The sequence below is a fragment of the Xanthomonas fragariae genome, from assembly GCF_900183975.1.
Classification (GTDB): domain Bacteria; phylum Pseudomonadota; class Gammaproteobacteria; order Xanthomonadales; family Xanthomonadaceae; genus Xanthomonas; species Xanthomonas fragariae.
Window position 1 is genome coordinate 115,343 of record NZ_LT853882.1, and the last position, 57,671, is coordinate 173,013.

Annotated in this window: 31 protein-coding genes, 1 other RNA gene and 5 pseudogenes (2 of these 37 running past the window's edge); 27 read left to right on the forward strand and 10 right to left on the reverse strand. The window is 61.7% G+C overall.

What is annotated here, in order from left to right; translation table 11 throughout:
- Positions 1-440: the beginning of a ferrochelatase gene (gene hemH / locus PD885_RS00525; RefSeq protein WP_002803784.1), read on the reverse strand. Its footprint begins 526 nt before the window's first position; 440 of the gene's 966 nt are visible here — the first part of the coding sequence; the start codon lies at positions 438-440; its stop codon lies off the left edge, out of view.
- Positions 441-594: 154 nt separating this feature from the next.
- Here hemH and PD885_RS00530 point away from each other — a divergent pair, with 154 nt between their 5' ends.
- The 4 genes from PD885_RS00530 (at position 595) to tatC (ending at position 3,141) form a co-directional block, all read left to right on the forward strand.
- Entirely contained in the window at positions 595-1,479 is an 885-nt protein-coding gene (locus PD885_RS00530; protein ID WP_162597093.1) for a lipid-binding SYLF domain-containing protein, read from the forward strand.
- Between the two features lie 73 nt (positions 1,480-1,552).
- Entirely contained in the window at positions 1,553-1,780 is a 228-nt protein-coding gene (gene tatA, locus PD885_RS00535) for a Sec-independent protein translocase subunit TatA (protein WP_002803779.1), read from the forward strand.
- Between the two features lie 15 nt (positions 1,781-1,795).
- The gene (gene tatB, locus PD885_RS00540) at positions 1,796-2,407 is read left to right on the forward strand and encodes a Sec-independent protein translocase protein TatB (RefSeq protein ID WP_002803767.1); all 612 of its coding nucleotides are present in this window, start codon (positions 1,796-1,798) and stop codon (positions 2,405-2,407) included.
- Positions 2,404-3,141, forward strand: coding sequence for a twin-arginine translocase subunit TatC (gene tatC / locus PD885_RS00545; protein ID WP_002803765.1), 738 nt, complete (start codon positions 2,404-2,406; stop codon positions 3,139-3,141). Before tatB ends, tatC begins: the two co-directional genes overlap by 4 nt.
- 323 nt (positions 3,142-3,464) lie before the next feature.
- On the opposite strand, the gene PD885_RS00550 is transcribed toward tatC, so the two are convergent.
- The 3 genes from PD885_RS00550 to PD885_RS00560 form a co-directional block, all read right to left on the reverse strand.
- Positions 3,465-4,364: a BPSS1780 family membrane protein gene (locus PD885_RS00550; protein WP_002803762.1), complete on the reverse strand. Its 900-nt coding sequence runs from the start codon at positions 4,362-4,364 to the stop codon at positions 3,465-3,467.
- A 45-nt stretch (positions 4,365-4,409) separates the two neighbouring features.
- Entirely contained in the window at positions 4,410-5,174 is a 765-nt protein-coding gene (locus PD885_RS00555) for a glutamine amidotransferase (RefSeq protein WP_002803761.1), read from the reverse strand.
- A 606-nt stretch (positions 5,175-5,780) separates the two neighbouring features.
- Positions 5,781-7,595: a GspE/PulE family protein gene (locus PD885_RS00560; protein WP_088056604.1), complete on the reverse strand. Its 1,815-nt coding sequence runs from the start codon at positions 7,593-7,595 to the stop codon at positions 5,781-5,783.
- Between the two features lie 90 nt (positions 7,596-7,685).
- On the opposite strand from PD885_RS00560, the gene glyQ reads away from it, so the two are divergent.
- Together glyQ and glyS are read left to right on the forward strand one after the other, a co-directional pair.
- Positions 7,686-8,594 (forward strand): glycine--tRNA ligase subunit alpha, encoded by a 909-nt coding sequence (gene glyQ, locus PD885_RS00565; protein WP_088056605.1) that lies wholly within the window; start codon positions 7,686-7,688, stop codon positions 8,592-8,594.
- A gap of 187 nt (positions 8,595-8,781) precedes the next feature.
- Positions 8,782-11,022 (forward strand): glycine--tRNA ligase subunit beta, encoded by a 2,241-nt coding sequence (gene glyS, locus PD885_RS00570; RefSeq protein WP_002803755.1) that lies wholly within the window; start codon positions 8,782-8,784, stop codon positions 11,020-11,022.
- A 334-nt stretch (positions 11,023-11,356) separates the two neighbouring features.
- On the opposite strand, the pseudogene PD885_RS20265 reads toward glyS, so the two are convergent.
- Positions 11,357-11,634 (reverse strand): annotated as a pseudogene (locus PD885_RS20265) (transposase); the annotation flags it as partial.
- Between the two features lie 661 nt (positions 11,635-12,295).
- On the opposite strand from PD885_RS20265, the gene PD885_RS00580 reads away from it, so the two are divergent.
- The 3 genes from PD885_RS00580 (at position 12,296) to PD885_RS00590 (ending at position 18,960) form a co-directional block, all read left to right on the forward strand.
- Complete coding sequence (locus PD885_RS00580) at positions 12,296-12,676, forward strand: I78 family peptidase inhibitor (RefSeq protein WP_002803751.1); 381 nt, start codon at positions 12,296-12,298, stop codon at positions 12,674-12,676.
- Between the two features lie 202 nt (positions 12,677-12,878).
- Entirely contained in the window at positions 12,879-17,351 is a 4,473-nt protein-coding gene (gene gltB, locus PD885_RS00585) for a glutamate synthase large subunit (protein WP_002803743.1), read from the forward strand.
- A 127-nt stretch (positions 17,352-17,478) separates the two neighbouring features.
- Positions 17,479-18,960: an FAD-dependent oxidoreductase gene (locus tag PD885_RS00590; protein WP_002803742.1), complete on the forward strand. Its 1,482-nt coding sequence runs from the start codon at positions 17,479-17,481 to the stop codon at positions 18,958-18,960.
- Positions 18,961-19,090: 130 nt separating this feature from the next.
- Here PD885_RS00590 and PD885_RS00595 read toward each other — a convergent pair whose 3' ends face one another.
- Positions 19,091-20,149: an NAD(P)-dependent alcohol dehydrogenase gene (locus tag PD885_RS00595; protein WP_002803740.1), complete on the reverse strand. Its 1,059-nt coding sequence runs from the start codon at positions 20,147-20,149 to the stop codon at positions 19,091-19,093.
- Positions 20,150-20,457: 308 nt separating this feature from the next.
- On the opposite strand from PD885_RS00595, the gene PD885_RS00605 reads away from it, so the two are divergent.
- From PD885_RS00605 to PD885_RS00625, 5 genes and pseudogenes are all read left to right on the forward strand, one after another.
- On the forward strand, positions 20,458-21,531 hold the full coding sequence (locus tag PD885_RS00605) for a glycoside hydrolase family 5 protein (RefSeq protein ID WP_002803737.1): 1,074 nt from the start codon (positions 20,458-20,460) through the stop codon (positions 21,529-21,531).
- Positions 21,532-21,673: 142 nt separating this feature from the next.
- Positions 21,674-22,376, forward strand: a pseudogene (locus PD885_RS00610) (transposase family protein).
- Positions 22,377-22,623: 247 nt separating this feature from the next.
- Positions 22,624-23,700, forward strand: coding sequence for a glycoside hydrolase family 5 protein (locus PD885_RS00615; RefSeq protein ID WP_002803735.1), 1,077 nt, complete (start codon positions 22,624-22,626; stop codon positions 23,698-23,700).
- A 298-nt stretch (positions 23,701-23,998) separates the two neighbouring features.
- A pseudogene (locus tag PD885_RS00620) lies at positions 23,999-25,368 on the forward strand (IS5 family transposase).
- Positions 25,369-25,554: 186 nt separating this feature from the next.
- Positions 25,555-26,360 (forward strand): IS5 family transposase gene (locus PD885_RS00625; protein WP_088056607.1). Its coding sequence is split into 2 segments (ribosomal slippage): positions 25,555-25,885 and positions 25,885-26,360, totalling 807 coding nucleotides; the frame shifts between segments, so codons are not numbered across the junction.
- Between the two features lie 505 nt (positions 26,361-26,865).
- Here PD885_RS00625 and PD885_RS00630 read toward each other — a convergent pair.
- Both PD885_RS00630 and xopB read right to left on the reverse strand, forming a co-directional pair.
- Positions 26,866-27,313, reverse strand: a pseudogene (locus PD885_RS00630) (IS4 family transposase); the annotation flags it as partial.
- Positions 27,314-27,652: 339 nt separating this feature from the next.
- Positions 27,653-29,143 (reverse strand): XopB/HopD1 family type III secretion system effector, encoded by a 1,491-nt coding sequence (gene xopB, locus PD885_RS00635; RefSeq protein WP_002808547.1) that lies wholly within the window; start codon positions 29,141-29,143, stop codon positions 27,653-27,655.
- 903 nt (positions 29,144-30,046) lie between these two features.
- Here xopB and PD885_RS00640 point away from each other — a divergent pair.
- From PD885_RS00640 to PD885_RS00705, 12 genes are all read left to right on the forward strand, one after another.
- Positions 30,047-30,111: non-coding RNA, sX9 sRNA (locus PD885_RS00640), on the forward strand.
- 613 nt (positions 30,112-30,724) lie between these two features.
- Positions 30,725-32,902, forward strand: a complete 2,178-nt coding sequence (gene xopP / locus PD885_RS21815; protein WP_231895762.1) for a type III secretion system effector XopP — start codon at positions 30,725-30,727, stop codon at positions 32,900-32,902.
- Positions 32,903-32,954: 52 nt separating this feature from the next.
- A complete protein-coding gene (xopP, locus tag PD885_RS21820; RefSeq protein WP_231892693.1) occupies positions 32,955-35,084 on the forward strand; it encodes a type III secretion system effector XopP in 2,130 nt (709 codons plus the stop codon).
- 52 nt (positions 35,085-35,136) lie between these two features.
- Positions 35,137-37,314: a type III secretion system effector XopP gene (gene xopP / locus PD885_RS21825; RefSeq protein WP_231895763.1), complete on the forward strand. Its 2,178-nt coding sequence runs from the start codon at positions 35,137-35,139 to the stop codon at positions 37,312-37,314.
- 137 nt (positions 37,315-37,451) lie between these two features.
- A complete protein-coding gene (xopP, locus tag PD885_RS00665) occupies positions 37,452-39,629 on the forward strand; it encodes a type III secretion system effector XopP (protein WP_231892691.1) in 2,178 nt (725 codons plus the stop codon).
- 52 nt (positions 39,630-39,681) lie between these two features.
- Positions 39,682-41,889, forward strand: a complete 2,208-nt coding sequence (xopP, locus tag PD885_RS00670) for a type III secretion system effector XopP (RefSeq protein WP_231892690.1) — start codon at positions 39,682-39,684, stop codon at positions 41,887-41,889.
- A 571-nt stretch (positions 41,890-42,460) separates the two neighbouring features.
- Entirely contained in the window at positions 42,461-43,027 is a 567-nt protein-coding gene (locus tag PD885_RS00675; protein ID WP_134656566.1) for a hypothetical protein, read from the forward strand.
- A gap of 517 nt (positions 43,028-43,544) precedes the next feature.
- On the forward strand, positions 43,545-44,099 hold the full coding sequence (locus PD885_RS00680) for a hypothetical protein (protein WP_040762642.1): 555 nt from the start codon (positions 43,545-43,547) through the stop codon (positions 44,097-44,099).
- A 514-nt stretch (positions 44,100-44,613) separates the two neighbouring features.
- The gene (locus tag PD885_RS00685) at positions 44,614-47,730 is read left to right on the forward strand and encodes a maltotransferase domain-containing protein (protein WP_002808539.1); all 3,117 of its coding nucleotides are present in this window, start codon (positions 44,614-44,616) and stop codon (positions 47,728-47,730) included.
- Complete coding sequence (treS, locus tag PD885_RS00690; protein ID WP_088056608.1) at positions 47,727-51,077, forward strand: maltose alpha-D-glucosyltransferase; 3,351 nt, start codon at positions 47,727-47,729, stop codon at positions 51,075-51,077. The genes PD885_RS00685 and treS overlap by 4 nt, the downstream gene beginning before the upstream one ends.
- 11 nt (positions 51,078-51,088) lie before the next feature.
- Positions 51,089-53,272: a 1,4-alpha-glucan branching protein GlgB gene (glgB, locus tag PD885_RS00695; protein ID WP_002808535.1), complete on the forward strand. Its 2,184-nt coding sequence runs from the start codon at positions 51,089-51,091 to the stop codon at positions 53,270-53,272.
- Between the two features lie 241 nt (positions 53,273-53,513).
- The gene (locus PD885_RS00705; RefSeq protein ID WP_002808533.1) at positions 53,514-54,662 is read left to right on the forward strand and encodes an aldo/keto reductase; all 1,149 of its coding nucleotides are present in this window, start codon (positions 53,514-53,516) and stop codon (positions 54,660-54,662) included.
- A 52-nt stretch (positions 54,663-54,714) separates the two neighbouring features.
- Here PD885_RS00705 and PD885_RS00710 read toward each other — a convergent pair.
- Positions 54,715-56,321: pseudogene (locus PD885_RS00710) on the reverse strand (carboxylesterase/lipase family protein).
- Positions 56,318-57,373, reverse strand: a complete 1,056-nt coding sequence (locus tag PD885_RS00715; RefSeq protein ID WP_040762640.1) for an alpha/beta hydrolase — start codon at positions 57,371-57,373, stop codon at positions 56,318-56,320. Before PD885_RS00715 ends, PD885_RS00710 begins: the two are co-directional and overlap by 4 nt.
- Positions 57,374-57,512: 139 nt before the next feature.
- Here PD885_RS00715 and PD885_RS00720 point away from each other — a divergent pair, with 139 nt between their 5' ends.
- On the forward strand, positions 57,513-57,671 hold the beginning of the coding sequence (locus PD885_RS00720; RefSeq protein ID WP_002808527.1) for a 2-keto-4-pentenoate hydratase. 678 nt of this gene lie beyond the right edge of the window; the window shows 159 of its 837 coding nt (coding positions 1-159); the start codon lies at positions 57,513-57,515; its stop codon lies off the right edge, out of view.

A 57,671-nucleotide genomic window follows, 5' to 3' on the forward strand; every position in this document is an offset into this window, starting at 1 on the left:
ACCACGTCCTGAATCGAGGCGGTGGTGGTGGTCGAATACTGCGGATATAGCGGCAGCACCACGATGCGCTTGATGCCGCGCGCACGCAGTGCATCCAGCGTCTTGCGCAGCGCCGGGGCGCCGTAACGCATGGCCCACTCCACGTGCCAGTCGGCCATCACCTCTTTCAGACCTTCGGCCAGACGACGCGTATACACCGCCAGCGGCGAGCCGTCCGGCAACCACACTTTGGCGTATTTCTCGGCCGACTTGGGCCCGCGGATCGGCAGGATCACCCCATACAGCAGCGGCTTCCAGAACAGCGGCGGGATCGCGACCACGCGGCGATCGCTGAGGAACTCAGACAGGTAGCGGCGCACGGCCGGGGCGGTAGGCGATTCGGGCGTACCGAGGTTGACGACCAGCAGGGCAGTATCGGGAGTCGTGTTCATGTGCACCATTCTGGCAGAGCCGGGCAAGGCTGCCGACTACAGCGCACCGATCGTTCTCATTGGCTGCCTCTCAACGCTTGGGTGCGCTCACCACCGATTCATAGCGCCGGCACTAACGTCGGCCCTTGATTTATCTTTGACAGAATATCCTTTGGAGCTTGTGATGACTCGTTTGTCGCGCCTGGCCTTATTGTTGTCGCTGACCTTCGCCGCCGGCTACGCCGTCGCCGGCCCGGAAGAGGACCAGCGCGCACGTAATGCGGTGCGGGTGCTCAACGAGATCATGAAGATCCCCGAGCAGGCCATCCCGGACAAACTACTCGACGAAGCACGCGCCATTGTGGTCATCCCCGACACCCTCAAGGCCGGCCTGGTGATCGGCGGCCGTCGCGGGCACGGCCTGATGTCGATGAAGAACGCTGACGGCAGCTGGTCGCAGCCGGTGTTCGTCAAGCTCACCGGCGGCAGCATCGGTTTCCAGGCGGGCGTGCAGTCTTCCGACGTGGTGCTGGTGTTCCGCAACGACCGCAGCCTGGACAACATCGTCAACGGCAAATTCACCCTCGGCGCCGATGCCGGTGTAGCTGCAGGCCCAGTCGGTCGCAATGCCGCCGCGGCGACCGATGGTCAACTCAAGGCCGAAATCTGGTCGTGGTCGCGCGCCCGCGGTCTGTTCGCCGGCGTCGCGCTGGACGGTGCCGTGCTGCAGATCGACGATGCCGCCGACCTCAATGCCTACGGCGGCGGCGCCACCCCGCGCATGATCTTCGAGGGCCGCACCAACGAGCGCCCATCCACCGACGTGATTGCCTTCCGCGATCGCTTGGAAGAGGCCACCTACACCGCGCGCGCCAATCGCGGCAGCAATGGCGGGGCCATCGAGCCGCGTCCGGCACCGCCGCCGCAGACTCCGACCACCCCGCCAGCGCCGGTCAACGAAGCCAGCACCGTGCCGATGCAGCCCAGCACCAAACCGCCTTCGCAGCAGGGATTCCAGCCGGTGTCCGAGGGCGAAATCCGCAGCGAATCCCTAGACGGCAACCGATGATGCGCTGTCATCCCCCTGCCCGGTGCGCTGGGGTATCCTGCGTCTTCCTTCTTTTTCAGCAAGCGAGCGGATCATGGGCAGTTTCAGCATCTGGCACTGGCTGATCGTGCTGGTGATCGTGTTGCTGGTGTTCGGTACCAAGCGGCTCACCAGCGGTGCCAAAGACCTCGGCAGCGCGGTCAAAGAATTCAAGAAAGGCATGCACGACGATGACAAGCCGGCCGGCAAGCTCGGTGATGACTCCCGCATTGCCGAGCAGGCGCGGGAGGCACAGGCCGAACGCGACCGCGACGCGCGCTGATCCGGAGCGGCGTCGGTGTTTGACATAGGTGTTGGCGAACTGACGCTGATTGCGGTCGTCGCACTGGTGGTGCTCGGCCCCGAGCGTTTGCCCAAGGCGGCCCGATTTGCTGGACTGTGGGTGCGCCGTGCCCGCGCGCAGTGGGATTCTGTCAAGCAGGAACTGGAGCGCGAGCTCGAGGCCGAAGAACTAAAGCGCAGCCTGCAGGATGTGCAGGCCTCGCTGCGTGAGGCCGAAGATCAGTTGCGCAACAAGCAGCAGCAAGTCGAACAGGGCGCGCGCGCCCTCCACGATGATGTGGGTCGCGATATCGATATCCGCAGCAGTGCGACACCGGTGGCGACGCCGCTGGAACTGGCGCACGCAGATCTATCGGCTGGGTCCACTGCTGAGTCAGCGTTGGATGCATCAGCACCTGCTGGACCTGCTACAGCCGCACCCGTCATTGCGCAAGCACAGCCGATTGCTCCGTCGCCCCATCAAACGCTGGTACCGGCCCCGCACGACACCGCGGTGCCGGCGCCGCATGCAGCGCATACCACCAACGCGCACGCCGCGCCGATCAATGCGGCGAGCACACCGACGGTGCCGACTGAGCCGACCAAGATTCAGGAGAAGCACCCGTGAGCCTGTTCGATGACGCACAGGCCGAAAGCAGTCTGATCGAGCATCTGGTTGAACTGCGTGCGCGCCTGATGCGCGCCCTGATCGGCCTGGGCGTGGTGCTGCTGGCATTGCTTCCGTTCTCGCGCGCACTCTATTCGTGGTTGGCCGCGCCGCTGATTTCGCAGCTACCTTTGGGGCAGACGATGATCGCGATGAACCCGGCCGGCGCGTTCTTCGCCCCGCTCAAGCTGACCTTCTTCGTGGCGGTGTTCTTCAGCGTGCCGTGGTTGCTGTATCAGGCTTGGGCGTTTGTGGCGCCCGGCTTGTACCAGCGCGAAAAGAAGCTGGCGTTCCCATTGCTGGCCTCAGCGGTGGCGCTGTTCTACATCGGCTGCGCGTTCGCGTACTTCCTGGTGTTGCCGGCGGTGTTCCACTTCCTGACCACGTTCAAGCCGGACGTGATCGCCATGACCCCGGACGCCAATTCGTATCTGGATTTCGTGCTGGCGATCTTCTTCGCCTTCGGTGCGAGTTTCGAGTTGCCGGTGGCGTTGGTGATCCTGGTGCTGCTCGGCTGGGTCACTCCCAAGCAGCTCAGCGAAGGCCGCGGCTACGCCGTCGTCGGCATCTTCATCCTGGCTGCGGTGCTCACCCCGCCGGATGTGGTCTCGCAGCTGATGCTGGCCATCCCGATGTGCCTGCTGTACGAGCTGGGCATCATCGCCTCGCGTGCGGTGGGTCCGAAGGCCGATTAGCGCACTGCAGTGAAGCCAAGCGTGTTGACGACTCGGGCGCGCAACGATGTCGCCATCGACACGTCACAACCTCGGTCTTGTCACGGGTTGAAGACAAGATACGACTGTTCCAGAAGGTCAGCACCGTGCAAGTGGCGCAGAGGAATCATGCGTGAGCCAAGCCAAGTCGCTGCTCAGCACTCAGTGCTCTGGTTTAGCTGAACAACCACGCCAGCAACATCCGCAGAGCGTGGTCATCCTTATAGGAGCTCACAGGTGGGCGATCGAGGCTCTCCCGAGAAAGCTTCATCGCGCATAAGTGCGCTCCTACAGACCACGCATCTTCAGGCCGCAAACACATCCGGGCGCGATGGAGGGGCGGGCTGGGCGACGGCGCCTTCGTGGCTGAACATCTGTTTCCAGGCAGCATAGACCGAGCCGGCGAACACCGGCATCAGTACCGCCATCAGCAGCAGCTGGGCCAGCCACATCGCCACAGTCTGGCCGGCCACCAGGCCAATGATCAGCGCCACGATCATCACCGCGAAATAGATCGCAAAGATGGCGATGAAGGCCAGCACGAAGAACACCAGCATCGCCGGCAGGTTGTGTAGGCTGGCGCGCAGGCTGGCGCGCAGCGCGTGGCCGCCGGTGCTGCGGTTGAACATCACCTGCGGCGGCATCACGAACAGCGCCAGCGTCATCGCCGCAAAGGTGGCGATGGTCAGCAGCAGCCACAGCAGGATGCGTCCGGCCGGCAGGCCGGCGGCAAGCTGCTCGATCTGCGCCGGGTCGGGCTGTGCGCCGGACTGGCTGATCTGATTGATCTTGACCATTACCTCGGACAACTGTTGCAGCCCGGTGGCACCAATCATCACCAGTAGCAGCACGCCCAGCAGCAAGCCGGCGATCAGCTGCGGCAGCAGCGACACCAGCAGATGCGGTGCGCGACCGTCCTGTAGACCGTGCAGCAGATGCGACGGTTTGGCAACGCGGCCTTCGTCCACTTCGCGGATCGCCCACAACAGCCCGCCCATGAACAGCGGGCCGGCCAGCACCAGCAACAATTGCAAGGCCGGGCCCAGCAGCGGAACCAGCACTGAGAGCGAGACCACCAGGGAGGCGGCTACGCTCCAGATCACCCCCAGCGAGCCAAGCGCCAGCGGCGCCCGCTTCAGCAGCGAGAAACCGGTCAACAGCCATTCTGCGCCGGCAGATGCCGGCACCTTGCGGATTTCGCTCATTCCCATTCCGGATCGATACGCACCGGACCATCCGGCGTAGCCCGATTATCGCTGCTTTTGCGTGTGCGCGGCGGGATCAGCGTTCACTGTTTGCAGACCGCGTGCATGATGCACGAACCGGCGCAGCAGCTTGCGCGCGACCGGCGCAGCGGTGACCTCTTGCGCCAGCTTGCGCGCGCAAAGGCCATGGCGGGCAATGCACTCTGCGCGCGCCTGCACATAGCCGCGCATGTGGTGGGTGGCGAACTCCGGATGAAACTGCACCCCCCAGGTGGCCCGGCCCCAACGGAAGGCGTGGCAGCGGTCCTGGCGCGAATGTGCCAGCACGATGGCGCCCTCCGGGGCACGCACTACCGTCTGCAGATGCGTGGCATGCGCCGGAAAGTGCGCCGGCAAGCCGGCAAACAAGGGATCCTGCTCGGCCGGCGGATGCAGCTCCAGCGCGATCGTGCCGGATTCGCGCCCGGCCGGGTTGTAGTCGACTTCGCCGCCCAGCGCGTGCGCCAGCAGCTGGTGTCCGTAGCAGATGCCCAGTAATGGCATCCCTTCGTGAGCGGCATCGCGCAGCCATTCGGCACTGCGTTCGCTCCAGTCGGCACGGTCGGTGACGAAGGCGGCCGAGCCGCTGACGATGGTGCCGGCAAAGCCGTCGTGGTCTGGCAGGCGGTCGCCATTGGCGACGTCGATGGCGACGGTCTCATGCTCGGCCAGCCCGGCCGCCACGCGGATCCAGTGCGGAAAACGGCCGTATCGCTTCACCGCCGGCACGGGCTGGCCGGTTTCGATGATCAGGAACGGCAGGGCGGACATGCGGACGAAAATCCAGCAGCGGCGGATGTGCCTGATTGTAGGCAGCCTGGGCCGGTTTTTTCCAACTTGCGTGCCAACGCATCCAGCTAAGGTTATGCCGGATGGTTATGTGTTGATGGTCTATTGGTGATGGTGCGCCGTGCTGCGCGTGCTGTGCAGGTAAGCGTAGTGATGGCTGAGATGGTCAGGATCACCGGCCGGGGCACGTACCTGGTCAATGGCCAGGCTGCGGCCGCATCGATGGCGACATGCGCGTGCTGACCAACCCTTGCCAGCGCTTCGGGCATCTTCATCCCGGCGGGAGCAGGGACAGATTGCAGGCGGGGTGGCTCTCTTCGCATAGGAGTCAAGTCGCCAAGCACGCCAGACACGGCCTTGACGCTTCCCTCTCCCTGCTGGGCACCAAGGCACGGCTTACGCCCCACTGGCGCGTGCCAGGGGTGCGCGGAGTGAGGGGGAAGGTTGCCCGTGCCGTTCCCCAGCTTTTGGCGCTCCTCGTCCGCCAGCACGGCAATGGATGCTATGACAGCGAATGTGGGACGGCAGCGGTTGCGAGCCGATCGCCGCGCGTCCTCGAAGAACAGCCGGAGCGCTTCCGTCGACCCCCTACTCTCGCGGCGGCAGCACCGACAGCACTTCTTCGATGGTGGTCAGCCCGGCGGCGACCTTTTCCAGGCCAGTGCGGCGCAGCGTGCGCAAGCCCTCGCCGCGCGCGACGTGGCTGAAGCTGGCCAGGTCGGTGTCGGCGCGGATCAGGCTGCGCAAACGCGGCGTCACCGGCAGCAATTCGTAGAGGCCGACGCGGCCCAGATACCCGGTGCGGCGGCATTCCAGGCAGCCGACCGGCGCGTGCACGTTCAGCACCTCCGGCAGCGCTTCGCCCGGCTCGCGGATCGCCGACCAATCGTCATCGCTGAGCGCATGTGGGCGCTTGCAATGCACGCACAGCGTGCGCACCAGTCGCTGTGCCAGCACGCCGTTAAGCGTGGAGGCGACCAGATAATGTGGCACGCCCAGATCCAGCAAGCGGGTGATCGCCGAGGCGGCATCGTTGGTGTGCAGCGTCGACAACACCAGATGGCCGGTGAGCGAGGCCTGCACCGCCATCTGCGCGGTTTCCAGATCGCGGATTTCGCCGATCATGATGATGTCCGGATCCTGCCGCAGCAGCGTGCGTACGCCGCTGGCGAAATCCAGGTCGATGTTCTGCTGCACCTGCATCTGATTGAATTCCGGTGCGATCATTTCGATCGGGTCTTCGACGCTGCACACGTTTACATCCGGCGTGGCTAGGCGTTTGAGCGTGGAATACAGCGTAGTGGTCTTGCCCGAGCCGGTCGGGCCGGTAACCAGCACGATGCCGTGCGGGCGCTCGACCAGCGCGCTCCAGCCAGCAGCTTCTTCGCCACTGAAACCGAGCTGCTCGATGCTTTTGAATGCCGAATCCGGGTCGAAGATGCGCATCACGCACTTTTCGCCGAACGCGGTGGGCATCGTGGACAAGCGCATTTCCACTTCGCGCCCACCCGGCGAGCGGGTCTTGATGCGGCCGTCCTGCGGGCGGCGACGTTCGGCCAAGTCCATGCGGCCCAGTACCTTGATGCGGCTAACTACTGCGGTCATCACCGACGGCGGCACTTCTAGCACCTTGTGCAGCATGCCGTCGATGCGGAAGCGCATGCGTCCGGCCTCGCGGCGCGGCTCCAGATGGATATCGCTTGCCCGCTGTTCGTAGGCGTACTGCAGCAGCCAATCGACGATGTGCACGATGTGGTGGTCATCGGCGTTGACGTCGCTGGCGCGGCCCAGTTCCACCAACTGTTCGAAGCTGGGCAGGCCCGCCTCAGGTTCGGCGCTGCGCACATCGCCGCGCGCGCCGCGCACCGATTGAGTGACGCCGAAGAACTCCATGGTGTAGCGATGCAGGTCCAGCGGATTGATCAGCGCCAGTTCGATGCGGCGACGGCTCAGATGCTGCACGTCGGCCAACCATTCCAGCGCCAGCGGCTCGCTGGTGGCGATCAGCACGCGCTCGGCATCCAGCGCCAGCGGCAGGATGCGGTGCCGGCGCGCATAGGCGTGCGAGACCACGCCAGTGACGGCGGCGACATCGATACGGGTCGGGTCGATGCGCAGATAGCGCAGCCCGGTACGCGTTGCCAACCATTCGGTCAGTCGTTCCAGGCCGAGTTCGCCGGCAGGCGGCTGCGCGGCGTGCAGCTTGAGGTTGGCCAGCAGCACCAACGGATGCACCTCGCTGGCATTGCGCACGCCGGCGGCGGAGAACTGCACGCGTTCGTGTTCGTGCGGCACCACCATGCCATCGGCAAGCAAGGCGGCGGCTACCGGATCGAACATCAGCCGGCCGCGCGGCAGGATCGTCGCTGCGCTGTCCGGATCGGCCGTACGCCGCTGTTCCATGCTTGTTCGTCCCCGGCAGCGGTACTCCGCGGCAAAGCGCTGCGGGTCGCCCAGTATACTAGCGCACCCCTTCCGCACGGCCTTTGCTGCATGTCCGATTTTCGGCGCGTTCCAATCACGTTTCAGGGCCTGATCCAGACCCTCAACCAGTACTGGGCCGAGCAAGGCTGTGTGCTGATCCAGCCGCTGGACCTGGAAGTGGGCGCGGGCACGTTCCATCCGGCCACGTTCCTGCGCGCGCTTGGACCGGAGCCGTGGAATGCGGCCTACGTGCAGCCGTCGCGCCGTCCCACCGATGGCCGTTACGGCGAAAATCCCAATCGCCTGCAGCGCTATTACCAGTATCAGGTGGCGATGAAGCCCAATCCTGACAATATCCAGGATCTGTACCTGGGCTCGTTGCAAGCGCTAGGTATCGACCCGCTGGTGCACGACCTGCGCTTTGTCGAAGACAACTGGGAGTCGCCCACGCTCGGCGCCTGGGGCCTGGGCTGGGAAGTCTGGCTGAACGGCATGGAGGTGACCCAGTTCACCTACTTCCAGCAGGCTGGCGGGCTCGAATGCAAGCCGGTGCTCGGCGAGATTACTTACGGATTGGAACGGCTGTGCATGTACTTGCAGAGCTGCGAAAACGTCTACGGCTTGGTGTGGACCTACGGGCCGGATGGCACCCCGGTGAGCTATGGCGATGTGTATCACCAGAATGAAGTGGAGCAGAGCGCTTACAACTTCGAGCACGCGAATGTGCCCGAGCTGTTGCATCGCTTCGATGCCTGCGAAGCCGAAGCCAGGCATCTGGTCGAGGTTGGGTTGCCGCTGCCGGCGTATGAGCAGGTGACCAAGGCCAGCCACGCGTTCAATCTGCTCGATGCGCGCCGCGCGATCAGCGTCACCGAACGCCAGCGCTACATCCTGCGCGTGCGCGCGTTGGCGCAAGGGGTGGCGCAGGCGTATTACGCGCAGCGGGAAAAGCTGGGGTTTCCTGGCGTTAAACGCTGATGCTGTTTCCTTCCCCCGCTGGCGGGGAAGGTGCCCGCAGGGCGGATAGGGGCAGCACGTCTTCGCTGCCTTGGCACGACCCTCATCCGGCGCGGCGCGCCACCTCCTCTCGCTGGCGGGAGCAGGACATCCTCCAGTCACCTTCGTCCGTCGACGGGAGAAGGGACACAAGCAAGGTTCACCTGACATGAGCGAACAACTTCCCCTGCTGATCGAACTGGGCACCGAAGAGCTGCCGGTCAAGGCGCTGCCGGGTTTGGCGCAGGCTTTTTTCGATGGCGTGCTGAGCGGTCTGGAAAAGCGCGGCGTTGCCGTTACACACGGCGATGCTAAACCGCTGTCCACGCCGCGCCGCTTGGCGGTGCTGCTGCCGGGCGTAGCTACCGAGCAGCCCGAGCAGCGCTCCGAAGTGATGGGGCCGTATCTCAACATCGCACTGGATGCCGGGGGCCAGCCAACTAGGGCGCTGGCCGGTTTCGCTGCAAAAGCTGGCATCGACTGGACTGCGCTGGAGCGCACCAGTGATGCCAAGGGCGAGCGTTTTGTGCATCGCGCGGTGACGCCGGGCGCGCGCACCGCCGATTTGTTGCCGGAGATTCTGCATGAGGCGATCGCGGCGATGCCGATCCCCAAGCCGATGCGTTGGGGCGCGCACGAATATACTTTCGCGCGGCCGGTGCAGTGGCTGGTACTGTTGTTTGGCGACGCCGTGATTCCTGCCGAATTGCTGGGCGTGCGTGGCGACCGCATCACCCGTGGTCATCGCTTCATGCATCAGGGCGAAGTGTCGCTGGCCGCGCCGGGCGATTATGTCGATGCGCTGCGCGCCGCACATGTGCTGGTGGATGCGGACGCACGCCGTGCGCGCATCGTCGACGAAGTCGAAGCTGCGGCCAGGCAGGCCGGTGGCCGCGCGCGCATCAGCGACGACAATCTGGAGCAGGTGGTCAACCTGGTCGAATGGCCGTTGGCAGTGCTGTGCAGTTTCGAGCGCGATTTCCTTGCGGTGCCGCAGGAAGCGTTGATCGAAACCATGGAGATCAACCAGAAATTCTTCCCGGTGCTGGACGACAGCGGCACGTTGACCGAGCAGTTTATCGGCATCGCCAATATCGCCTCCAAGGACGTTGCCGAAGTCGCCAAGGGTTACGAGCGGGTGATCCGTCCGCGCTTTGCCGATGCCAAGTTCTTCTTCGACGAAGACCTCAAGCAGGGGCTGGACGCGATGGGCGCGGGTCTGGGCAGCGTCACTTATCAGGCCAAGCTGGGCACGGTTGCCGACAAAGTTGCGCGCGTAGCTGCGCTGGCACGTTTGATCGCGCCGCAGGTAGGAGCCGATGCCGAGCAGGCAGCGCGTGCTGCGCAGTTGGCCAAGAACGATCTGCAGTCGCGCATGGTCAACGAATTCCCCGAATTGCAGGGCGTTGCCGGCCGGCATTACGCCAAGGCCGCCGGTGAGCCAAACGAGATTTCGCTGGCCATCGACGAAGCCTACCAACCGCGTTTTGCCGGCGATGACATCGCGTTGTCGCCGCTGGGTAAGGTGTTGGCGATCGCCGAGCGGCTGGATACGTTAGCCGGTGGGTTTGCTGCCGGGTTGAAGCCGACTGGCAACAAGGATCCGTTTGCACTGCGGCGCAATGCGTTGGGATTGGCGCGCACGGTGATTGAGAGTGGGTTTGAGCTGGATTTAGAACAGCTGCTTGTCGAGGCGCGTCATCAGATCAACCTCCAGGCAAGCGCCAGGCAACTGCTGAAGACGCAAACTGCGATCCATAATGCGAAAGATGCCGGAACCGCGTTGCCACAGTCTGTCCAGAAGCAAGCACACACCGTTCTGGCTCAATCTGCCCAAGATGGCGAAATCTTCGACTTCATCCTAGAACGTCTGCGCGGCTACTACGCAGACAAAGACGTACCTGCCACGCATTTCAATGCGGTCGCTGCGTTGTTCTCGGTCGCGCCCGAGGGCGCTCCCACAACGCAAGGCGGAGCTACCCAGCTTGGCGCGACCCCCGCCTCCCTCTACGACTTCGATCGCCGCATCGCCGCGATCGGCATCTTCGCCAAGCTGCCCGAAGCCGAAGCTCTGGCCGCCGCCAACAAGCGCATCCGCAACATCCTGCGCAAGGTCGGAGGTGAGATCCACGGCGATATCGACACCAGCCTATTGCGCGAACCAGCCGAAGAAGCACTGGCCGAAGCGGTGGAAGCGGCCATCGGCGACACCGGCGATGCATTGCACCGTCACGACTATGTCGCCGTGCTCGCGCGCCTGGCGCGCCTGCGCCCACAGGTGGATGCGTTCTTCGATGGGGTGATGGTCAATGCCGAGGATGCGCAATTGCGCGCCAATCGACTCGCCTTGTTGAAGAAGCTCGGCGACCGCCTCGGCAGCGTCGCCGCCATCGAGCATCTGTCCAGCTGATGCGCCGCCGGCTACCGGAGCTGCCGCCACCAGTGTGCCAACGCAGGAACGATTGAACGCTCCCTTGATCAGGTCGCCTTCCCGATGGCCTGGAACCAATCGCTGCTATACCTGTTCAGGGCGTTACACGATCGCCAGTTTCGCCGGCACCCAGGTGGACGGATTCAACTATGGGTCGCAACACCAGCGGCTGTGAAGAGGCCCAGGTGAGCTGACCAGGAGCCCTTCACTGGCAAGTGGAGTTGCAACTGGTCCTTGGTCGCCTGAGCCAAGAAGAACGATGCCCTCTTCATACCCTGCGTGAAGCGGTAGTGTCCATGCGCTGCGCTGCCCAAAGTGCCAGCATCCAGGTGCACAGCGGCAGCTTGGTGCCTTCGAACATCGTGCCAGCGATCAGACTGGTCTGATCGCTGGCACGCGCTGCATTGGTAGTAGATCGCAGCACCACGCTTGAAACGCGACCGCGCCCGTCCAGCACAGCAGGGGCAGCGAAACCCCCGCGGCCACCGCCATTTGTACATAGCGCGGTAGCACTTGGCCTCGGTACCTTAGGACGCGAAGAACTCGGACATCGACAATCCAGCTTGCGAACTGCACTGCAGTGATGCGCATCACGCCACCTCGTTTGCTTCAGGTGAGAGCGGCATCAATTCAGCGCCGGGAAGATCCTGCGACTGCTGGCTGAAGGTCAGGGCTAATCAGGAAAACTCTTACAAACGCGATCCCCACTGAATCCATAGGATCACTTCTAGCAGTCACGGACTGCAGCACAGCAACTAAGGCCGATAACCGCAACATCCACGGATTCAATCGCGGTGCCGCCACGGTGCGGTTCGGCCCCTTGGCGGTGACTTACGAGGAGGTCGCATCCGCCGCGGTCAAAGCGGTGCAGTCGCCGGGTCTATTCGTGGTCGACTGCACAATTGGCGTAGCAGGGCGATTCGATCCGGCTACCCGCTTCGGTATGCCCAGGTACAACGAAGATGTGGGGCAGGTCGTGGCCATCCGGGACTGGCGCATTCGCGTTACATCGTCCTGTCGATGCCACGCGCATATTCGGCGTTGCCAACATGCACCAGCATGTGGGCCAACAACGCCGCCACAAGCGCCAACACACGTGTGGCTTTCATTGCGCACAGGTTGAAAGACTGGCCTCGATTGTCGAGCGCGGCAAGACACAGGCGGCGTCAACGTAACGACAACGGCGTGTGGGCAGGCAATGCAGGTCGTGCGCGTTTATGCTTGAGCATTCCCCCGCTTACTGGAGTCATCGATGAGGTCTGTCCTGCCTACCACCTGCCTGGCCTGCACCCTGATCGTGCTGGCTGCATTGACTGCCTGCGGCAAGCCGCAATTGGACGAGCAGGAAGCCGTCTCCGCCAAGGCGCAACAAGCGGCCGAGCAAGCTTCCGCACCGGCACCGGCCGCTGCGCCAGAGCCTCCCCCGATCGGCAGCTGCGATGCCACTCAGGTCCAGTCGCTGGTCGGTCAGGCGTTGACCGATGCGGTCAGCGAACAAGCGCGCAGCGATGCTGGCGCCAAGTCGGTGCGCGTACTCAAGCCCGGTCAGATGGTGAGCATGGAGTTCAACGGCGAACGGCTCAATCTGGAGGTGGATGCCAAGAACGTCATCGCCTCGGTACGCTGCGGCTGAGCACGCATTGGCGCCTGTCGTTGGGCCGGCGCCAAGTTAGCTGGCACAAGGGATCGCATTAGCTCCTGTTGCAGCTGTAACGGTGTATTGCGGCACCGCATCAACTGTGGTCTAGTCGATCATCCGGTGACCTCCTCGAAACGCTCCAGGGATCGAGCGCTGCAACGTCGTCGCCGCTCTCCTGGATCCCAAAGAGGCAGACATGGCCCCCCGCACTCGCCAAGGGCTCGACAATGACGCTCTCTACAACAGCGCGCGCGATGAGCGTGACGCCTGTGGGTTCGGCATGGTCGCCCAGTTGGACGACCAACCTTCCCGTTCGCTGGTGGACACCGCGATTGCGGCACTCTCGCGCATGACCCATCGCGGCGGCGTTGCCGCCGACGGGCTCACCGGCGATGGCTGCGGTCTGCTGATTCGCAAACCCGATGCATTTTTGCGTGGGCTGGCGCGCGATGCCGGCATCACCCTTGGCACGCGCTACGCCGCTGGCGTGGTGTTCTTGCCGCTGGACGAGGGCGATGCGGCGCGATGTCGGGCCGAACTAGAAACCCAGTTGCACACTGCCGGCGTGCAGTTCTGCGGCTGGCGCGTGGTCCCCACCGATCACAGCGTGTGCGGCCAGTTGGCGCGCGATACCTTGCCGCGCATCGAGCAGGTATTCGTCGACGCCGGTGCGCAGCAGACCGAAGACAGCTTCACCCTGGCGCTGTTTCTGGCGCGCCGCCGCGCTGAGCAGGCGCTGCTCGGGATGGACAACTTCTACGTCACCACCTTGTCGCCCAACGGCATCAGCTACAAGGGCATGGTGCTGCCGGACAAACTGAGCACGTTCTATCCGGATCTGCAGCGCAGCGATCTGTCCTCCAGCGCGATTGTCTTTCACCAGCGTTTTTCCACCAACACGCTGCCGCGCTGGCCGTTGGCGCATCCGTTTCGGCTGCTGGCGCACAACGGCGAGATCAACACCATCGAAGGCAACCGCCGTTGGGCGCAGGCGCGCAGCAAGGTGTGGCGGACCCCGCGCTTCGATATCGCCGAGTTTGACCCGGTGATCTCCATGCACGGCTCCGATTCGCAGAGCCTGGACAACATGCTCGAGCTGCTGATCGCCGGGGGCATGGACCTGCTGCAGGCGCTGCGCATCCTGGTGCCGCCGGCGACCCAGTCGCTGGAATTCAAGGATGCCGACCTGGCCGCGTTCTACGAGTTCTACGGCCTCAACACTGAGCCGTGGGATGGCCCGGCCGGCATCGTCGCCTGCGACAGCCGCTATGCCGCCTGCATGCTCGATCGCAACGGCCTGCGCCCTGCGCGCTGGATGCTGACCTCGGACCGCCATTTCCTCGTGGCTTCAGAAGCGGGCGTGTGGGAATTGCCGGCCGAGCGCATCACCCGCAAGGGCAAGCTTGGCCCCGGCGAGATGATGGCGATCGATCTCAAGCGCGGCGATCTGCTCGATTCCGATGCCATCGACCGCATCAATCGCGCGCGCGCGCCGTACAAGCAATGGCTGCAGCAGGGCGTGACCTATCTGCAGACCGAGTTGATCGACCCCTCGCTGGTGGAAGAACCCTTCAGCGAACAAACCCTGCGCAGCTATCAAAAGCTGTTCCAGCTCAGCACCGAGGAAGTGGAGCAGGTGCTGCGCCCGCTGGCCGAAACCGAGCAGGAAGCCACCGGCTCGATGGGCGACGACACCCCGATGGCGGTGCTTAGCCGCCAGACCCGGCCGCTTTACGACTATTTCCGCCAGGCATTCGCGCAGGTCACCAACCCGCCGATCGACCCGCTGCGCGAAGGCATTGCGATGTCGCTCACCACCCAGCTCGGCAAGGAGACCAACATCTTCCATGCCGGCGCCGAGACGGTGAACCACGTCATCCTCAACTCGCCTGTGCTGAGCCAGCGCAAGCTGCGTCAACTGTTGAAGATGGAACAATACGTCGAGCGCAATCGCCTGATCGACCTGTCCTACAGTGTGGAGGAAGGCCTCAAGGCCGGCCTGGAACGCATCTGCCACGAAGTGGAAGCGGCCGCGCGCGCCGGAGCGGTGATGTTGCTGCTGTCCGACCGCTACCCGGTGCCGGATCGGCCGATGGCGCATGCGCTGCTGGCCACCGGCGCGGTGCATCACCACCTGTGCAAGGTGGGGCTGCGCTGCGACGTCAACCTGATCATCGAAACCGGCACCGCGCGCGACCCGCACCACATGGCCTGCCTGCTCGGCTTCGGCGCCACCGCGGTGTACCCGTATCTGGCCTACCAGACGCTGTTCGATCTGGGGCGGCGCGGGATCCTGCAGCTGAGCAAGGGCGGTGAGCAGTCGCAGATCGGCCGCCGCTACCGCAAGGGCATCTATAAGGGCCTGTCGAAGATCATTTCGAAGATGGGAATCTGCACCATCGCCAGCTATCGCGGCGCGCAGTTGTTCGAGATCGTCGGGCTGGACCCGGACGCGGTGGAGTTGTGCTTTGCCGACACGCCTGCACGCATCGGCGGCGTGGACCTGGTGCGGCTGGACACCGAGGCGCGCGAGCTCACCGCACGCGCCTGGAACGACCAGCTCAAGCCGGAAGTGGGCGGCCTGCTCAAGTACGTGCACGGCGGCGAGTACCACATGTACAACCCCGACGTGGTCATGACGCTGCAACGTGCCACCCGCACCGGCGATGCCGGCGATTGGCAGAAGTACGTGGACGCGGTGCACTCGCGCCCGGCCTCCACGCTGCGCGACTTGGTGCAGCTCAAGCGTGCCGATACGCCGACCCCGCTGGCTGAGGTCGCACCGGCCGAAGATCTGCTGCGTCGCTTCGACACCGCCGCGATCAGCCTGGGCGCGTTGTCGCCCGAGGCGCACGAAGCACTGGCCATCGCGATGAATCGCCTGGGCGGGCGCAGCAATTCCGGCGAAGGCGGCGAAGACCCGGCCCGCTACGGCACCGAGAAGCGCTCCAAGATCAAGCAGGTGGCCTCGGGCCGTTTCGGTGTGACCCCGGAATACCTGGTCAATGCCGAAGTGCTGCAGATCAAGGTCGCCCAGGGCGCCAAGCCCGGCGAAGGCGGTCAGCTGCCCGGCCACAAGGTCAACGAACTGATCGCGCGGCTGCGTTACGCCAAGCCGGGCATCGGCCTGATCTCGCCGCCCCCGCACCACGACATCTATTCGATCGAGGATCTGGCCCAGCTGATCTACGACCTCAAGCAGGTCAATCCAACCGCGCTGGTGTCGGTAAAGCTGGTCGCGCATGCCGGCGTCGGCACGATCGCCGCCGGTGTGGTCAAGGCCGGTGCCGACTTGATCACCGTGTCCGGCCACGACGGCGGCACCGGGGCCAGCCCGGTCAGCTCGATCCGCTATGCCGGCGTGCCGTGGGAACTGGGCGTGGCCGAATCGCACCAGGCACTGGTGGCCAACGACCTGCGCGACCGCACCATCCTGCAGACCGATGGCGGCCTGAAGACTGGCCTGGACGTGGTCAAGGCTGCGTTGCTGGGCGCCGACAGTTTCGGCTTCGGCACCGCGCCGATGATCGTGCTGGGCTGCAAGTACCTGCGCATCTGTCACCTCAACAATTGCGCCACCGGCGTGGCCACCCAGGACGAACGCCTGCGCGCGAGCTACTTCACCGGCCTGCCGGAACGAGTGGAACATTTCTTCCGCCTGCTGGCTGAAGAAGTGCGTCAGTGGCTGTCGTATCTGGGCGTGCGCTCGCTGGACGACATCGTCGGCCGCACCGACCTGCTGGAACAGCTGGAGGTCTCGCCGCGTGCGGGGGTCAAGGTCGATCTGTCGCGACTACTCACATATGCGCCTTACGGCGGCAGCCATTGCGCGGCCCAGCGTCTGTACGACTCTCCGGACAGCCTGGCCACACAGATGGATGTCCTGCTCGCCAATGCGATTGCAAACAAGACCGGCGGCGACCATCGTTTCTTGATCCACAACACCGACCGCTCGATCGGGGCGCGCCTGTCCGGCGCCATCGCGCGCGTGCACGGCAACCACGGCATGAGCGATGCGCCGTTGAACCTGCGTTTCCGCGGCACCGCCGGGCAGAGCTTTGGCGCATTCAACGCCGGTGGCCTGCAGCTGGAGCTGGAAGGCGAAGCCAACGACTACGTCGGCAAGGGCATGGCCGGCGGGCGGTTGGTGGTGCGTCCGCCACGCGGCGCGCGCTTCGAGGCGCGCAGCACGCCGATCGTCGGCAACACCTGCCTGTACGGCGCTACTGGCGGCGAGCTGTTCGCGGCCGGGCGCGCGGGCGAGCGCTTTGCAGTGCGCAACTCCGGCGCCCTGGCGGTAGTGGAAGGCGCAGGCGATCACTGCTGCGAATACATGACCGATGGCGTGGTGCTAGTGCTGGGAAAGGTGGGCCTGAACTTCGGCGCCGGCTTCACCGGCGGCCTGGCCTACGTGCTGGATATCGAACGCGACTTCGTGGACCGCTACAACCACGAGCTGATCGACATTCACCGCGTCTCTTCCGAAGGCTTCGAGAACCATCGCCAGCACCTGCACACCCTGATCACCCGCCACCGCGAGCTGACCGGGAGCATCTGGGCGCAACAGGTCCTGGACGAGTTCCGCGACTACATCGGCAAGTTCTGGCTGGTCAAACCCAAGGCCGCCAGCATTGAGTCGCTGACAGAGTCGCTGCGGCGCGCCGCCTGAGTGCTCTCCTCTCCCGCCAGCGGGAGAGGAGTTGGGGATCAGGGCGTCAACGCGCTCGGTATCCTCATCCGCCCCTTCGGGGCACCTTCTCCCGGTGGGACAAGGGAATCAGCCACGGATTTCTTTTATGAGCCGCAAGCAAGCCTTCCAATTCCTCGACCTGCCCCGGATCATGCCCGCGCGCATTCCGCTGGAGCTGCGCACGTCCGGTGACTGGGGCGAGTTGTACGGCAAGTTTGACAAGGCCGACGCGCAATACCAGTCCGGCCGTTGCCTGGACTGCGGCAACCCCTATTGCAGCTGGAAGTGCCCGGTGCACAACGCGATTCCGCAGTGGCTGCAGCTGGTGCAGGAAAACCGCATCGAAGAAGCCGCCGCGCTGTGCCATTCCACCAATCCGCTGCCGGAAGTGTGCGGGCGGGTGTGTCCGCAGGACCGCTTGTGCGAAGGCAGCTGTACACTGGAGGAATTCGGCGCGGTCACCATCGGCGCGGTGGAAAAATACATCGTCGATACCGCCTTCAAGATGGGCTGGCGCCCGGATCTGGGCAACGTGCAGCCGACCGGCTGGCGGGTGGCGGTGATCGGCGCCGGCCCGGCCGGCCTGGCGTGCGCGGACCGCTTGGTGCGCGCCGGGATCGAGGCGGTGGTCTATGACCGTTACGAGCAGATCGGCGGCCTGCTGCAGTTTGGCATTCCCAGCTTCAAGCTGGACAAGTCGGTGATCGGCAAGCGCCGCGAGATTCTCGAAGGCATGGGCGTGCAGTTCCGCCTGGGCGTAGAGATCGGCAAAGACGTCAGCATCGAGCAGTTGCTGGGCGAGTTCGACGCGGTGTTCCTGGGCACCGGCGCGTACCGCTACACCGACGGTGGCCTGCCCGGGCAGGACCTGAAGAACGTGCTGCCGGCGCTGCCGTTCCTGGTGCAGAACAGCCGCATCGTCAGCGGCAACGACCCGCATGGCCGGCCGATCGCCGGCTGGGAAGACCAGCTCGCCCTGCCCGATCTCAACGGCAAGCACGTGGTGGTGCTGGGCGGCGGCGACACCGGCATGGACTGCGTGCGCAGCGCGATCCGTTTGGGCGCGGCCAAGGTCACCTGCGCGTATCGGCGCGACGAAGCCAGCATGCCGGGCTCGGCGCGCGAAGTGGCCAACGCGCGCGAAGAAGGCGTGCGCTTTTTGTTCAACCGTCAACCGCTATCGATCGAATCCGGCGCCGACGACGAAGCGGTCGGCGTGACCGTGGTGGAAACCAGGCTTGGCGAACCCGACGCCAGCGGGCGCCGTAACGCCGTGCCGGTGGAAGGCAGCGAATCTTTGCTGGAAGCGGATGTGGTCATCATCGCGTTCGGCTTCTCGCCGACCCTGCCCGACTGGTTGGCGGCGCAAGGCGTGGACGCCGGCAGCAATGGCCGCATCGTCGCGCCAACCAACGGCGACGGCCGCCTGCCCTACCAGACCAGCAACCCACGACTGTTCGCCGGCGGCGACTGCGTGCGCGGCGCCGACCTGGTGGTGACCGCGGTAGCCGAAGGCCGCGATGCCGCAGGCAGCATCGTGCAGTTGCTGGGCGTCAAGGCGCAGGTAAAGGAACCGGCTTCGGCATAAGCGCTGCATCGGTATGCGCAATGGCGCGGTGTTGAGCGCGCCATTGCGCATACGTTCGGCACAGTCGCATCGAAACCCGCGCAGCCCCATTACAGGGCTGCGTGGGTTATTCAGGCGATCGCCCGGGCGATCAGGCCGCCTTATCCAGTGTGGCCATGTCGATCACGAAACGGTACTTCACGTCGCTCTTGAGCATGCGCTCGTAAGCCTCATTGATCTGGTCGGCGCGAATTGTTTCGATGTCCGAGACGATGTTGTGCTTGGCACAGAAATCCAGCATTTCCTGGGTCTGGCGGATACCGCCGATCAACGAACCGGCCAGCGTGCGGCGCTTCATGATCAGGTTGAACACGCTCGGCGAGGGATGCGCGTGCTCGGGCACACCGACCAGCACCATCGCCCCGTCATGCTTGAGCGCGTTGAGAAACGGGTCCAGGTTGTGCGGCGCGGCTACGGTGTTGAGGATGAAGTCCAGCGTATTGGCCTGCGCGGCCATTTGCGCTTCGTCCTTGGACACCACCACTTCGCTGGCGCCCAGGCGCAGCGCATCGGCGCGCTTGCCCTCGGAGGTGGTGAACAGCACCACGGTAGCGCCCATCGCCTTGGCGATCTTCACCGCCATGTGGCCCAGGCCGCCCAGGCCGACCACGCCCACTTTCTGGCCGGGACCGACCTTCCAGTGCGCCAGCGGCGAATAGGTAGTGATGCCGGCGCATAGCAACGGGGCGACGGCGGCCAGGTTGTCGGTATGGGAAATATGCAGCACGTATTTCTGATCGACCACGATATGGTCGGAATAACCGCCGTAGGTGTTCTCGCCACCACCGAACATCGGTCCGTTGTAGGTGCCGGTGAAGCCCTGCTCGCAATATTGTTCTTCGCCTTCCTCGCAGGAGGCGCAGCTGCGACAGCTGTCGACCATGCAACCGACGCCGGCCAGGTCGCCGACCTTGAAGCCGGTCACGGCATCACCCACGGCCGTCACGCGGCCGACGATCTCGTGGCCAGGCACCGACGGGTACAGTGTGTTATGCCATTCGTTGCGTGCGGTATGCAGATCCGAGTGACACACGCCGCAGTAGGCGATGTCGATCTGCACGTCGTTTGGGCCGGGCTGGCGCCGTTCGAACACGAACGGCGCCAGCGGTTGGTCAGCGATTTGGGCAGCGTAAGCGTAGGCTTTGCTCATGGGAAAGGCTCCGGGGCGTTGCGTCGTCGGCGACAAGTTGCAAACGACAGAAAAGAAGGAATCGATAGCTTAAAACAGGGCGTGTCGCGCTCCTGCGACAGTCCGTCTTGTCTGCCCTCCCGCGAACGCTACCGGAGCACCATGATGCGCCGTATGCATGTTGGCGTTCGATCAAAGCCGTGCTATGCGTGAATGGCACGCTAACGCCTGAGCTTCTAGGCGGACCAAGCACCTGATCGCCCTGCACCATCGCCGCTGGCCGTGTCCTCCCCCGCGGCCCCCCCACGTCGATGCCGAAGGAGGCTTCCATGTTCCGCTCTCCCCCAAAATTCCCGCGTCTGCGCGGTGCCGCACTCGCGCTCACCCTGCTCGCTACACTGCCATTGGCGCATGCCAAAAAGCCTGTTGACGCGAAGAAAGAGTCCGCTGGGCTGAAATATGTCGGTGTCAGTCTGTCCGGCGCCGAATTCAACTCGCGCAAGAAACCCGGCACCTTGTACAAGGACTACACCTACCCGGCGGCGTCGGATTTCAGCTATTTCGCCGCCAAGGGCATAAATACGATCCGCCTACCGTTCCTATGGGAACGCGTCCAGCCCGAGCTCAACGGCAATCTGGATCCTGCCCAGCTGGGGCTGATCAAAAAATCGCTCCAAGCGGCCAAGGCCAACAAGCAATACCTGATCCTGGATCTGCACAACTACGCCAAATACAACGGCCAGCGCATCGGCGCCAGCGAGGTGCCCGCCGCGGCGGTGGCCGATCTGTGGCGTCGGCTGGCGCTGGAATTCAAGGACGACAAGGCGGTGATCTTCGGCTTGATGAATGAACCCAACGGCATTTCCGCGCCCGATTGGGCCAGCGTCGCGCAGGGCGCGATCAACTCGATCCGCAAGACCGGCGCAAAGAATCTGATCCTGGTTCCAGGCACCGCCTACACCGGTGCGCATAGCTGGCGCAGCACCAATTACGGCGTCTCCAACGCCAAGGCGTTGGAGATCGTCAAGGACCCGGGTAACAACTTGGCTTTTGAAGCGCATCAATATCTGGATAGCGACTACAGCGGCACCAAGCCGGTCTGCACGAGCGCAACCGTGGGCGAAGAGAAATTGCGTGGCTTCACTGCATGGTTGCGTGAAAACAAGCAGAAGGGATTCCTGGGCGAGTTCGGCACCGCCAACAATCCTGTCTGCAATCAGGCACTGGAAGGCATGCTGACCTACATGGAAAAGAACAGCGATGTGTGGCTTGGCTGGACCTGGTGGGCTGCCGGCGCATGGTGGAAGCCGGACTACCCTTTCACCGTGCAGCCGGGCAAGGACGGCAGCGACAAGCCGCAGATGTCGATCCTGAGCAAATACGCGCGCCGCGCCGGCAAGTAATTCAGGTATGTATGAGTGCGGCGGTCGCAACAACGGTTGTGGCCGCCGTTTCGTTTGGAGCAGCGCCAGTTACCGGGCTGTCGGTTGTTGAGCCAACCTCGTCGGCCGACTAGGAGGCGTACGCGCTAGCGCCTGGAAGCGTATCGGACTGCTGATTGCGCAAGTGAAGTGATCGCCCACAGCCGACGGCCGCGTATCAGCGATCAGCCCGCCCTCAACAGCATCGTCTATGTCCTGCGCACCGGCATATTCCTTGGCAGGAGTTGCTGGCGCCGGCTGCGTGTGTGCAAGCCAATGGTGTGTGGGTATCGCCTGCATCAGGTCTTGCTTGCGGAACTGCGTCGCGTCCAGACGCTGGACCTGAGCCGGGCCAGCCAGGACGCCGCTGGCATGGCCTGCCCCGGGCGGCGCGTCTGCGAGTTCGGACCCGACCGACCGCGGCAAACTCGGCAGTCAGCGGTGTCGGATCGTCGACCGCAATGGCGTGCCCTGAAGGCTTTGTGTGTCACTGGCGCCCATCGCCACGCCTTTGTTGTGTTGGATGGAGAAGTTGGTCGCTGGCTTGCTGCCGATAGGCGACAAGGCAGGGCGCCGGCACCGCTGGCCAGACAACCTGCACGCCTACGCCATCGACCGCTGCCGCCACCGCCTCAGGCAGCGCGGCATTCAGTACGCGGATCGGCCGCAAAGGGATCGCGCGCAACAACCGGTTGGGCTGTCATCGCGGGTGCGTCGAGCGCCCCCACGCCTGGTCTGCAGGGATGGACAAGTTGCGCATCGGCTTTGAACGCCGTATCGGTCTCCACCTGGCGCTGCTTTCGCTTACTTGCTCCATCATTTGGTGACGGGTGCTTCCTGAGTTTTATTAGCGGCTCTTACTTCCGCACGCGTTGAAACATAACTGCGAGTCCTTAACTGTGAGTCACCGCACAGCTTGAGTGATTTCATACCTCCCATCCGTAGTTTGTGCGGGTTCGTACGCCTACTCTTGTAATAAATGTGTCGTTGTCATTTACACGGCGAGCTAACGCCAAGGCCAACGCATCTTCTTCACAAACATCTCTCGCACCCAGAAGTCGTTAGGAGTAGGCCATGTTGTCCATCACCACCCGGACGCGTCAGCTACGTAGCCGCGCGCTGTCGTTGTTTCTGCTTGCCATCGTACCGTTCACACACGCACAAAGCGCTAACGTCCTGAAGTATGCAGGCGTCAATCTCTCGGGCGCAGAAAACAAATCGTCGAAAAAAAACGCCACGGTCAACATCGATTACGTGTTTCCGGCAGCCAGCGATTACACATATTTCGCCGGCAAACACATGAACACCATTCGCCTGCCGATCCCGTGGGAGCGCGTGCAACCCAAGGCTGGAGGCGAACTGGATCCGGCGCAGTTGGCGTTGATCCGGCAGGCGGTCGCCAATGCCAAGGCCGCGAAAATGCATCTGATCTTGGATATGCACAATTACTCCAAGTATTACGGCAACACGATCGGCAGCAAGAAGGTACCCATCAGCACCTTCACCGACCTGTGGCGACGTCTGGCGATCGAATTCAAGAGCGACAACACAGTGATCTTCGGGCTGATGAATGAGCCGTGCAATATCACTCCGCAATCGTGGGCAGCGGCCGCACAGGCATCGATCAATACGATTCGTAAAACCGGTGCCAACAATTTGATTCTCGTTCCCGGCGCGCTGTGGACGGGCGCGCATAGCTGGTACTCCACTAATGCCGGGCAATCCAATGCGGTGGCGCTTGCCTCGATTTACGATCCAGTCAATCACTACGCGATCGAAGCGCATCAGTATATGGATAACGATTCCAGCGGCACCAGCGTCGGTTGCGTCAGTGCCACCATCGGTGCCGAACGTCTGAATAACTTCACAAAATGGCTGCGCCTGAATAAAAAACACGGTTTTCTTGGCGAATTCGGCACTGGCAACAATGTCAAATGCAATGGCGCACTCAACAGTATGTTGAAGTACATCGAGTCCAACAGCGATGTCTGGTTAGGCTGGACTTATTGGGCGGCCGGCGCGTGGTGGAATCGGACATATCAATTCAACGTGCATCCCGATGCGCAAGGTCGCGACAAGCCGCAGATGTCGATATTGAGCCCCCGAGCTCGACGTATTACCGACTTGAACCACACACCAGACGGCGACTAACGTAACCCATGACAACCCCGTAATCCCCGGCTTTTCAACAACAGCGTGGCGTCCTGGAGACGACGTCATGCTGCTGGCGGCGAGCTTGTCCATACGACGCAAACTCGACAGCGCAGCAATACTTTCGGCGCAACCAACGAAACGTAATGCACCGCACTTTGACGCTTTTTTTCTGCTAAATAGCCGCCCCTGAAAAACCCCAACCACCCAACGACCGCAAGGCCTTGATGTCTGCACCGGCGTGCCAGAACTACCGGTGTTCGCTACGCTGAAGGCTGGTTTCTGGCAATTTTCAGTCATGCGTACACGCCGTCCTGCTGCCGAGCACATGCCTGCCGACGAGTTGTTTCGTTCGCTGCTGGAGAACCAGATCGATCTGCGTCATCCGCTGGCGCGGCTGAGCCAACGGATGCCGTGGACGGCGTTGGAGCAAGCACTTTCATCGCGCTTGCCGGCCACCCAGGCCGGTGGCGGCCGGCCGGCATTGCCGGTGCGACTGATTGCCGGTTTGCTCTACCTCAAACACGCCTACGACCTGTCCGATGAAGCGGTGTGCGAGCGCTGGCTGGAGAATCCGTACTGGCAGTTCTTCACCGGTGAGGTCGTGTTCCAGACGCGTTTGCCGTGCGATGCCAGCTCGCTGACGCGCTGGCGGCAGCGCCTGGGTGAGGCCGGGATGGAAGAGCTGCTGGCGCACACCATCAACGCCGCGCATGCGATGCAGGCGGTGGACGCACGCGAGTTGTCGCGGGTGATCGTGGACACCACGGTGCAGGAAAAGGCGATCGCCTATCCGACCGACAGCCGTTTGCTGGAGGTGGCACGCAAGAAGCTGGTGTTACTGGCCAAGCGGCACGGCATCGGATTGCGGCAGAGCTACGCGCGGCAAGGCCCGGCCCTGAGCCGCAAGGCAGGTCGGTATGCGCATGCGCGCCAGTTCAAGCGGATGTGGCGCATCCTGCGACGTCAACGCACAGTGCTGGGACGGCTCATGCGCGACATCCAACGCAAACTCGATCAGGTAAACACCGGCGTGCGCGAGCACATCGCTATCTGGCTGGAACGTGCGCAACGGCTGTGCACGCAGCGTCCGAAGGACAAACAAAAACGGTACGCATTGCATGCCCCGGAAGTGGAATGCGTCGGCAAGGGCAAGGCGCGTCAAGCGTACGAATTCGGCGTCAAGGTCGGCATTGCAGTCACCGCCTGCAAGGGATTGGTCGTGGGTGCGCGCAGCTTCCCGGGCAACCCGTACGACGGCGATACCTTGGCCGAGCAGCTGGAGCAGACACGCGGGTTGCTGCAGGATGTGAGCGTAGAACCGACGGTGGCGATCGTGGACCTGGGCGATCGCGGGCGCGAGGTCGATGTGGCGTGCAGGTCCTGCATCGCGGCAAGGCCAAGACGCTGACGCGACGGCAATGGCGCTGGATCAAGCGACGGCAGGCGGTGGAGCCGGTGATCGGACATCTGAAAGACGACTGCCGGTTGCGTCGCTGCAGGCTGAAAGGTGCCCAAGGCGATGCGCTGCACGTGCTCGGCTGCGCCGCCGGCTACAACCTGCGCTGGCTGCTGCGCTGGATCGCGTTTTTGCGTGCCTGGATGCGGGCGATGAGATGGTCATCCTTGAGCACCGTGCCGCTGTCACCGACGGCACTTGGCGCTTGAAGGGGATTTTTCAGGGACGACTCAATATCAGGCCGAAAAGTGAGCCCGGCCACGTGTGAATGCAATGCAGTTTGCATAGTGGTTCTTTATCAAATGCGCCAAGCGATTCGACACAGCAGATGCATTGACTTAGAGCGTCTAACAAAACCCCTTGAATCTTGTCTCGCCGGTTGCAAAATTGCGGACATGACACGTCGCAAAGAGATCCCCATTGCGCTGTGGAAGCGCATCGAGCCGCTGATTCCGCAAGTGAAGCGTTCGCCCAAAGGTGGACGGCCGCGTATCAGTGATCAGCAAGCCCTCAACGGCATCGTCTATGTCCTGCGCACGGGCGTGCCGTGGGAAGACCTGCCTATGGAGCTGGGCTACGGCAGCGGCATGACCTGCTGGCGCCGGTTGCGTGATTGGCAGGCCGCCGGTGTGTGGCATCGTCTGCATCAGGTGTTGCTGGCCGAGCGACGTTGCGCTCAGACGCTGGACCTGAGCCGAGCTGGTCTGGACGCCGCTAGCGTAGCCTCCCCCCGGGGGGCCCATATACCGGGCCGAACCCGACCGATCGCGGCAAACTCGGCAGCAAACGGCATCTGATCGTCGATCGCAACGGCATCCCCTTGGCGGTGTGCGTCACCGGCGCCAATCGGCACGACTCGGTCGTGTTCGAGGAGTTGATCGACGCCTTGCCGCCAATTGGTGGCAAACCAGGGCGCCCGCGACGTTGGCCAGACAAATTGCACGCCGACAAGGCTTACGACATCGACCGCTGTCGCGCCTTCCTCAAGCAGCGCGGCATCATTGCGCGGATCGCACGCAAGGGGATCGCGCGCAACCACCGGTTGGGCCGCCATCGCTGGGTCGTCGAGCGCACCCATGCCTGGTTCGCAGGCATGGGCAAACTGCGCATCCGCTTTGAACGCCGCATCGATCTCCACTTGACGTTGCTCTCGCTTGCTTGCTCAATCATCTGCTTACGGCTTCTTCCTGGGTTTTGTTAGCCACTCTTAGATAGATGCGGCGCACTAAGAATGTATCCGAAAATAGGTAACCTATTCATTCGAACCGCATGGTATGTGGCGCTGGATCGAGATCACAGCCAAACGTGTAGCATCCTGGGCGGTAACCGATGAGTTCCGGCAGCGGGTAGAACCGCTGATTCCTGCTCGCCGCGGCGATCATCGCGTTCCGCAAGATGCCTTCGAGCGTTAATAAAATTTACGGATAATCTCTAGGCGCAGACTCCATGCAACTGTCTGTGTGCATTTCCCTCCGCCGTTGAAGGAGTCCTTTCATGTCTGGTGTTCTTTCTCGCTGGGGAATCTCGTTCGTCCCCGGTGTCTGCTCATCCTGATGGGCCTCGTGCCGCTCACTCATGCGTGAACACGCGTAATCACCCATGCCGGAGTCAATCTCTCTGGCGCCGAATTCGCACCTGCCAAAAAGCCGGGAGTCCTCAAATAAGGACTTTATGCATCGCCAACGTCTACTGTTTCATGGTTCTCCTCACGGCAAAGCACCTATACGCCAAATCCGCTCCCGCACTGCCGCAGGCAGAGTGCACAGGCGTTGCAGCCATTCTATCGGCCAGTGCCTGAGCAAGGCCTCTCGGCCGATGCGTCGAGTAGAGCTTGCGTGTACTGTTGCGTGGAGACAACCAGTGGGCGATACCGGTGGATTAGCATCCAATCCCAGCCAGCCAGCTGGCGAATGCGGCCAGTGGATTGACCAGCAGCAGAATCTGCAGCCGCTTGCCGCGGCGGGTCAAACTGTCTTCCATCGCCTGGCCGTCGCGATCGAATTTCAGATCACGAAATGCTAGGTCGATCTGCATCCGTTGTGCACACAGATTGACCAATTGCCTTGCGCTGGCTGCCTGTAGCTGCGGGGATACAATCATCAACAATGGCTCGCGCTCACGGGCTGCTGCCATCAGAGTCGATGATATACGTGAAGGCCAGGCCATCTTTGATGCCACCAACGCAGTGCGTAACATCCAGGAGTATCGGATAGGTCAGCGTGCCCAGCCGAGCCGTAGCGGCGTACTCGGACAGCTGGCCAGGCGAACTGGTTGACGGCAGTCAACCGACTTGGCGAAGCCCGTACTTCACCGCCGACCCCGAGAGCGCACCAGCGCCCCGACAGAATCGAGGCGTTGGTGTTTGCAAGCGTTGCGGTATGTCGGCGCTGTCGTTGCCAGCGCCATACCTCCTTGGTGAGGAGGCACGGAATACGCCAAGGTTCCCCGCCCGACTGCTCTAGCGGCGCCCGTCAACCGCCTCGACTACTCAGGTCAGGGCGCCGGCTGATGCTGCGTATCGGGCGTAGCCACGTCCTGATACGGGATACGTTCGGCCAATGGAGCCTCGCCATATCCGAGCATCCGGGCCAGCGCGGGAAGGGCCTCCAAACTGGCATTCATGCCGCTGACAATTGCTGACCCTACATGACGCAACAACTCGCTCCTGGGCGCCAACGTCCGATGCAACTCTTCTGCGGTGATCTCACGTGTTCCGCTTTCCATGTTCTGGCTAGCACGCGCAAGAATGGTTTGCACCACACGCGCGTGCTTGGCGTTGTCGGAGTCAAATAGCCCAGGAACTTGGACGCGCCCGCCAAGCGCCAATGCGTTCAGGGCGATGGCTTCGATCGGATTGAAGACGGTGCTTCGGAAAATACGCAGTACCTTTTCCGACAGCAATCCAGTGGCCTTTTTGCTGGCGATCAGCGGAATCATACCGACAATGGATGCCAGACCCATGGATTTGACAGCGGTGCTTTCACCCGGGGCAATATCCAGCGCATGGCGAGTCATCTCCTCAATCGCCTCCTTCGCGCCCATCCCCTCGCCGGGATGCGCGATCACGCCATCCTTCATGCTCTGGAACAAGCCAGCACGCATTACCTCTTCACTTTCCTTCACCTCGGGGGGAATACCGGAGGCGGCGCCGAAAATGGCCGCTTCGGTTGTCGCCGTGTTGGCCGCAAGATCACCGACTCTGGATTTGAAACCAGTGTATTGCAAGAGGTTATTGGGGAATGAAACCACCGACGAGATAGCGCCGGCCTTCATCGCCTTGGGGAGCAGGTCGCGCATGGACCAATCCTGACCCTTCATGCCCTTGACGATTGCCAGCACACACATGGTGTCCATGGTCTCAATCAGCAAAGGAGGGACTGAATCGATTCCGGCCAATTGCAAAGCATGTTTACTGGGTGAGAAACCCTTGCCGAAGACGGCACTCTTAAGCACTTCCGCAGCGCCAAGCTCCCATGCCGAGCCGAGTATGCTGCTGACGCCAATGCTGCCGGCTAGTCCGCCTAACTGGAACTGCTTTTTGGTGGCTGCATGTAACAACTCTTCTGCGCCCAGGCGGACCTGTAGATCGTCGTCCCTTTCGAGTTTCTGGTTGACGAACCCTGCCAGGACATCGTCATTGGACGTAATCGTGGGAGCACATGAGGCAAGAAATGCTTTCGCGCTGATCTGGCTGCCATCCGGCGCCTCGATCAACGCGCCTGATCCAAATGCAGCGGCCCCCCGCTCGATAGCCTTGAGCAGTAAGGGAATATGAATGTCTGCGTTGATCTCCTCACTAACCCGCTCCGACGAGTCGGCACCGGGCATCAGTTGCGCCGTCTCCACCGTGAAGGCGGCTTTGAATTCCCCAAGCGCTTTCTCCAGATCCCGACGCGGCCGTATTTCCAGCTGGACCCTGTCAATGCTCGCGGCCTGTGATGGAAGTGCCTGATCAGCCTGCACGAAAGATAGCAGCGCCTGCACAACTGGATGATCGGAAACAGCACGTCCCTCCTTCCTGTGGACCGATCCTACATGCACAGGTGGAAACTGCGAGGGTGGGCAGAACTTTGCCAAAGACGTAAGTAATTGAGTTTGCAGGTCGCCGCGATCAGTGGACTCGAATGTGTGCTCAGTACCAACCGGGATTGTTCGCTCCCTGCTGGCGCTTCGCCGACGCGGAGGTCTGCTGGTCGGCAACCTGCCGTCATCGACCTGATGTTGACCGCCATGGCCGGGCTGGATGTCGTGGTCCGAACGCGAAGCGCCGTTGTCCACAGCATTAGAGGTGTGCGACTGCGCGTGAGCAGGTGACGGCATAGATGCAGATCTAGCAAGATTCGTTTTCATGTGCTCTCACTGATTTGGAAATGAATGAGTTCGTTTCGATGATGCGTTAAAATCTTAGATAGTGTAGGAAATAAAGATGTCATATCACCCGCAAAATTTCTTCTCGAAGCGAATGGAAGTCTTAATTAATCAATGATTTTTAAAGTGATAAATGTAAATTGTTCACCTGAAATGTATCGAAATAGACTAAAACCCAAAGAAGGTCCGAACAACCACCCAACGTCTCGCAGTTTCAATCAGCGTTGTCTAGATAAGACGTGTAGTTGCCTTGAGTGGAGTCATTCATGCAACCTTTTGCGATTTGTCTAGCCGCCAAAGGCCGCATTGGCCCTTGGCAGGTAGCAACTGTCGGTGCATCGTTCATAAGATTGATCTGTCTATGCGCTTGCGAACAACAACTGATGCAATCGCCACGATGCGTAAGTGCTTGATTTTCAGCATGGACGATCGGAGCGTTCGATCGAAATTCTAAGATCGGCTAACAAAACTACTGCGCCGCCGCCAGGCGGGCGCGGCCGGTGCTCGGAATCCTCATTCATGTACCACGCGTACACTCCGGTTCCTCTGCGCCCACCTGACGACTGCTCGCCACGTCGTGAGTTGTTCCGACCCTCCCCTAGCGCAAGAAACTACGATTCGTACATATGTAGATCACTTCGCTTTTTTCTTTTGTGTGACGGACGTCTGTCGCCACCATATCAGCCGTATTCAATCATTGAGGTGGTATGCAATGGGTGCGTGCTGCTCAGTCCACCGTTGGCATGGCACTCGGGAAGATTTTCATACACCGAAAGCTCTCCAGTCGCTTCGCCGCAAACCGGCAATAGCCTGGAAAGCGCGAGCAATGTCAGTCCGGCCGACGGCCGCTTACGTTGATTGAGCAACTTGAACCGCAGCGGGCCTGTGTCCCGATCATCCTCGGAGCGAAGTGCGCAATCCGAGGGCCGGGATGCGGTGTCCGATGCCTTGAAGTTCGTGCGAAGGTCCTACTACAAAAAACCCCGCCTTAAATCAGGCAACGCGATGAACGCAAAGGGCGGGCCTGCTGAGGCAGGCCGCATGGCAAAGGTGACACTTGATGTTGCCAGCATCGGGCCAGTCTCAGGCTCTTTGCGTTTGGACATGACGCAGTGGGATTCGGATGTATACGTCAGCAGCCCACACCACGACTGCCTGAGAGCAGTGCTGTGAGCGCCCAGAGAAGGAAGAACTACCATGCATCGCGTAGGAACGACCAAGCAGCGTTCTACAAAGTTGGCAGAGTCGGTGAGCCTTGCCGCCGTGCCAGCAGATCCCGCAGCGGCAACAAGCAACTCAGTCGATGGTTCGGCCAGGCAGTCGTCGCAACTGGACGGTCTGTCTGCCAGGCCGACCAAACCTGTAAAACCGCGTACTGCAGGTTCGTCTGCTGCATTGCCTGGGCCATCACACACGGCTTCATCGCCCGCGTCTGACAAGCAACCGCAGTCGACGGACCCGGCAGACATTCTGCAAACAGCGCTGCGCAGGGTCGAAGTCTGGAGCGCTGTGCTTGCCAGCGATGATAAGCAGTGCAGTCAACCGGGGGCTGCACCACTGTTGTCCAGGGAGAGGAGGGTCGAGCTCTCGCAGAACGCCATGAAGTCTGCCCGCGAAGGATTGCAGGCCATCGCTGATTTGAGGTTAGGGAACCGGCTGAGGTCAAACGACGCAGTGGAGCACGAAGCTACCTTGTTTACGATTCTCGGAGGGTCCGCTGCGACTGCTTACGAAGCGCGTAGTGAACTGATAGAACACAAGTGGGCGCATCAATTTCGCGTCACCCAGCTCACCGAGTCGAGGCTCGACAACGTCACTGTGCGGGTGCCGCTGCACCACACTGATTTGGAGTGTCAGGATCCTGACGAATGGTACAGGTATCTGAGCGAACTCGAGAAGTACCGGTCAGCAATGGATGAGTCGCTGAGAAACATGAAGAAGCCGGATGCACACGAAAAAATATTCACGACTGACTCCTTCACAATGAAGCAGATCAGGGCCGAACACGCATTCTGTCATGGAACGATGCGGTCGATCCGATGTCTGCTCGTGGATATCTATCGCATACGGCTGCTGCGTCAGGTCGAAGCCAGCGGCTCGCATGACGTCACGGCTCGATTGCACGAACTGTACCAGGCCAAGAACTACCTCGGCGATACTGTGGTAGATGCTTTTACGGCTCTGAGCAAAGTCGTGACCGAGTCCATACGCCCATCGGAAGCCGGCGCTGCGTTGAGCCCGCAGCTGGTGGCACAGCATAAGGACGTCCTTGAGGACTATGCAGAACAATTTGGGCGCGTCGGTCTGGGGTTATGCCTGGACGTCGCTGCTCTCATCAAGGGTGACGGCGACGATAATATCTGGCAATCGATGCTCGATCTGGCGCAGGTATTGACCGAGTATCGACAGAGCGTGCTCGACCTGATCCGTTCCGTTGGTCCAGGAAAGCGTGAGGTGATCGCGCCGCCAGCGGCAACGATCGAGGAGCCGCCGGTGTCGAGGGCGCGGCAGAAATCAGCACGCAGGCATCGCAAGCCTGTTAATCGAACGGCCGCAGAGTCCAGCCTCGTCCCTGCGCCCCCTGCAGTCCCGAACGATACACGTACGCTTGCGCAGCAGCAGGCGGACATTGTGTTGAAAAAGTTTCCGCTGAAACGCGCGATGGTGACCGAGCTGGACGCAGATCTGATCCAGATCGCGAACAGGCTAGGGAAAGATACCGGTAGCGTTAACGAGATGATGCATTGCTCCCGGCAGGACGCGATGATTGCCTTCACGTTTGTGCGGTCCTCGATCCAGGGATGGTTCGAAAAGGACCAGTTGCTACAAGCGAAAGCGAAACTGCCGCCGGGCGATGAGCGGATTGCCCAACTCAGCGAGCGGCTGGAACTGCTGGGCATGATCGAGCAGCGTGTACAGACCCGCGAGGCAGATGCGCTGAAGAGCGATACGCAGCCGCGCGCGCCGCATCTGTCACGCTTGCTGGAGATGCATCAAGTCGCCAGCGTGACCTCACCGACCCGGTTGCGGTCCGACAACGACAGCGGAGATCACGGCACTTTGTTCGAGATGCGTATCGAGCACGCGCCGTTGTCCAACGGCGAGCGCCCTGCGCCGTGGTTCGTGCACTTGCACACTGCCAAGCCGGTGACAACCAATGCCGTGCCTTCGCTCGACTACAAGGAATTCACCGCTGTCCATCTCAAGACCGCGAAGGAGAAGAATCTGGGAAAGCGCTGGGAGATGCTCATGCAAGCGCTCGGTAATAACGATGCGAAGGTACACCGATCCAAGATCGATTCTGCGTTGCTCGCCAGTTTGTTGGAAGTGAGGCGTGGTCGTAAATCCTCACCCGAGCAGTTTCCAAACCAGTAGTGGCGACTGCCTGAAAGCAGTGCTGTGAGCGCCCAGAGAAGGAAAAACTACCATGCATCGCGTTGCAACGAGCAAGCAGTGTTCTACAGAGTTGGCAGAGTCGGTGATCCTTGTCGCCGTGCCAGCAGATCCTGAAGCGGCAGCAAGCATGTCTGTCGACGATTCGGCCAGGCAGTCGTCGCCACTGGACGGTCTGTCTGCCAGGCCAACCAAATCTGTAAAGCCGCCTGTTGCCGGTTCGTCTGCTGCATTACCTGCGCCATCACACACGGCTTCATCGCCCGCGTCTGACAAGCAACCGCAGTCGACGGACCCGGCAAATATTCTGGAAATAGCGCTGGAAAAGACCAAAGTCTGGAACAAGGTGATCATTAGCGATGACGAGCGGCGCAGTCAACCGGGGGCTGAGCCACTGTTGTCCATGGAGAAGAGGGTCGAGCTCTCGCAGAACGCCATGAAGTTTTCCCGCGAAGGGTTGCAGGCCATCGCTGATTTGAGATTAGGGAACCGGCTGAGGTCAAACGGCGCAGTGGATCACGAACGTGCGTTGTGGACGGTTCTCGGAACGTCCGCTGCGACTGGTTACAGAGCACGTAATGAACTGATAGAAGAGCAGGCGTCGATAGACCCCACTGATTTGGAGTGTCAGGATCCTGACGAATGGTGCGGGTATCTGAGCGAACTCGAGCAGTACCGGTCAGCAATGGGTGAGTCGCTGAGACGCATGAAGAAGCCAGCTGCACACGGAAAAACACTCAAAGCTGGCCCAGCCATAATGACGTTGATCACGGTCACTTACGTATTCTGTCATGAAACGATGCGGTCGATCCGATCTCTGCTCGTCGATAGTTATCGCACGCAGCTGGCGCGTCAGGTCGAAGCTAGCGGTTTGCAAGCCAGCGACTTGCAGGAGCTCATAGCTCGATTGCACGAACTGGACGAGGCTGAGAATTACCGCGGCGATACTGTGGCAGAGGCTTTTACGGCTCTGACCAAAGTCGTGACCGAGTCCATATGCCCATCGGAAGCCGGCGCTGCGCTGAGCCCGCAGACGGTGGCACAGCATAAGGACGTCCTTGAGGACTATGCAGAACAATTTGGGCGCGTCGGTCTGGGGTTATGCCTGGACGTCGCTGCTCTCATCAAAGGTGACGGCGACGATCACATCTGGCAATCGATGCTCCAGCTGGCGCAGGTATTGACCGAGTATCGACAGAGCGTGCTCGATCTGATCCGTTCCGTCGGTCCCGGAAAGCGTGAGGTTATCGCGCCGCCACCGGCAACGATCGAGGAGCCGCCGGTGTCGAGGGCGCGGACGAAATCGGCACGCAAGCATCGCAAGCCTGGCAATCGAGCGGCCGCAGAGTCCAGCCTCGTCCCTGCGGCTTCTGCAGTCCCGAACGATACACGTACGCCTCCGCAACAGCAGGCGGATAGTCTGTTGAAAAAGGTTCGGCTGGAACGCGCCATGGTGGCCGAACTGCATGCAGACGTGATCCAGATCGCGAACAGGCTAGGGAAAGACACCGGTAGTGTTGAGGAGATGATGCATTGCTCCAAGCAGGACGCGATGATTGCCTTCACGTTTGTGCGGTCCTCGATCCAGGGATGGTTCGAAAAGGACCAGTTGCTACAAGCGAAAGCGAAACTGCCGCCGGGCGATGAGCGGATTGCCCAACTCAGTGAGCGGCTGGAACTGCTGGGCATGATCGAGCAGCGTGTACAGACCCGCGAGGCAGATGCGCTGAAGAGCGACACGCAGCCGCGCGCGCCGCATCTGTCACGCTTGCTGGAGATGCATCAAGTCGCCCGCGTGACCTCACCGACCCGGTTGCGGTCCGACAACGACAGCGGAGATCACGGCACTTTGTTCGAGATGCGTATCGAGCACGCGCCGTTGTCCAACGGCGAGCGCCCTGCGCCGTGGTTCGTGCACTTGCACACTGCCAAGCCGGTGACAGTCAATGCCGTGCCTTCGCTCGAATACAAGGAATTCACCGCTGTCCATCTCAAGACCGCGAAGGAGAAGAATCTGGGAAAGCGCTGGGAGATGCTCATGCAAGCGCTCGGTAATAACGATGCGAAGGTACACCGATCCAAGATCGATTCTGCGTTGCTCGCCAGTTTGTTGGAAGTGAGTCGTGGTGGTAAATCCTCACCCGAGCAGTTTCCAAACCAGTAGTGGCGACTGCCTGAAAGCAGTGCTGTGAGCGCCCAGAGAAGGAAAAACTACCATGCATCGCGTTGCAACGAGCAAGCAGTGTTCTACAGAGTTGGCAGAGCCGGTGAGCCTTGCCGCCGTGCCAGCAGATCCTGCAGCGGCAGCAAGCACGTCTGTCGACGATTCAGCCAGGCCGTCGTCGCCACTGGACGGTCTGTCTGCCAGGCCAACCAAACCTGTAAAGCCGCGTATTGCAGGTTCGTCTGCTGCATTACCTGGGCCATCACACACGGCTTCATCGCCCGCGTCTGACAAGCAACCGCAGTCGACGGACCCGGCAGACATTCTGCAAACAGCGCTGCGCAGGGTCGAAATCTGGAACGAAGTGATCACTAGAGATGACGAGCAGCGCAGTCAACCGGGAGCTGCACCACTGTTGTCCAGGGAGAAGAGGGTCGAGCTTTCGCTGAATGCCATGAAGTCTGCCCGCGAAGGGTTGCAGGCCATCGTTGATTTGAAGTTACAGAATCCGCTGACGTCTGACGCCTTAGTGGAGAACGAAGCTGCGTTATGTACGATTCTCGGAATGTCTGCCGCGCATGGTTACGCAGCACGTGAGGAACTGCTGCGCGAGGAGTGGGCGCAGCAGTTTAGCATGCCCGAGCCCACCGACCCGACGATCAGCAGAACCACCGTGCGGGCGTCGGTGCACCACGCTGATGTGGAGCGTCAGGATCCCGACCAATGGTCCGGGTACCTGAGCGAAATCGAGAAGTACCGGTCAGCAATGGATGAGTCGCTGAGACGCATGAAGAAGCCGGAAGCGCACGGCAAAACAATCGAAAATGTCCCCACCATGATGGAGTTGATCAAGGTCGGTCTAGGATTGTGCCATGAACAGATGCAGCCGATCCGATGCCTGCTCGTTGATATTTATCGCCTGCGGCTGCTGCGTCAGGTCGAAGCCAGCGGCTCGCATGACGTCACGGCTCGATTGCACGAACTGTGCGAGGTTAAGAACTACTTCGAAGATACTGTGGCAGATGCTTTTACGGCTCTGGGCCACGTCGTGACCGGGTCGGTACGCCCATCGGAAGCCAGCGCTGCGCTGACCCCGCAGATAGTGGCACAGCATAAGGACGTCCTTGAGGACTATGCAGAACAATTTGGGCGCGTCAGTCTGGGGCTATGCCTGGACGTCGCTGCTCTCATCAAAGGTGACGGCGACGATAATATCTGGCAATCGATGCTCGATCTGGCGCAGGCATTGACCGATTATCGACAGTGTGTGCTCGACCTGATCCGTTCCGTTGGTCCCGGAAAGCGTGAGGTTATCGCGCCGCCACCGGCAACGATCGAGGAGTCGCCGGCGTCGAGGGCGCGGCCGAAATCGGCACGCAAGCATCGCAAGCCTGGCAATCGAGCAGCCGCAGAGTCCAGCCTCGTCCCTGCGCCCCCTGCAGTCCCGAACGATACACGTACGCTTGCGCAGCAGCAGGCGGACATTGTGTTGAAAAAGTTTCCGCTGGAACGCGCCATGGTGACCGAACTGGATGCGGACCCGATCCAGATCGCGAACAGGCTAGGGAAAGATACCGGTAGCGTTAACGAGATGATGCATTGCTCCAGGCAGGACGCGATGATTGCCTTCACGTTTGTGCGGTCCTCGATCCAGGGATGGTTCGCAAAGGACCAGTTGCTACAAGCGAAAGCGAAACTGCCGCCGGGCGATGAGCGGATTGCCCAACTCAGCGAGCGGCTGGAACTGCTGGGCATGATCGAGCAGCGTGTACAGACCCGCGAGACAGATGCGCTGAAGAGCGATACGCAGCCGCGCGCGCCGCATCTGTCGCGCTTGCTGGAGATGCATCAAGTCGCCAGCGTGACCTCACCGACCCGGTTGCGGTCCGACAACGACAGCGGAGATCACGGCACTTTGTTCGAGATGCGTATCGAGCACGCGCCGTTGTCCAACGGCGAGCGCCCTGCGCCGTGGTTCGTGCACTTGCACACTGCCAAGCCGGTGACAGCCAATGCCGTGCCTTCGCTCGCCTACAAGGAATTCACCGCCGTCCATCTCAAGACCGCGAAGGAGAAGAATCTGGGAAAGAGCTGGGAGATGCTCATGCAAGCGCTCGGTAATAACGATGCGAAGGTACACCGATCCAAGATCGATTCTGCGTTGCTCGCCAGTTTGTGGCATGTGCACCGTAGCGGTAAATCCTCACCCGAGAAGTTTCCAAACCAGTAATAGTGATTGCTGTGGGGCGACAGCTTTCGTTCAAGATTGAATCTTCCGCTAAAAGCGCGCGTGACACCCCACCAATACCAGCAGTATCAATGAGCGCATTGCAAGTGCTGTGAGCGCCCATAAAAGGAAGAATTACCATGCATCGCGTCGGAAAAATCAAGCAGCGTTCTACAGAGTTGGCAGAGTCGGTGAGCCTTGCCGCCGCGCCGGCAGATCCTGCAGCGGCAACAAGCACGTCTGTCGACGGTTCGGCCAGGCCGTCGTCGCCACTGGACGGTCTGTCTGCCAGACCAACCAAATCTGTAAAGCCGCCTGTTGCCGGTTCGTCTGCTGCATTACCTGCGCCATCACACACGGCTTCATCGCCCGCGTCTGACAAGCAACCGCAGTCGACGGACCCGGCAAATATTCTGCAAACAGCGCTGGGCAGGGTCGAAGTCTGGAAAGCGATGGTCGCTAGAGATGAGCAGCAGCGCAGTCAACCGGGGGCTGCACCACTGTTGTCTGTAAAGCAGAGTGTCGAGCTCTCGCAGAACGCCATGGAGTCTGCCCGCAAGGGGTTGCAGGCCATCGCTGATTTGAGGTTAGGGAACCGGCTGAGGGCAAATGCCGCAGTGGAGAACGAAGCTACGTTGGTGATGATTCTCGGAGCGTCCGCTGTGAATGGTTACTCAGCATGTGAGGAGCTGATGCGAGACAAGTGGACGCATCAGCTTGGCATACCCGAGCACACCGGCCCGACGAGCACCAACGCCGCCGTGCGGGAGTCGATGCCCCGCACTCATGTGGAGCGTCAGGATCCCAAGGAATGGTACGGGCATCTGAGCGAACTCGAGAAGTACCGGTCAGCAATGGATGAGTCGCTGAGACGCATGAAGAAGCCGGAAGCGCACGGAAAAACAATCGAAAATGTCCCCACCATGATGGATTTGATCAGGGCCAATCTAGGATTCTGCCATGAAACGATGCACACGACGCGAGGTGTGCTCATCGATATCTGTCGCGTGCGGCTGGAAAATCAGGTCCAAGCCAGCGGCTCGCATGACGTTACGGCTCGATTGTACGAACTGTACGAAGCCAAGAACTACCGCAGCGATGCTGTGACAGAGGCTTTTACGGCTCTGGGCGAGGTTGTGACCGAGTCCATATGCCCATCGGAAGCCAGTGCTCCGCTGACCCCGCAGATAGTGGCACAGCATAAGGACGTCCTTGAGGACTATGCAGAACAATTTGGGCGCGTCGGTCTGGGGTTATGCCTGGACGTCGCTGCTCTCATCAAAGGTGACGGCGACGATCACATCTGGCGATCGATGCTCCAACTGGCGCAGGCATTGACCGAGTATCGACAGGGTGTGCTCGACCTGATCCGTTCCGTCGGTCCCGGAAAGCGTGAGGTTATCGCGCCGCCACCGGCAACGATCGAGGAGCCGCCGGTGTCGAGGGCGCGGCAGAAATCAGCACGCAGGCATCGCAAGCCTGTTAATCGAACGGCCGCAGAGTCCAGCCTCGTCCCTGCGCCCCCTGCAGTCCCGAACGATACACGTACGCTTGCGCAGCAGCAGGCGGACATTGTGTTGAAAAAGTTTCCGCTGGAACGCGCGATGGTGACCGAGCTGGACGCAGATCTGATCCAGATCGCGAACAGGCTAGGGAAAGATACCGGTAGCGTTAACGAGATGATGCATTGCTCCCGGCAGGACGCGATGATTGCCTTCACGTTTGTGCGGTCCTCGATCCAGGGATGGTTCGAAAAGGACCAGTTGCTACAAGCGAAAGCGAAACTGCCGCCGGGCGATGAGCGGATTGCCCAACTCAGCGAGCGGCTGGAACTGCTGGGCATGATCGAGCAGCGTGTACAGACCCGCGAGGCAGATGCGCTGAAGAGCGATACGCAGCCGCGCGCGCCGCATCTGTCACGCTTGCTGGAGATGCATCAAGTCGCCCGCGTGACCTCACCGACCCGGTTGCGGTCCGACAACGACAGCGGAGATCACGGCACTTTGTTCGAGATGCGTATCGAGCACGCGCCGTTGTCCAACGGCGAGCGCCCTGCGCCGTGGTTCGTGCACTTGCACACTGCCAAGCCGGTGACAGCCAATGCCGTGCCTTCGCTCGAATACAAGGAATTCACCGCTGTCCATCTCAAGACCGCGAAGGAGAAGAATCTGGGAAACCGCTGGGAGACGCTCATGCAAGCGCTCGGTAATAATGATGCTAAGGTACACCGATCCAAGATCGATTCTGCGTTGCTCGCCAGTTTGTTGGAAGTGAGTCGTGGTGGTAAATCCTCACCCGAGCAGTTTCCAAACCAGTAGTGGCGACTGCCTGAAAGCAGTGCTGTGAGCGCCCAGAGAAGGAAGAACTACCATGCATCGCGTCGAAACGACCAAGCAGCGTTCTACAAAGTTGGCAGAGTCGGTGAGCCTTGCCGCCGTGCCGACAGATCCCGCAGCGGCAGTAAGCACGTCTGTCGACGATTCGGCCAGGCCGTCGTCGCCACTGGACGGTCTGTCTGCCAGGCCAACCAAATCTGTAAAGCCGCCTGTTGCCGGTTCGTCTGCTGCATTGCCTGGGCCATCACACACGGCTCCATCGCCCGCGTCTGAGAAGCAACCGCAGTCGACGGACCCGGCAAATATTCTGAGAATAGCGATGGACAAGGGCCCAGTCTGGAACGAAATGATTGCTAAAGATGACGCGCTGCGCAGTCAACCGGGGGCTGCACCGCTGTTGTCCAGGGAGCAGCGGCTCAAGCTCTCGCAGAACGCCATGAAGTCTGCCCGCGAAGGATTGCAGGCCATCGCTGATTTGAGGTTAGGGAACCGGCTGAGGGAAAATGCCGCAGCGGAGCACGAAGCTACCTTGTTTACGATTCTCGGAGCGTCCGCTGCGACTGCCTACGAAGCACATAATGAACTAATAGAAGACAAGTGGGTGCATCAGCTTAACGCCACCCAGCTCACCGAGCCGAGGCTAGACCCCGTCGTTGTGAAGGTGGACTTGCACCACACTGATTTGGAGCGTCAGGATCCCGACGAATGGTACAGGTATCTGAGCGAACTCGAGCAGTACCGGTCAGCAATGAATGAGTCGCTGAGACGCATGAAGAAGCCGGGTGCACACGGAAAAAGACTCAAAAATATCCCCGCCGTAATGAGATTGATCAGTGGCGATCACGCATTCTGCCATGAAACGATGCGGTCGATCCGATGTCTGCTCGTGGATATCTATCGCATACGGCTGTGGCGTCAGGTCGAAGCCAGCGCCTTGCGAGACAGCGGTTTGCAAGCCAGCGGCTTGCAGGAGGTCATGGCTCGATTGGATGAACTGGATAAGGTCAAGAGCTACCGCAGCGATACTGTGGCAGAGGCTTTTACGGCTCTGACCAAAGTCGTGACCGAGTCGGCACGCCCATCGGAAGCCAATGCTGCGCTGACCCCGCAGATAGTGGCACAGCATAAGGACGTCCTTGAGGACTATGCAGAACAATTTGGGCGCTTCGGTCTAGGGCTATGCCTGGACGTTGCTGCTCTCATCAAGGGTGACGGCGACGATAATATCTGGCAATCGATGCTCGATCTGGCGCAGGTATTGACCGAGTATCGACAGAGCGTGCTCGACCTGATCCGTTCCGTTGGTCCAGGAAAGCGTGAGGTTATCGCGCAGCCACCGGCAACGATCGACGAGCCGCCGGTGTCGAGGGCGCGGCAGAAATCGACACGCAAGCATCGCAAGCCTGGCAATCGAGCGGCCGCAGAGTCCAGCCTCGTCCCTGCGCCCCCTGCAGTCCCGAACGATACACGTACGCTTGCGCAGCAGCAGGCGGACATTGTGTTGAAAAAGTTTCCGCTGGAACGCGCCATGGTGACCGAACTGGATGCGGACCCGATCCAGATCGCGAACAGGCTAGGGAAAGATACCGGTAGCGTTAACGAGATGATGCATTGCTCCAGGCAGGACGCGATGATTGCCTTCACGTTTGTGCGGTCCTCGATCCAGGGATGGTTCGCAAAGGACCAGTTGCTACAAGCGAAAGCGAAACTGCCGCCGGGCGATGAGCGGATTGCCCAACTCAGCGAGCGGCTGGAACTGCTGGGCATGATCGAGCAGCGTGTACAGACCCGCGAGACAGATGCGCTGAAGAGCGATACGCAGCCGCGCGCGCCGCATCTGTCGCGCTTGCTGGAGATGCATCAAGTCGCCAGCGTGACCTCACCGACCCGGTTGCGGTCCGACAACGACAGCGGAGATCACGGCACTTTGTTCGAGATGCGTATCGAGCACGCGCCGTTGTCCAACGGCGAGCGCCCTGCGCCGTGGTTCGTGCACTTGCACACTGCCAAGCCGGTGACAGCCAATGCCGTGCCTTCACTCGACTACAAGGCATTCACCGCCGTCCATCTCAAGACCGCAAAGGAGAAGAATCTGGGAAACCGCTGGGAGACGCTCATGCAAGTGCTCGGTAATAACGATGCTAAGGTGCACCGATCCAAGATCGACTCGACGTTGCTCGCCAATTTGTGGCACGTGCACCGTAGCGGTAAATCCTCACCCGAGACGTTTACAAACCAGTAATAGCGATTGCTGTGGGGCAACAGCTTTCGTTCAAGCTTGAATTCGCTGCCGAAAGTGTGCGTAATACCTCACGAGTGCCAACAGCCCGGCTGATATCGAATATAAAAATCCCGCGAAATCTTATTGCTGAATTGAACGATAGTATGAAGTTTGCTAGATTTTTTTTCGCATATCTGCATGGATGCCTGGTTAGCACGGCATGACTTCGGATCCAGCAGCGTCCATTCGCATATCCTTCGTCCTTGTGAAGTTGATCCTGATTTACTGCATTTCCAACTGATGTTGATGAGGAATGGCAATGGGAAACACCTGCGCACGCGGCATCAGCAGTTCCCGGCCGCGCATGATCTATGACGCGCAAGTGCAGACAACGCCTCTCCAGCAGGCGCCATCGGCACCCGTGGCGAATCAGTCGCCACTGGATGGGTTGGTACCTCCCCCGCCACGCGGGGCCGGGCCGTCACGGCCACTGAGGCCAGTAGAGAGCTGGGACAAGGTCAGTCGGCAGCGTGTCCACGATATGGCGCACGATTTGTTTAAGTCGACTAGCCCCATCCTCTATAAGCTGGACATGAGCGTCCAACAAGACGTAATCAAGTTGCTGAAGCAGATGCTTGCTCGTGTCGGTGGGGAGCTCATACACGGTGGCGCCGACGACTTGATGCAGCGAAAGAAGGAGATTGAGAAGCGGATCAAGGATGCACCAGCGCGGAACCCTGCCACCCAAATCGAAACCGCCGAGAACCGTTCCGTGCTTGACGACATGCAGCAACTGATGTACAGCATCGAACTCACGCTCGAGGCGGCCAAGGCAGATGATCCCAGTCTTATGGAGTTAGTGCCGTGTCCTCTTTTGAATAGCGGCTTGGTAAATGCTGCTTCGGACATGGCGTCTCTTTTCAAGACCGACGCCGACAAGACCGACGCCGACAAGACCGTAGCCGGTCTGCTGATACAAAAATTTGAGACACGTATACAAAATATTTTTGGAAAGATTCTTAAAGGAGAGTCCGTGCCAAGGGGGGTTGCGAACGCTGTTGCAGGTTCAAAAAACGACCCTGCTGTATTAATCGGCAAGCTGCTGGCGCTGGTTGAGCGATACCCGGATTTAGGAAAGCCCCGAACAGCTCCTCCATGAGCTTTCAATCAACAACCGAGGCAATCGCCGCTGTGGGTAAGCGGCTTGGTTTTCAGCATGGGTGATTGTCGCGTGTGCGCACAATTCCAGGCTCTTCAGCACCTTGTGCGTTGTTCAGAGGTTCTCTTGCGCGGTATAAATTCGGATTCAGCAGCGTTCATTCGCGTATCCTTCGTAATTGTGAATTTTATCCTGATTTGCTGCGTTTCCAATTGATTTTGATGAGGTAATGACAATGGGAAACGCCTGCGTACGCGGTATTGGCAGTTCTCAAGCGCGCGCGAACTACGACGAGCGTGTAGACACGACGCCTGATCGCCAGGCGCAATCGACACCCATGGCGGGCCAGTCGCCACTGCATGGGCTGCCTCCTCGCACGCCGGGCCCTCGCCGGGCGCGGCTGTCGCCGGGCCGGGCCGGGCCGTCAGAGCCACCGGCGGCGCTAGAGGGATGGGACAAGGATATTCGGTCGCGTGTCACTAGGTTGGCACACAATTTGTTTCAATCTACCAGCTGCTTGGTCGATGATCTCACACCGAAGTTCCAACAATTAATAATTAAGCAGCTAGAGGTTATGCTTGCTCGTGTCAGTGGGGAAGACAGGAGGATCGGCGGCGACGACTTTCAAAAACAAGTGGAGTGGTTTCAGAAGCAGATGGGCGATAAACCAGCGCAGCCCTCTGTCAGCCTGGTCGAGACCGAGCAAGACAGCGATACGCTTAAGATAATGAAGGGACTTGTGGGCAGGATCGACATCGCGTTGATGGGGGCCAACAACGGCGGCGAGGATGGCCTTATGATGAACGTGATCTGTCCTCTTGCTTCCAGCAGTGCGCTAGCGACCGCTTCGAACATGGTGGGCGGCTACGAGACCGGCTTCATTGCCCCGAAAGACGAGGAGATGCGGCGGGTACAAAATCTTCTCAAATCCATCAAAGAAGGACAGCCTGTTCGAAAGGGGGTCGCGATCGCTCTTAGCCAGTCAAAAGACAAATCAGATGTATTGAACCCAGGTGTATTGCTCTCGAAACTGCTGGCGCTGGTTCGTCAATACCCGAATTTTAAGGAGTAGAGGGCCGCGCAGAATTACCGATGAGCCATCCGCTCACTCGACCGGCGCCTTTACCTGATCCGATTGATGCAGCAGCGATCCCACCTGGCGGGCAGCCGCCCTACCGCCTTCCCGCCCCGCATCGGGCGACAGGTTCTGCTGCTTCGCGCATGACGGCGATCGGCGGAGGGCTGCGCGTCATACACGACCGCTTAACAAGCATTTCCATACGCCGGGCACTGCCACATCAACGCCTGCCACTGTCGCGCTTGTTTGATTTTCGTCAATTGGACCGACACATGAAATTCGCAACGAAGGTGTTTGACTGTGACAAGTCAAGAATCGTTGCGGAGTACGCATGAGTGCAGTCACGGTGGGAAAGGTCGGCCAGGCATCGAGCCGGCAAAGGTCGATCTGGACGGGAGTGGGACTGGTGCGTGGTGAGCGCGCGCTTGCGGATCTGCGAGGTGGTCTGTGCCGCATTGCTTCCATCGTCACGGCGCGTGTTCGCGCTGTCGTCAGCTGAGGGAACGTCATGCGGATCTGTGTTCTCAATGAAGTGACGCCTTCGCCTATCGGGTTGGATCAGCGCTGTGTGGCCGCGCGTGAGGCGGGCTGCGATTACGTGGTGATGGCCGCGCCGTTCGAGCGCGATGCGGACGGTCGATTGATCGAGCCGTCTGCGGATGCGGACGCGCAAGGTAAGCGTCTGCGCGAAGCGGTGCAGGCGGCGCGTCGGGCCGGAGTCAAGCTGCTGATCGATGTGCGCCTGGACGAAGTGGGTGGCGCCAGCGCGGTAGTGCGCGATAACCCGCAGTGGTTCCGCGCGCGCAGCACGGCGGTGCCGGACCCACGGCAGCCGCGTGCGACGCCGGAAATCGCCGAGGCACGCTTCACCTATGCGCAGGAAGGTGCGGCGCTGGTAGCGTGGTGGGGTGCGCGCTTGCTGGACTGGGCTGGGCAGGGCGTGGGTGGTTTCCGTCTGTTGCAGCCGCAGCAGGTGCCGGCGCAACGCTGGCGTGAGCTGATCGCGCACGTGCATGCGCAGGCGCCTGAGGTGGTGTTTGCGGCGTGGACGCCGGGCCTGGGTCTGGAAGCCTTGCGGCAGTTGGCCGGTGCCGGTTTCGATGCTGCGTTTTCTTCACTCGCGTGGTGGGACGGTCGCGGTAGCTGGTTCTTCGACGAAGACACCGCGCTGCGGGCGCTGGCCTCGCACGTGGTTGCGGTACTGCACGCGCTCGACGGCAAGCGCGCAGCAATGCCCGAGCAGCACTGGCAATTGGCGCGTGCCTTGGGCGGCGCCTGGCTGCTGGACGATGCGCATCTGGATGCGGTGCCAGTGCCGATCGGCGCGACCGATGGCTTGCCGACCAGCGACGCGGGCATGCGGCTGCGTCCGCTGCTGAGCGAGGCCACCGGTTTTACCGCGGTGGCAGTCGAGCCGCTCGGCGGGCTGCCGTCGTTATTGTTGATCAATGGCGACGCCAACCATGTGGTGCCGGTACCTGCATCGGATCTGTTGCGTTTGCTCGGCGATGCGGAAGCGTTGGTCGCAGAAGACGGCCGTACCTTGTCCGGGGCGACGTGGGAGGCGTTGGAGCCGGGCGAAGTGCGTGTGTATCGCAGTGTGCCGGCACGCCATGTGTTGGCGGTGCCACGCATGCGCCAGCGTGCACAGACCGCTGCCGCATGGCCACGTGTGTGCATCGAGTCGGTGACGCCGTCGGTGGACAACGGCCGTTTCCCGGTCAAGCGCGTGGTGGGCGACCGTCTCTATGTCGAGGCCGACGCGTTTTGTGACGGGCATGATCGCATTGCGGTGGCGGTGCTGTGGCGTCCGGCCGACGCCAAGACCTGGGCCAGCGCGCCGATGCGTGGGTTGGGCAACGACCGTTGGCGCGCGGAGTTCCCGCTGGAGCGTATCGGCACCTATGAATTCCGTGTGGAGGGCTGGCGCGATGTGTTTGCCACCTTGCATGCCGATTTGGAAAAGAAGCGCGCGGCCAACACGGTGTTGCCGGTCGATGTGCAGGAAGCGGTGGCTGTGGTGCAGGCCGCACATGCACGCAGCGCCGGCGCCTTGGCCAAGCGCTTGCAAGCTATCCTCACCCGCATCGGTGCGCAGAGCGAGCCGTTGCAGCAGCTGGCCATCGTGCTGGAGCCGGACACCGCGCAGGCGATGGCGCTGGCCGACGATAAACCGTTCCGCTCCGAGACCCCGGTGACGTTCCGGGTGGAGTCCGAGCGTCGCGCGGCACACTTTGCCAGTTGGTATGAGTTGTTCCCGCGTTCGCAAAGTGGCGATCCGCAGCGCCACGGCACTTTTGACGATGTGATCGAGCGCTTGGCGCATATCCGCGCGATGAACTTCGACGTGCTGTACATGCCACCGATCCACCCGATCGGTGCGAAGAACCGCAAGGGTCGCAACAACTCGGTCACCGCCGTCGACGGCGAGCCAGGCAGCCCGTATGCGATCGGTGCGACCGATGGCGGACACACCGAAGTGCACGCCGAGCTCGGCGGGCTGGACGGTTTCCGCCGGCTGATCCAGGCTGCGCGCGCGCATGGCTTGGAAGTGGCCCTGGATTTCGCGATCCAGTGCGCACCGGATCACCCGTGGCTGCGCGATCACAAGGACTGGTTCACCTGGCGCGCGGATGGGTCGATTCCGTATGCGGAAAATCCGCCGAAGAAATACCAGGACATCGTCAACGTCGATTTCTACGCCAGCGGTGCGGTGCCGGACTTGTGGAATACGCTGCGCGATGCGGTGCTGTTTTGGGTCAACGAAGGCGTCACGCTATTCCGTGTGGACAACCCGCACACCAAGCCGTTCCCGTTCTGGGAGTGGTTGATTGCCGAAATCCGCGGGCGTCGGCCGGACGTGGTGTTCCTGTCCGAAGCCTTTACCCGGCCAAAGATGATGTACCGCCTGGCCAAGTGCGGCTTTTCGCAGTCCTACACCTACTTCACCTGGCGCAACCACAAGCACGAGCTGCAGGCGTATGTGGAAGAGGTGAATGCAGGCGTGCCGCGCGAATGTTTCCGCCCGCATTTCTTCGTCAACACGCCGGACATCAATCCGCTGTTTCTGCAGACCAGCGGGCGCAATGGGCATCTGATCCGCGCCGCGCTGGCCACGACGTTGTCCGGCTTGTGGGGCATGTATCAAGGCTTCGAACTCTGCGAAGCCACACCGCTGGCGCCGGGCAAGGAAGAGTACATGGACTCGGAGAAATTCCAGCTGCGTGCCTGGCCCGAACGTGCGCCGGGCGACATCGTCGATGAGATCACCCGCTTCAATCAGCTGCGTCGCATGCATCCGGAATTGCAGTCGCACCTGGGCACGCGGTTCTATCAGGCGCATCACGATCAGGTGCTGTACTTCGGCAAGTTCCTGGATGCCGGCTACTTGTCGCGCAGCCGCAGCATGGTGTTGGTAGCGATCAATCTGGACCCCCATGCCGGCCAGGATGCCGATATCGAAATCCCGCTATGGGAACTGGGCCTGCCCGATCACGCCACCGTGGCGGTGGACGATCTATGGGATGGCCATCGGTTCGAATGGCAGGGCAAATACCAACACATCCGTCTAGAGGCAACGCGACCGTTCGCGTTATGGCGCATCCGCGCAGGAGAGGTTGCATGAAGGCAGTGGCATCGTTACAGGCCGACGCGGAGCAATCCGCCGTAGTTGCTGATCAGCTTTGGTACAAGGACGCGATCATTTATCAGGTGCACGTCAAGTCGTTCTTCGACTCCAATGACGATGGCATCGGCGATTTCCCGGGTCTGATTTCCAAGCTGGATTACATTGCCGAACTCGGCGTGGACACCATCTGGTTGTTGCCGTTCTACCCCAGCCCGCGCCGCGACGATGGGTACGACATCGCCGAGTACATGGCGGTGCATCCGGACTACGGCAGCATCGCCGACTTCGAGCAGCTGGTCGCGCAGGCGCATGCGCGCGGCATCCGCATCGTTACCGAGTTGGTGATCAACCATACCTCCGATCAGCACCCGTGGTTTCAGCGTGCACGCAACGCGCCGGCCGGCTCGCCGGAGCGGGATTTCTACGTATGGTCGGATACCGATCAGGAATACGAAGGCACGCGGATCATTTTCTGCGATACCGAAAAGTCCAACTGGACCTGGGATCCGGTCGCCGGGCAATACTTCTGGCACCGTTTCTATTCGCATCAACCAGACCTCAACTTCGACAACCCCGCAGTGCTGGAAGCGGTACTGGAAGTGATGCGCTTCTGGCTGGATCGCGGCGTGGATGGTCTACGTCTGGATGCGGTGCCGTACCTGATCGAACGCTCGGGCACCTCCAACGAGAACCTGCCGGAAACCCACGCAATTCTGCGCAAGATTCGCACCACACTGGATGCCGAATATCCTGACCGCATGTTGCTGGCCGAAGCCAATATGTGGCCGGAAGACACCCAGCAGTACTTCGGCAAGAACGCCGACGAATGCCATATGGCGTTCCATTTCCCGCTGATGCCGCGCATGTACATGGCGATCGCGCGCGAAGACCGTTTTCCGATTACCGACATCATGCGCCAGACCCCGGAGATTCCGGAGAGCTGCCAGTGGGCGATCTTCCTGCGCAACCACGATGAATTGACGCTGGAAATGGTCACCGACTCGGAGCGCGATTATCTGTGGCAGACCTATGCTTCCGATCGCCGCGCGCGGATCAATCTGGGCATTCGTCGTCGTCTTGCACCATTGTTGGAACGCGACCGCCGCCGTATCGAATTGATGACGTCCCTGCTGCTGACCATGCCCGGTACGCCAGTGCTGTATTACGGTGATGAGATCGGCATGGGCGACAACATCCATCTGGGCGACCGCGACGGTGTGCGCACACCGATGCAATGGTCGATCGACCGCAACGGCGGGTTCTCGCGCGCCGACCCGGCGCAGTTGGTGCTGCCGCCGGTCATGGACCCGCTATACGGCTTTCAGGCGGTGAATGTAGAAGCGCAGATCCGCGACCAGCATTCGCTGCTGACCTGGACCCGCCGGGTGCTCAGCGTGCGCAAGCGCTACCAGGCTTTCGGTCGTGGCACCTTACGCTTCTTGTACCCCGGCAATCGGCGCATGTTGGCGTATCTGCGCTCCTGCCATGATGAAACGGTGCTTTGTGTGGCCAACCTGTCGCACACGCTGCAGGCGGTGGAGCTGGATCTTTCCGAGTTCGAAGGCCGCGTGCCGGTGGACATCATCGGCGGCGGCAGCTTCCCGCCGATCGGGCGGTTGACCTATCTGCTCACGGTGCCGCCGTTCGGCTTCTACGCATTCCAGCTGGTCAGCGAAGGCACGTTGCCGGATTGGCATGTGCCCACCCCTGTGCCATTGCCGGATTACCACACGCTGGTGCTGCGCAGCGATACCGACGAAAGCAACGCCCTGCTGCCGCATCTGCCGACGCTGGAGGCCGAGATCCTGCCGGCCTGGTTGTCGGCACGCCGCTGGTTCTCGGCCAAGGATCGGGTGCTGAAGAACGTGCGTATTTCGCGCCGCACCCCGCTGCCGGGCGATGAGCCGATGAGCTTGCTGGAACTGGAAGTGGAGTTGGAAGACGGCCACCACGAGAGTTACATGTTGCCGGTCGGCATCGTGTGGGAGCGCGACCAACCCAGTACCTTGGCCGAACAGCTGGCCCTGGCGCGCGTGCGTCAAGGGCGCGAGGTGGGTTATCTCACCGATGCGTTCGCACTCAAGACGATGGTGCGCGGGGTGATCGATGCGCTGCGCGAAAACGCCACGCTGGATTTCCGCGATGGCGACGATGCCTCGCAACAAGGGCAGGTGCGTTTCGAAGCCACCGCTGCATTGGCCAAGCTGGATATTCCGCAAGATCCGGATATCCGTTGGTTGTCTGCCGAACAGAGTAACAGCTCGCTGGTGGTCGCCGACAAGGCCGTGTTCAAGTTGCTGCGGCATGTGGCCAATGGGGCGAATCCAGAGATCGAAATCGGCCGTCGCCTCACCGAAATGGGGTATGCCAACGCCGCGCCGTTGCTGGGTAGCGTCAGCCGTATTGACGGGCAGGGCACGGTCACCACCATCGCGTTGTTGCAGGGCTTTATCCGCAATCAGGGCGATGCCTGGCGCTGGACGTTGGACCATCTGGCACGCAGTTTCGACGAGTACGTCACCGCACAAACCGACGAGTCGCGCGCCGAAGCCATCGCCGGTTACGACGTGTTTGCCTCTGTGGTCGGCAAGCGCCTGGCCGAGTTGCATGCGGCGTTGTCGCGCGACACCGACGATGCCGACTTCGCACCTCAGCGTATCGATCTGCCAACCGCCAACGATGTGGTGGCCGGCGTCGCGCGCCAGGTCGAAGACATCTGGGACACGGTCAATGCACGTCTGGCGAGCAGCGACGATGCGATCGAGCGCGACGCATTGGAAGCGGTGCTGGCCGAACGCCCACAATTGGAGGCGTTGCTGGCCAAGGCACCGAGCGTGCTGGCCGATTCGCTGCTGACGCGCGTGCATGGCGACTTCCACCTTGGGCAGATTCTGGTGGCGTTCGACGATGTCATCTTGATCGACTTCGAAGGCGAGCCGGCCAAGCCGCTGGCCGCGCGTCGCGCCAAGGCAAGCCCGCTGCGCGATGTGGCCGGCTTCCTGCGCTCGCTCGATTACGCCAGCGAAGTGTCGGCACGTGGCGAAGAAGGCACCGCCGCCCGGGCAGGCGTGGGCGTGGACACGCATCTGGACCAATTCCTGGTGGAGTTCCGTCGCCGCTCCACCGACGCCTTCCTGGACGCTTACCGTGCCGTGCTCGATACCAGCGTCCATCCGTGGATTGCGCCGGCAGCGTTCAACACAGCCACCTTGCTGTTCCTGGTGGAAAAGGCCTGCTACGAAGTGCGTTATGAAGCCGCCAACCGTCCCGGCTGGTTAATGGTGCCGATCGAAGGCTTGCGACGCATCCTGCAAGGCGTACGCGCTGGTGCAGGAGACACATGATGAGTGGAGCAATGACTGCAGTGACCAATCGATGGGATCCCGGCGTCACGCGCGCCCTGGCCGAGGCACGCCATGGCGATGCCTTTGCCGTGCTGGGCGCGCACCCGACCGACGCGGGGCGCGTGTTGCGCACCTACCAACCAGGTGCCAACCACGTCAGTGCGGTGCTCGACGATGGGCAGGTCATCGCACTGGGAGCAGGTCCGGAGCCAGGCATGTTCGCCGGTGATTTGCCGGCGCAGGGCGGCTATCGGCTGCGCATCGGCTGGCCCGGTGGCGAGCAGGAAACCGCAGACCCGTACGCCTTCGGGCCGCAGCTCAGCGACTTCGATCTGCATCTGATCAGCGAAGGCCATCATCTGCAATTGGCCGATGCGCTCGGTGCCAACGCGATTGAAGTCGATGGCGTGCGCGGCACGCGCTTCGCTGTGTGGGCGCCGAACGCTACGCGCGTGGCGGTGGTGGGCGACTTCAATGGTTGGGATGCGCGCCGTCACCCGATGCGGTTGCGTCACCAGTCGGGCGTGTGGGAATTGTTCATTCCCGATGTCGGCCCTGGTGCGCATTACCAGTATCGGCTGCGCGGCCCACACGGCAACGAATTGCCGGCCAAGGCCGACCCGGTAGCGCGCCGTGCCCAGCTTGCGCCTGGCACGGCGTCGATCGTGGCCGACCCCACGCCGCATCAGTGGAGCGACGACGGTTGGATGGCCACGCGCGCGCGCCGTCAGGCGCACGACGCACCGATGAGCATCTACGAACTCCACGCCGGCTCCTGGTTGCGCGAAGAAGGCGTGGATCTGGATTGGGATGGCCTGGCAGACCGCTTGATTCCCTACGTGGCCGGTATGGGCTTCACCCATGTCGAACTGCTGCCGGTGACCGAGCATCCGTTCGGCGGCTCGTGGGGCTATCAACCGCTGGGCTTGTTCGCACCGACCGCGCGCTTCGGCTCGCCGGATGGCCTGGCCCGCTTTGTCGATCGCTGCCACCGTGAAGGCATCGGCGTGATCGTCGATTGGGTGCCTGCACATTTTCCTACCGACGCACATGGGCTGGCGCATTTCGACGGTACCTCTCTTTACGAGCATGCGGACCCACGCGAAGGCTTCCATCGCGACTGGAATACGCTGATCTATAACCACGGGCGCCGTGAGGTCTCCGGGTTTTTGATTGCCAGCGCGCTGGAATTTCTGCAGCGTTTCCACGTCGATGGTCTGCGCGTGGATGCGGTGGCGTCGATGTTGTATCGCGATTACAGCCGCAATGCCGGCGAGTGGGTGCCCAATATCCATGGCGGACGCGAAAACTACGAAACCATCGCGTTTCTGCGACGGCTTAATGAGGTGGTGCGCGAGCACACACCGGGCGCAGTGATGATTGCCGAAGAATCTACCGCATTTCCCGGAGTGACGGCCGATGTTGCGCACGGCGGCTTGGGGTTCCATTACAAGTGGAACATGGGCTGGATGCACGACACCTTGCATTACGCCGCGCTGGATCCGCTCTACCGCCGCCATCACCATGGCGAGCTGACTTTCAGCATGGTCTATGCGTATTCGGAGCGCTTTGTACTGCCGATCTCGCACGATGAAGTGGTGCACGGCAAGGGCTCGTTGCTCGGTCGTATGTCGGGCGACGATTGGCAGCGCTTCGCCAATCTGCGTGCGTATCTGGGCTTTATGTTTACCCACCCCGGGCGCAAGTTGCTGTTCATGGGCTGCGAGTTCGGCCAGCCCACCGAATGGAACCACGACGGCGGTATTCCGTGGCATCTGCTCGACGACCCTCGCCACCGCGGTGTGCAGACCCTGGTGCGCGATTTGAATCGGCTGTATGTCGAATACCCCGCGCTGCATGTGCACGACGACGATCCGGCCGGATTCGCATGGGTGGTCGGTGACGATTCCGCCAACAGCGTGGTCGCGTTCCTGCGCAAGGGCAAACGCGGCGATGCACCGGTGCTGGTGGTGATCAACTTCACCCCGATCGTGCAGCACGGTTATCGCATCGGTGCGCCACAAAGCGGCAAATGGCGCGAAGTGTTCAACAGCGACGCCGCCATCTATGGCGGGGCGAATCTTGGCAATGGTGGCATCGTAACTGCACAACAGCAGTCCATGCATGGTCATGCACAGTCGCTCCCACTGTTGTTGCCCCCGCTAGGGGTCATTGTGCTGACCCCGCACGGCTGATATATCGCTCCATCGCCGCGCTATTGGCCCGGCGATGGAGCATGAGTGGTTCGCAAGCGAGAGTGCGTCGTGGCGTTCGACATTCGGCCGCGATGCACGTCGGCCAGATCGAGCGACAACACATGAGTCTGAAAGCGATGCGGGCGATGACTTCCTGTGCACGTTCGCAATCTATGCGCTGACCTTATCTGCACGACTGCAGGGCCATGCTGGTGCATCACGTCGTTGCAGGGAATTCCCTATGAATACACGTCGTCAATTTCTCTGTGCTGCCGCTGCCGGCACCGTCGCATTGGCCGCTGCGCCGTTGATGGCGCAGTCTTCTGCGCCTGGCAGCGTGATGCCCACACGCGGCAAAACCGCTGCCATCGCATTGCCGGCCAATCCCGTTACCAGGAGCGGGCGCTACCGCCCGACGAGTCGTCTGGGTTTTGGCGGTGTAGCGATCGGCAACGCGTTTGCACCGACCAGCGATGCGCAGAGTGAGCACACCTTGGCGGCGGTGTGGGAATCGGGCGTGCGCTACTTCGACACCTCGCCGTGGTATGGGCTGGGATTGTCCGAGCGGCGCACCGGCCACCATCTGCATCGCCACGCGCCGGCCGACTACGTGTTGTCGACGAAGGTCGGGCGCCTGCTCAGCGCAACCGACAAGCCGCCGAAGACGATGTGGCAGCAGCCATCGCCATTCGATTATCGCTACGACTACAGTGCTTCCGGTGTGCGTCGTTCGATTGAAGACAGCCTGCAGCGCCTGGGCGTATCGCAGATCGATATCGCATACATCCATGACCTGTCGCCGGAAAACGAACAAGACCTCGGCACGCCGTGGCAACAGCGCTTTGCCGAAGCGGTGAAAGGCGCGATGCCGGAGTTGACCAAGATGCGCAAGGAAGGGCTGATCAAGGCCTGGGGCTTCGGCGTCAATCGCCCGGAGCCTGCTTTGCGCGCAATTGAAGAAGCCGACCCGGATATCTTCTTGCTGGCTTGCCAGTACTCTCTGCTCGACCACGCACAAGCGCTGCACGACACCTTTCCGAAGATCGCCAAGCACGGCGCTTCTGTCGTGGTCGGCGCGCCGTTATTGGCGGGCTATCTGGCCGGCCGCGATCGCTATCTCTACGACGACACCGTGCCGGAATGGGCGCCAGCCAAGCGACAAAAAGCGCTGGCCATCTGCGACCGCCATGGTGTGGATTTGCGCACTGTGTCGCTGCAATTTGCCGCCGCCCCGAAAGTGGTGTCTGCGGTGATTCCAGGCGCGCGCACTGCCGAGCAGGCGCACGCAAACGCGGCCTCGATGCGTGTGGCGATTCCGGCAGCCGTTTGGGAAGAGCTCAAGCGCGAGCACGTCATTGAAGCGGATGCGCCGGTGCCTGTTTTAAGCTGATGCCTCATGCGTGGTGATCCGGGGAGGAGGGGCGGTCAGCAGACCAATGCGGTCAGAACGTACCGCGTTGAATAAACGGTGCTTGCTGATAGAGCGTGCGCTCGCCCCCGCGCGGATCGTGTTCGAGCCGGCTCGGTCTATCGAAGAGCAGCGTTTCGCGGCGTTGCAACGAATATTGCTGCCAGCGCGGCAGGCCGCGGTGGTTCGGGTCGCCGCTGCGCGCGAAGGCGATCAGCGTCTGGCTCATCTGCTCGGTCATGCGTTGTGCATCGGCGCCGTTGCCGGTGCGCGAACCGGGTTGCGCGATGGTGTCGAACACCAGTGGAATATCCAGTGTGTGGAAGGCGCCGAACTTGCCGCCATCCAGCGGCGAGCCCCAATCCAGTTGATAGGCCCAGGTGGGTGCGCCCTGGTGTGCGCGTGCTTCGGCTTCTTCGACCGCACCACGCCACGAGAGGCCTGCGGTGGTCGCCGCAAAGAACACGTCAGATGGCGAATACTGCGGATACAGCCGTCGATATTCGGCAATCACCACCTGCGGCAACAGGTCGATGTATTGCTGGGTTTCCAGTTTGGCCGGCAGCTCGTCCCAGCTCAACGCAAAGTTCCTCGCATCGTTGCCGAGAAACGCGCGCGTTTCATCGCGTGTATTGCCGATCACCATTGGAATCTTGGCTGATTGCAGCGGCGCAGTGGGCCAGAACGGATGCACCGGCACATTGCGCGCATCCAGCACCGGGCCGAAGTACAGCGCGCTGTTTTCCACCCGCGAGGGGTCGCGCACCTGCGCGGCGGCCAGCAATTGCGCAATCGGCAACGTACGGATGCGTGCAATCTCGACAGGCGCAAGCTTCAATGCATCCAACAACACCTGCGCGCGTTGCGTGGCCGCGCGCGGCCCGGCAACGGTGACCTGCTGCCCGCTCATGGTCCAGGCGCGATGGAACAGGCCGCGCGCGCCCGGCATCGCCATCAAGGTAGCGATCTTGGCACCGCCGCCGGACTGGCCGAACACGGTGACATTGCCGGCATCGCCGCCGAATTCGGCCGCATGCCGGCGCACCCATTGCAGCGCCTGGATCAGGTCCAGTTGCCCGGCATTGCCGGAGTCGGCAAAGCGCGCATCACCAAGCTGCGCCAGCGACAGATAGCCGAACAGATTGAGCCGGTGATTGACGGTGACCACCACCACATCGCCGCGCTTGCACAGGCGCACGCCGTCGTAGAGCGGATCGCTACCGGAGCCGGAGGTATAGCCGCCGCCATGGAGATTGCACAGGATCGGCCGCCTGCCGCCATCGCGCAGGCCCGGTGTCCACACGTTGAGGAACAGGCAGTCCTCGCTGGTCGGCTCGCTGGCTTTGAGCTGCGGCGCCGCCGCACCGAAATGGCTGGCATCGCGCACGTCGGGCCAGGGCGTTTCCAGCACCGGCGTCTGGAAGCGGCGCGCGGCGGTGTCGCCGCCGTATGGGATGCCCTTGAACACGCAGATACCCTGGTCGCGATAACCGCGCAACGCGCCGCTGCGGACCTGTGCCAGTGGTGCGACGTCGCTGCGGCCGCGCCAGTGAAGCCGGGCAGGGCTGCCGCAGCGCTGGCAAGCAGACCGCCGCGCAACAGTGTGCGGCGCCGCGCGTCGGGCATGGACGGTGCGGTCATTGCGCAGTGTCCTGTGCGGCTGTGGACACCTGTGCCTTGGTGATATGTGCGATCCACGCCTGAGCCAGCTGCGGCCACGCGGCCACGGTCAGGCCGGTGGTGCTGGCAGTCCCGAAGCCATGGCCACCCTGCGGGAACACGTGCAGCTCGCTCGGCACCCCAGCGCGCAGCAGGGCATCATGGAACAGCAGGCTGTTGCGGACCGAAACCACCGTGTCGTCCTGCGCATGCAGCAGGAAGGTCAGCGGCGTGCGTGCGTCCACGTGCAAGTGCGGCGAATACGCACGCAGCTGGGCAGCGCTGGGCGTGCTGCCGAGCAGGCGTTGGCGCGAGCCCATATGCGCGTTGGCGCTGTCCATGTCGATGACCGGGTAGATCAGCAACTCGAAATCCGGCCGCGCGCTCAGCGCATCGGCCGCGTCCACCTTCGGGTACACCTGCGCGGCGTAGCGCGTGCCCAGGCTGGCCGCGACATGGCCGCCAGCCGAGAAGCCCATCACCCCGACCCGCTGCGTGTCGATGCCATAGCGGGCGGCGTTGGCGCGGATCAGCCGCAGTGCGCGTTGCGCATCGGCCAGCGGCACATCGGCGCCGTTGGGGTGGCCTTCGCCTGGCAGTCGATAGCGCAGCACGAACAGCGTGATCCCTGCTTGGTCGACGAAGCCGGGAACCAGTGCGCTGCCTTCGTTGTCCAGCACGATGAGCTGGTAGCCGCCGCCGGGAGTGACCAGCAGAGCAGTGCCATTGGGCCGCTTGGGGCGGTAGACCACCAGGTAGGGCGTACTGATCTGCTGGATGTAGCGGTCGGGCAGGGCGGGGTCGCTGCTGCGCTCAACGATGCGTTGCGGCTGCGGCAGGGTCTTGTCCCCCGGTGCCACGGCCTTGGGCCACAGCTGGATCCGGCTGGCCTGTTCGGCGGCGGTGTCGGCGCTGGGCATCTCGGCAGCCAGTACTGGCCCGGCCAGTAGCGACCCCGCCACCACCAGCGTCATGCACCGACGCACGGCGCTCGAAAACGCGGCAAAACCGCACCTTTGGTTTGTCTGTTCCATGCACTCCTCCCAGGGTCGCTGTGCTTTGACAGGCACAATGCCGCACTGCATATTGTCAATGACACCGGTTTACCATATACACCACACCGTGCCACTGTCGATTGGCAGTGCAACACAAACACCTATCAGGGAGACACCCTTGAGCAACGACGCCGCCACCCCAGCATCGTCCGCATCCTCGCTGTCGCAGATCGCTCAGCGCTTTGTGGAGGCACGCCGTGCAGGGGCATCGCTGCCCGATTTTCCCGGGCGAATTCCCGACGATCTGGTCGCTGCCTATCGGGTGCAGGACATTGCC

Bases quoted from the DNA above. Each gene is read 5' to 3' on its own strand.
- glyS (WP_002803755.1), top strand. From the start codon at position 8,782: ATGAGCGAACAACTTCCCCTGCTGATCGAACTGGGCACCGAAGAGCTG.
- gltB (WP_002803743.1), top strand. From the start codon at position 12,879: ATGGCCCCCCGCACTCGCCAAGGGCTCGACAATGACGCTCTCTACAAC.
- glgB (WP_002808535.1), top strand. From the start codon at position 51,089: ATGACTGCAGTGACCAATCGATGGGATCCCGGCGTCACGCGCGCCCTG.
- PD885_RS00685 (WP_002808539.1), top strand. From the start codon at position 44,614: ATGCGGATCTGTGTTCTCAATGAAGTGACGCCTTCGCCTATCGGGTTG.
- PD885_RS00705 (WP_002808533.1), top strand. From the start codon at position 53,514: ATGAATACACGTCGTCAATTTCTCTGTGCTGCCGCTGCCGGCACCGTC.
- PD885_RS00560 (WP_088056604.1), bottom strand. From the start codon at position 7,595: ATGGAACAGCGGCGTACGGCCGATCCGGACAGCGCAGCGACGATCCTG.
- xopP (WP_231895763.1), top strand. From the start codon at position 35,137: ATGCATCGCGTTGCAACGAGCAAGCAGTGTTCTACAGAGTTGGCAGAG.
- PD885_RS00590 (WP_002803742.1), top strand. From the start codon at position 17,479: ATGAGCCGCAAGCAAGCCTTCCAATTCCTCGACCTGCCCCGGATCATG.
- treS (WP_088056608.1), top strand. From the start codon at position 47,727: ATGAAGGCAGTGGCATCGTTACAGGCCGACGCGGAGCAATCCGCCGTA.
- xopP (WP_231892690.1), top strand. From the start codon at position 39,682: ATGCATCGCGTCGAAACGACCAAGCAGCGTTCTACAAAGTTGGCAGAG.
- PD885_RS00605 (WP_002803737.1), top strand. From the start codon at position 20,458: ATGTTCCGCTCTCCCCCAAAATTCCCGCGTCTGCGCGGTGCCGCACTC.
- PD885_RS00715 (WP_040762640.1), bottom strand. From the start codon at position 57,373: ATGGAACAGACAAACCAAAGGTGCGGTTTTGCCGCGTTTTCGAGCGCC.
- PD885_RS00615 (WP_002803735.1), top strand. From the start codon at position 22,624: ATGTTGTCCATCACCACCCGGACGCGTCAGCTACGTAGCCGCGCGCTG.
- PD885_RS00595 (WP_002803740.1), bottom strand. From the start codon at position 20,149: ATGAGCAAAGCCTACGCTTACGCTGCCCAAATCGCTGACCAACCGCTG.
- tatA (WP_002803779.1), top strand. From the start codon at position 1,553: ATGGGCAGTTTCAGCATCTGGCACTGGCTGATCGTGCTGGTGATCGTG.
- PD885_RS00530 (WP_162597093.1), top strand. From the start codon at position 595: ATGACTCGTTTGTCGCGCCTGGCCTTATTGTTGTCGCTGACCTTCGCC.
- xopP (WP_231892693.1), top strand. From the start codon at position 32,955: ATGCATCGCGTTGCAACGAGCAAGCAGTGTTCTACAGAGTTGGCAGAG.
- PD885_RS00555 (WP_002803761.1), bottom strand. From the start codon at position 5,174: ATGTCCGCCCTGCCGTTCCTGATCATCGAAACCGGCCAGCCCGTGCCG.
- glyQ (WP_088056605.1), top strand. From the start codon at position 7,686: ATGTCCGATTTTCGGCGCGTTCCAATCACGTTTCAGGGCCTGATCCAG.
- PD885_RS00550 (WP_002803762.1), bottom strand. From the start codon at position 4,364: ATGAGCGAAATCCGCAAGGTGCCGGCATCTGCCGGCGCAGAATGGCTG.
- PD885_RS00675 (WP_134656566.1), top strand. From the start codon at position 42,461: ATGAGCGTCCAACAAGACGTAATCAAGTTGCTGAAGCAGATGCTTGCT.
- PD885_RS00580 (WP_002803751.1), top strand. From the start codon at position 12,296: ATGAGGTCTGTCCTGCCTACCACCTGCCTGGCCTGCACCCTGATCGTG.
- xopP (WP_231895762.1), top strand. From the start codon at position 30,725: ATGCATCGCGTAGGAACGACCAAGCAGCGTTCTACAAAGTTGGCAGAG.
- xopP (WP_231892691.1), top strand. From the start codon at position 37,452: ATGCATCGCGTCGGAAAAATCAAGCAGCGTTCTACAGAGTTGGCAGAG.